Source organism: Clostridium saudiense, from assembly GCF_000577815.1.
In the GTDB taxonomy this organism is placed as follows: domain Bacteria; phylum Bacillota; class Clostridia; order Clostridiales; family Clostridiaceae; genus Clostridium; species Clostridium saudiense.
In genome coordinates this window covers 1-42,270 of record NZ_CBYM010000029.1, presented here as the reverse complement: position 1 = coordinate 42,270, position 42,270 = coordinate 1, and the positions used below count along the sequence as shown (strand labels likewise).

The following is a 42,270-nucleotide window of genomic DNA, read 5'->3' as shown; positions in this document are numbered from 1 at the left end:
CTTTATTTTCAGGCTCAGTAAATATATTTTCAGAATTAACGTCAGATAACTCACCTCTTATTTTATCTAAATAATCTTGGTTAGTTACTACATAAATATTGTCCTTCTTAATTAAAGGAGTAATTCTTTCAACAGTATTTACTAAAAAGCTTTTATTATTAATAACCTTCAAAAATTGTTTAGGTTGATTTGCTCTTGATAAAGGATATAGCCTTGTACCTTTTCCCCCAGCTAAAATTAGCGCGTATATCACAAAATTCCACTCCATGTAGTACTATGGTTTATTATATGAGTGCTTTTTCCCAATTGTGAAATTATAATATTATTTCATTATTTTCTTTACTAATTTCAATTTATTTTTATAAGGCGCAAACCTTACATTAAACTCTGCAAATGTTCCTCTATCCATTACAGCCCTATTATGTGTGAAGGCTTCAAAGCTTTCTCTTCCATGATATTTACCAACTCCGCTATTTCCAACTCCACCAAAAGGCAAATTAGAATTAGCAACATGAATGATAGTATCATTTATAGTAACTCCTCCAGAAGTTGTTGCTCTTAAAATATACTTAATTTTCTTTTTGTTTTCTGAGAAATAGTATAAAGCTAACGGTTTTTCTCTATTATTAATAAATTCAACCACTTTACTTAAATCTTCATAAACTAACACTGGAAGAATTGGCCCAAAAATCTCATCAGTCATAAGAGGAGATTTAAGATCTGGCTTAGTTATAATAGTTGGTTCCATATACAAATCATCTTTATCAATATTTCCACCAAAATAAATTTTACCATCCATTAAATAGCTCATTAATCTCTCTAAGGAGCTTTTGTTAACAACTCTAGGATAATCTTTACTTAACCTAATATTACTTCCAAACTGTTTATGTATTTCATCAACTATTAACTTTAATAGCTTTTCTGCTACTGATTTATGTACACACAAATAGTCAGGTGCTACACAAGTTTGACCTGCATTTAAGAATTTTCCCCACACAATTCTCTTAGCTGCTAAATTTAATTTTGCATCGGAATCGACTATACATGGACTTTTTCCACCAAGCTCTAGTGTTATAGGTGTTAAATATTTTGCAGCCTTTTCCATAACTATTTTTCCTACTCTCACGCTTCCTGTAAAGAATATATAATCGAATGGTAAGTCTAGAAGAGTAGATACTACTTCTTTTCCACCTAGTGGGTTTACAACCTTTAAATATGCCTCATTAAAATTTTCATTAATCATTTTTTCAAGCAATAAAGCTACATTCTTAGTATTTTCTGACGGTTTTATTATTGCAGTATTTCCAGCAGAAATAGCCCCTATTAGCGGTGATATAACTAATTGAAATGGATAATTAAACGGACCTATAATAAGCGTTACTCCATAAGGTTCCTTATAAACATAGCTTTTAGATGGATAGTAAATTATAGGTGATTTCCTTTTCTCCTCTTTTGCCCATTTTCTAACGTTCTTTATATGAAGATTAATATCATCATATACTATGCCAATTTCTGTGGCATATGCTTCAAACCCCGATTTTCCTAAATCTTTTTTTAATGCTTCTAATATTTTATCTTCATTAATTTTAATTATATTTTTTAACTTTTTCAAATTTTGAATTCTATAATTAATATCTATAGTTTTACCAGTACTAAAAAATTTCTTTTGCTTTTTAAAAATCATTTCTATATGTTCCATTACCGAACTCCTCGTTTATTTTAAATCAATATTTAAATCTTACCATAATTCACATTACTTTGTATAAGTTTATTTGGTATAACAAATTCTGATATTCCTGATGCATATGGTGCAATTTCATATAATCCAAAGTAAACTACGATATTTCCATTTTTAATATAAAAAGTTTGATTATCACTTATACCATTAAAGCCATCTTTTCCAGGAAAGTACCTATCTGGATCCTTACTTATTTGTCTATTAATTTCTTTATTTAATACATCTTTATAAGGAAAATCACTTTTAAAAATATCTTTTAACTGTAACTCATTTCCTGTTACTGAATCTATATTATATGCTACCCTATTAGTAATTCCATGAGCTCCACCTGTAAATTGATAATAATCTATGTAAAAGCTTATAATATCTGAATTATTAGTTACTTTATATCTTACATATAATTGATAAGAAATTAATGGTGAAGGATAATCTTTAAAGTATTCATCAGCAATACTTTTAACTTCATCAATCCACTTTTCTGTCCACTTTGTAATCTTATCATTAATTTCAGCTTCTTTTTTATCATTACTTAAGCCTTTTATTTGCGGAACAATCACGTTAATATCTAAATAATTATTTTTTGATTTATATATTTTATCCACAATCTCAACACTCATATTATCCTCATTTAAGCATTCACTTTTCAACATAGCCTGTGGATAATTTGTGATTACTGTTAGTAACATCAACATTACTAAAATCCACATTTTTAGGCACTTCATAAAACAATCCTCCTTTTATTTCGATAATACTCATACTCTTTTTATTATTATCTACAATATTGTTAATAATTATTAACATATCTATCAACATTTTTTTAACAAGTTATCCACACCCTGTTGTGGATTATGTGTGTAACCTCTATTTTTTGTTAATTTTATAATTTTTTTCATAAAATTATTTTATGCATGTTTTTAAATTTATTATTAATTTAATTTTTATTACCTGTTTTATCGCTCTTTTTCTGATAATATCTTAATTTTATACACATAAAATTAACTATTTAATTTTTATTAACTTATCAACACCCCATTCTAATTATTAACATTTTATAGACATTAGAAAATATAGATTCACTTTTTAAGTTTAGCTATTTTCATTAATTTATCACACATGCAATCAATTTTACCATTTTTTTTAATATACATCATTACTCATCATTTTCTTATATTATTTTTATTCATTTTAAATTCTAAAATTCATTTTTATAATTTAAAATATAAATATTTAATTTGTTATACTATTAAGTAATCATTTTATTTTTACTGTGTGTGGATATCTTTTTTAACTTTTTATCTTAATTCAGAAACTGTAGATAATTTTTTCAAAAAAATAAGCCACAGCTTTTAGCTATGACTTTTGTATTAATTTTATTAAAACTTCATTACTTATAAAGCATTTATTCTATTATTCCTCTTCATCAACCTCTTTAGTTTTTCCTGATGTTGAAATAAGAGAATTTAATTCTTTAAGCTCTTTATAAGTAAGATCTCTCCATTTTCCTATTTTTAATTCACCTAAATTTATATTCATAATTCTAACTCTTTTAAGCTTTACAACTTCATAACCTAAAGCTTCACACATTCTTCTTATTTGTCTGTTTAATCCTTGAGTTAATATTATTCTAAAAGTATTATTTCCTTCTTTCTTAACATAACATTTTTTTGTAACTTGCCCTAAAATTCTAATTCCGTTGCTCATTCTTCTAACAAATTCTTCATTAATAGGCTTATTAACAGTTACTATGTACTCTTTTTCATGATTATTTCCAGCTCTTAATATTTTATTAACTATATCTCCATCATTAGTCATTAATATTAATCCTTGTGAATCTTTATCTAATCTTCCTATTGGAAATATTCTCTTCTTATGATTTACAAAATCAACAATATTACCTTTTACCTTATGCTCTGTTGTGCAAGTAATTCCAACAGGTTTATTAAGAGCTATATATACTAATTCTTCATCCTTAGAAATCAACTTTCCATTAACCTTAACCTTTTGCCCCTTTGAAACTTTAGTTCCCATTTGAGCTTTTACCCCATCAATAGTAACTAAACCACTTTCAATTAACTTATCGGCTTCTCTTCTTGAACAAAAGCCCGATTCACTTATATACTTGTTTAATCTAACAGTATCTCCTCTATCATTATGAACAATTACATTCTTATTTTTTCTTGACTTTTGTTGCATATGTACCTTCCTTATATATTATATTTGGAAAATTCAAGACCTCCAAAGCCCAATTTCTTTTGGATTTCGAGGTCCATTTCTCCATTATTAATTAAACTTATGCTCTCTACCAGAATTATTGAATCTAACCTTCAAGTCTTTCTTATAAATATACTCTTCTGTTTCAGGTAATGAATTATATCTTAATTCTTTACCTGTTACTGTTACTGTAATTCCCGTGAATTTTACCATTTCATTTTCATTAGCATATTCTATAATTTTATATATTGCTCTGTCAAGCTTTTGATCTAACAGGTTAGTTTCCTCTACTAGCAACTGTCCCTTTTCTGTTGATGATGTAATATTTAATACTCTGTTAAATCCATTAATCTCTAATCTAATTGGTGAAGTTGTTTCAACAACAATAGTTCGAACAACATTGTTATACTTATAAAGCATTGAAATTGAAAATACCACTAAAAATATTAATACAATTGATATATATATTTTAAAATCCTTTAATGTCTTCTTTTCATTTGCCTTAACTTCTTCTCCATTTATTACATCTTGGTTTAACTTAACCTTTTTAAACTCACCAATAGATGTAAGAATAATTGCATTCTTTTTATTTTTCCCTATTACAATGCCATTAACACCTATTTTTTCTTCATACTCTATAATTTCTTTTTTATTTTTTTCCTCTTCATCTTCTATACTATTTTCAACTATTTGTACATAATCCTGAATATTTTTATATATTGGATTTCCAAATATTAATGTATATGCAACTATATACTCCCTATATTTTTGTAAGAATTTCTTATCTACTCTTGTAAATCTATGTAAAACATCAATTGGTACATCCTCATTCTTCACAAAAGCATCATACAATTCAAAATTATTTATAATGAACATGGCTATAGTTAATAGCTCATTTCTTTTAGAATAATCCACTTCTGAATTTACTAAGTCTCTTATAAGCACTTTATATTTTATTAATTCTGATACAAGTTGATTTACTTGTTCATTTCTTGCTTCTACTATATCATTACCAATTAAAATCAACGGCTGTGTTGATGAAAATCGATATTTATTCTTTTGAAACTTGTCCATTTACTCCCCCTACCCTTATGCCTCATTTTTCTCAATAAGTTTTCCTGTTACTATCACTCTTCTTTTTGACCCTATTGTACATGTTATTAATGTAATTTTTTCATAATCTGCATTTTCCAAAACCTCAACCTGTTCAGGTTCTACAATAAAGCTTTCTTCAACTTCATATGTATATTTCCCATCTTTTGTAGTAACAATTACATTATCACCAGGTTTTACTTTATATAAATTTATAAATGCATCTGTAAAATCAGAAACTCTATGTCCTGCAACTGCAAAATTCCCTACTTCTCCTGGCATTGTTGATTCTGGAAACTTTCCTAAGAAATATTTAATTACATCCTCAGTTATTCCTTCCACAACCGGCTGTTTTAATTTAATTGAAGGAATCTCCATAATTGCTATAGGAGTATATCCATTTATTGAATCTAAATTTACTTCTTCCTCAGTATTCTCATTATCCCCTTCTGCTAATTGACTTTCAAAGGCTTCTAATAATTCATTTTGCTTTTGGGATGTAACTATCTTCTTATATGCTACAGTTCCAATTATTCCGACCCCTATAAGTATTAGTAATACCCCAATAATTTTTCTAAACTTTTCCAACAATTCCACCCCTATATTAAATTTCTTTTTTTATTTTTCTAATTTTGTACATATATGATTTTTTCTACATATATTATAACATAAGCACTTAAAACATTAATACCTTTTAATGTAAAGTATATGGGGGAGTTTATGAAATATAATAAAGATAATGTGATTTATATCGATTTCATATTCAAAAGAAAAAGAATTAACTCTAAATCTCTTTTATTATTATATAGGCTTTACTCTAAGCTATTAAGAATTTTTCCATTCAGAATTAATCGTAACAAAAACAAAAAACAAGCTTCTTATAATAGTAGAAAAACTTCGAACTATTAATTTTATTATCCCATTTTTATTTTCAAAATACATCTTTATGTTAAAATATATATATCGAACTATTAGCTTCAGGTGAAGCTTCTACTTCACCTGTTTGCTAAAATTATTATCTAAAGTCACTATTATGACTAAGCTATAATACAAAAATTAATGAGGTGATTTAATGAGAATAGGAATGGGATATGACGTACATAAATTAGTAGAAAATAGAGATTTAATTTTAGGCGGAGTGAAAATACCTTATGAATTAGGTTTACTTGGTCATTCGGATGCGGATGTACTTCTACACGCAATAATGGATTCTTTACTTGGCGCTTCTGCATTAGGTGATATCGGTAAACACTTTCCTGATACCGATCCAAAATACAAAGGAATTTCTAGCATTGAGTTATTAAAGCATGTTGGAAGACTATTACATCAACATAATTATATAATTGGAAACATTGATGCTACAATAATTGCTCAAAAGCCAAAAATGGCACCTCACATACCTAATATGCGTGAAAATATAGCGACTGCTTTAAACATATCAATCGACCAAATAAATGTTAAAGCAACAACTGAGGAAGGTCTTGGTTTTACAGGAGAAGGCCTTGGAATATCATCACAATCAATTTGTTTAATAGAAAAGAACAAATAATAATTTATAATAAAAAAAACAATAGTGTAGGATTATATCTATTTCCTACACTATTGATTTTTATATTATATTTTAAAATTATGTATTTAATTATTTTAAAACTCTACGTACTTATTACCATATCATTTATTAATTTGCCTTTTTTCTATGGTACCAAGCTATTGCAATAATTGCTGAAATCCCCATTAAATATGGATAAAATAAATATTTCATTATTGCAAATGGTGAAAGTGCAGCAAGTCCAGCTGCAGATATAAGTTGTGCACCATAAGGAATTACACCTTGGAATACGCAAGAAAACATGTCCATAATTCCGGCAACTCTCTTAGGCTCTAATCCAACTTCATCTGATATATCCTTAGCTATAGGTCCAACAGTAACAATTGCTACAGTATTATTTGCTGTACAAATATCTACTAAACTAACTAAAGCCGCAATTCCAAACTCTGCTCCCATTTTACTCTTAAAGCCCCTTAATCCTTTATTTATAATAAAATCTATTCCACCATTATATTTTATAATCTCAATAGTTCCAGCAATTAAAATAGATATTATAATAAGTTCACTCATTCCACCTATCCCATCAGCAATTGCACCAAAAAATCCTAATATATCAAAACTTCCTGTTGCAAATCCAATAATACCTGCTATTACTGTTCCACCTAATAAAACTACAATAACATTTAACCCTACTAAAGCTCCTACAATAACTGCTATATAAGGAACTATTTTTATTAAACTATAATCTAATGCTTCAACACTAGTTACTCCTGAATTTCTTGTTATTAAAACAAAAATTAAAGCTGTAATTATAGCTGCAGGTAACACAATTTTAAAGTTCATTTTAAATTTATCTTTCATCTCACAACCTTGAGTTCTTGTTGCTGCTATAGTTGTATCTGAAATCATTGATAAGTTATCACCAAACATTGCCCCACAAACTACTGCTGCAACTGCAATTGCTGTAACTATTCCTGTTTTTTCTGCAACTCCAACAGCAATTGGAACTAATGCAACTATAGTACCCATTGATGTCCCAACTGATAATGAAATAAAACAAGCAATTACAAATATTCCTGCAATCATTATATTACTTGGAAGTATTGATAACCCTAAATTCACAGTAGAATCAACAGCTCCCATAGATTTAGCTACTTGTGCAAATGCACCAGCTAATATAAATATTAATACCATCAATATTATATTGGTATTCCCAGCACCCCTACAAAAAATTTCAACTTTTTCATCAAATTTAACTTTTCTATTCATTAATAATGCAACTAGTGTTGCAGCTAAAAATGGTACTATTACCGAAACTGCATAAAAGTCTTTTGCTAATAAAGCTGACGATACATAAACTATTATAAAAACTAATAATGGTAACAACGCCCATCCATTTCCCTTTTTGTTCATCTTTCTCTCCTCCTTGGTATTTTACTCAAATAAAAAAAGCCCCCGAGAAACTCAGGAGCTTAAATATCAAAACTACATATAATTTCTCATCTATCAGGATTTAGCACCATCATTAATAGTTAATAATTAATAGTTATTGATGAAATTCTACTGAATTTCTAAAATATAAAAACTATTTAAGTTTTTATATCAACTACTAACTAATAGCTCTTAACTGCTAATAGGTTGCCGGGCTTCATAGGGCCAGTCCCTCCACCACTCTTGATAAGATATTAATTTAAAATGTGATTCTAAAGTTTTATTTAAATAATATAACTTTATTACTCGCAAATTGAAACTTTATATTTTAAAAATATATTTCCTTATTCATATTAACAAGTTGATATATCACTGTCAACTGTAAACAAAATCCAATTAAGATTAATAAAAAAAGAAGTAACAAAAGTTACTTCTTTTTTGGTGCGCCATCACGGGTTCGAACCGGGGACACCCTGATTAAGAGTCAGGTGCTCTACCAACTGAGCTAATAGCGCATAAAATGGAGCGGGTAGTGGGAATCGAACCCACCTTTCCAGCTTGGAAGGCTGGAGTATTACCGATATACGATACCCGCATACTTGACAATATAATTATAACTAATACAAATTATACTGTCAATAAATTTTAAATAACTTCTGTAAGACTCTTTTGTAATATTTTCCTAAAGATTTCACCTGCTTTTTTATCCTTAGTAGCACGGCAACATAAATCCATCCATGTTGTTAAATCCTCATGAGTCTTACTTTTAAACTCCTCCTCGCTACTTGCCATATAATTAGATTCTAAAACAAATTTACCTAAGTCCTCTGGTTTATCAAATAACTTTATATATAAAAACTCTTTACTATCTCCATACCAATCTCTATTAAACTCTCTTATAATTTTTTTCATCTCTATCACTGCTTTATTAGAAGGTAAATCCCAACACTTTTTTACTCTATTTATATATTTTTTCATCTTATCTGCTTCTTCTTTAGTAATTTTTTTACTAACCTCACCATCTCTTATTACTTCTTCAACAGGCTTTAATGGTATATAAGAAACAGAATCATCTTTGCAATTTATCCATATATAGAAGGCCTCTTGTAAAAATGAATATTGTATATATCCTATAAACGCCTTAATATTTGGGAAATAACTCCATATATTATTTAACCCATTTCCCCTAGAATAAATTAAAGTATGCATATAAACACTCTTTTCTGTTGGTAATTCATTCATAAACACATGACCTCTAATAGTTCTATTCTCAACAATAATATTTTTCCAATACTCAAAAGAATTATATTTTTGTCTCATATAATCACCTTCTTTCATAAATTTAAATATAATATAGTATATATTTAATATACCACTTTATGGTAAAAACAATCAACAGTAAACGTTTTTCATTATGTAAATTTGATATTTCACATTATTTAGAATATAATATGAATATAAATATATTATATTATATCATATAATATTCGAAAAAAAATAAAGGGGGCAATCTATTGTACAATTGTGAGATATGTGGAAACAAAGCTGATGTTCATCATATAGTTCATAGAAGCGAGGGTGGTTTTGATATTGAGTTAAATTATAAGTATTTATGCGCTTATCATCACCGTGGGAAAAATGGTCCACATCAAAACCAATTTGTAGATCTTCAATACAAAATCGAAATGCAAAATAAATTGTACAATACTCTTCAAAAGGAATATTACTCTCCAAAGGAGATTTCTCAAATTTTAGGTATTCATAATAATTCCTTAAAAAGATTATTAAAGAACTTAAAGAGATATAAAGAAGGATATAAGCGTGACGATATAATCTATACACTTATGGGTTGCGTTAAATACAGCATAGAAACTTTAGAAGAGCTTGCTTTAGATCGTTTAACTGAAGTACTATAAAACTATATTGAATATAACAAAACCTATTTAAGTATATAGAATTGCCTGCAAAATTATTATATGTGATAATTTTGCAGGCAATTTTTTTATATTTTCTATTTACGAATACTCTATCTTGATCTCATTTCCCATGTGAAACTCATAAACATAGTTTAATAATTATATAACAAAAAAGACTGTGTAAACACAGTCTCACATGGAGCGGGTAGTGGGAATCGAACCCACCTTTCCAGCTTGGAAGGCTGGAGTATTACCGATATACGATACCCGCATAATTATTTTCGCTCGATTCATCCGAGCTCCTTTTAACAATTAATATTATATCCCCTCATTAAAAGCTTGTCAACTATTTTTTTAAATTTTTTTATAAATTTTTAATATATATTTAAAAATGGTGCAGATGAAGGGAGTCGAACCCATACGCCGATGGCGCTAGATCCTAAGTCTAGTGCGTCTGCCAATTTCGCCACATCTGCATACCCACAAATAAATTTTACAACTTTTGTAAAATATTTTCAATATATTTTTTATACTAAATTTCCATGTCTAATTGAATGAAAGATTCTCCTTGTGGTTTTAAAAATTCATAAGTATTTCCTCTCTCCTTATCTCCTATTATTAATAGTCTTTTATCTCCTATTATCATAAATCTATTAAAAAATATATCTTTATTATTACGCCAATATTTTAAAATCCAATGATTAGATTTATTTGAAAAGTATCGAAGCCAATCACTAGACGAAAACTCATTATTTATATATTTAGCCATAAACTTCACTCCCCTAATTAAATTGTTATATCTATAATTAATATATTTATATTCACCTTTACGTAATAAAATAACTGTTTCTAAAATTTTTATATTTTAAAATAAAATTGACTTTTCTTATCACCTAGTAAGCTTGATTGACTAAATTAAAATTTAGAATCTAACTTATAAAAAAAACAGTTTATTGACATAATTAATTCGGATAATTATAATTATTCTTAAATGAAACTCCAATTTCGACTTATAGTAAGTCTATAAAATCGGAGTGATATAATTTATATTACTTTTAAATTATATTTATAACTTTATAATTATTTAAAAATTTAAATCGATGAAGAGACGAGTAAATTAAACCTTCATTTTCAGAGAGAAAATACAGTAGCTGAAAGTATTTTTAAATGAAATTAATTGAAGACTACCTCTGAGAGACTCTAATCCAGTCCGTCGCATCACGTTACGATGTTTACTTAAGAGGCCTATTTTAGGCAATTAAGGGTGGAACCGCGGGAATATAATGCTCTCGTCCCTTTTCTATACTAGATTTGTATAAGAAAAGTGATGACGAGCTTTTTTTATACATAAATTTATTTATTATTATATTAAAATTGAGTTTAAATTTAATTTTGGGTTAACAATAAGACGCTACACATACATATTTAACTCGTACTTAAAATTAAAACTTAATTCTAAATTAATATTAAAGAGAACTCATCACCATATTAAATTTGATGAGTAAAAATCAAATATTTTGAATTTCACTTAAAATGAAGGGAGATACTAAAATGATTAAAGTTACTTTAAAAGATGGGTCTATTAAAGAAGTTGAAAATGGATCATCAGTTTTAGATGTTGCTAAAGCTATTAGTGAAGGTTTAGCAAGAGTTGCTCAATGTGGAATAGTTAATGGAAAAGTTGTTGACTTAAGAACAACTTTAAATGAAGATTGTGAATTAGAAATTTGTACTTTTGACTCTCAAGAAGGAAAAGATGCTGTAAGACATAGCGTTTCTCATGTACTTGCTGCTGCAGTTAAAAGATTATTCCCTGAAGCTAAAATTGCTATAGGACCTGCAATTGCTAATGGCTTCTACTATGATTTCGATGTAGAAAAAGCTTTTGCATCTGAAGATTTAGATAAAATTGAAGCTGAAATGAAAAAAATAATAAAGGAAAATCCTTCAATAGAAAGATTCGAACTTCCAAGAAACGAAGCTTTAGAGCTTATGAAGGATGAACCTTATAAAGTTGAATTAATAAATGACCTTCCAGAAGATGAAATAATATCATTCTATAAAATTGGTGATTTTACAGACCTTTGCGCTGGACCACACGTAATGTCATTAAAGAATATTAAAGCTATCAAACTTTTAAGAAGCGCTGGTGCTTATTGGAAAGGTGACGAAAAGAATAAAATGCTTTCTAGAATTTACGGAACTGCATTCTTAAAGAAAGCTGATTTAGATGCTCATTTAGAAGCTTTAGAAGAAGCTAAAAAGAGAGATCATAATAAATTAGGTAGAGAACTTGGGCTATTTACTACTGATGAAAAAGTAGGTCAAGGACTTCCATTATTTATGCCTAAAGGAGCTAAATTATTCCAAACTCTTCAAAGATGGATTGAAGATGAGGAAGAAAAAAGAGGCTATGTTTTAACTAAGACTCCTTTCATGTCTAAGAATGATTTATTTGTAGCTTCTGGACACTGGAGCCATTATAAAGATGGTATGTTCGTATTAGGTGATGAAGAAAAAGATGCTGAAGTTATGGCTTTAAGACCAATGACTTGCCCATTCCAATTCACTGTTTATAATGCAGAACAACATAGCTACAGAGATCTTCCAATAAGATATGCTGAAACTTCTACTCTATTCAGAAAAGAAGCTTCAGGAGAAATGCACGGTCTTACTAGAGTTAGACAATTCACTTTATCTGAAGGTCACATAATCTGTACTCCAGAACAATTAGAAGATGAATTCAAAGAAGTTGTTGATTTAATAAATTACGTTATGGAAACTTTAGGAATATCTGAAGATATTTCTTACAGGTTCTCTAAGTGGGATCCAACAAATACTGAAAAGTATATAAATAACCCAGAAGCTTGGGAAGCTACTCAAAACCAAATGAGAACTATATTAGATCACCTTGGAATTGATTATGTTGAAGCTGAAGGTGAAGCAGCATTCTACGGACCAAAACTTGATATTCAATCTAAAAATGTTCATGGAAAAGAAGATACAATAATTACTGTTCAAATTGACTTCGCTTTAGGTGAAAGACTTGGTATGACTTACATCGATAAAGATGGTGAAAAGAAAGTACCATTCGTTATCCATAGATCTTCAATTGGATGTTATGAAAGAACTATCGCTACTTTAATTGAAAAGTATGCTGGAGCTTTCCCAACATGGATGTCACCTGTTCAAGCTAAAGTTCTTCCACTTTCTGATAAGTATGCTGACTATGCTGATGATGTAGTTAGAACTTTAAGAAAAAATGGTGTTAGAGTTGAAGTTGACCACAGAACTGAAAAGATTGGTTACAAAATCAGAGAAGCTAGACTTGAAAGAGTTCCTTATATCCTAGTTGTTGGTGAAAAAGAAGCTGCTAACAACGAAGTATCTGTAAGAAGCAGAAGGAATGATGATGAAGGTGCAATGGCTTTAGATGCTTTTGTTTCTAGAATAACTAATGAAATAGCTAATAAAGAAAGATAACTTTATTTAAACATGGTAAACAAATTAGTTTACCATGTTTTTTTCATGAATTTATATTATAAACAACATAAAAATTGTAAAATATATGTATATTAATGATATACTTTTTAATATATTTTTGAAAGGGATTGAGAATTTTGAGTTTTTATGAACAGGATAATATTGAATTAACTACAGAAGAAATTGAAAACTGTAGACATAAATCTGAAAAGAAATGGTATGGGATATTACTATTTATTAATTTTGCTATAATAATCACAGTTATAGCATTTTGTATTATAAATATACATAACTATAATACATTACCTGATACATTAAAAGAATCTTTTTCAGATCCTTCTTCATATGCAAATGTAGTAATATCTCCTACTTCTGCTTTAAGTAGTTTTCCAACCGAACTTCAACTATTACTAGCAGGTATTGTAACAATAATTGCTTTTCCTTTTGGAGTAAATCTTTATTATGCTAAATACAGATCAAGAGCTATAAAAATTACCGAAAACAACTTTCCAGAAGTTTATTATAATATAGCTAAATATTCTCATAAGTTAGGACTAAAAAGGGTTCCTGAAGCATTTTTAATTCAACAAAATGGTGTTATGAATGCATTTTCTGCTTTTATAGTTCGTAAACAGTACATTGAAATTGATAGTGATTTATTTGAAATTGCTTATAGAGAATATAATGACTTAGAATCTATTAATTTTATAATAGCTCATGAATTAGCTCACATTAAATATAAGCATGCTACTTTTTATTATAATTTATTTATAATGTTTTCAACTGTACTTCCTATTATAGGAAGCACTGCTTCAAGAGCTAGAGAATATAGTTGCGATCGATTAGCTCAAAAAGTTACAGGAAACAACGGTGTTGAAGCTATGTTTTCTTTATTTGCAGGGAAACATCTTTATAAAAAAATAGATGTCCATGATTATATTAATAATAGTAATGACATAAAAGGCTTTTTTGTATGGTGTAATAATTTAGTTAGCAGTCATCCAATATTACCAAAAAGAATCAGAGCTTTAGTAAAAGGCGAAGGAAGTGGAGACCTTTATTGATAATATATAAAATGAAAAATAGTTAATGTAATCTGCACATTACATTAACTATTTTCATTTTCACACAACTTATTTAAATTCAATAGTGGCTTATAAATAACATAAGATATAATTTTTAGAGAAAATTTTATTCCTTAAAGGAAAGATGATACTAACTAGTTTTTAGAATAATACTCTACAACTAAAACTTCATTAATTTCTATTGGAACCTCTGTTCTTTCAGGATATCTTTGTAAAACTCCTGAGAAATTAGCTTCATCTTTACTTAAATATGGTAAAACATTAAGAATATTTGATTCAAAATTTTCTTTAAACATAACATTCTTTTGAGACTTTTCTCTTAATTTTATTTCATCTCCAACAGAAACATTGAATGATGGAATATCAACTTTTTTACCATTAACTAAAAAATGACCATGTACAACCATTTGTCTTGCCTGTCTTATTGAATTTGCAAATCCTAATCTATAAACTAAATTATCTAATCTGCATTCTAATAAATTAATTAAGGCATGCCCTGTTAATTCTCTTGATTTAGATGCTTTTTCAAAGTAATTAGCAAATTGCTTTTCCATAACCCCATAATAAGCTCTTAATCTTTGTTTTTCTAATAATTGAGTACCATAGTCAGAAAGCTTTTTATCATTTCTTGCTGTGCCTTTAGTAGCTCTATTCATTGCTTTTGGGTGTCCACAAACATTTAAGCCTAATCGTCTGCACTGCTTAAACCTTGGGCCCATCATCTTTGCCATATAATCATCTCCTTAAATTATTTCTAAGCCTAAATACAATATATCATACATTTTACCTTTTGTAAATGATAATAATTATCATTATCATTTTATTTTTCTGCCTATCTTTTTCAATAATAAAAAAATATATAATATTTAATTGCAATAAAAATAGCGATAAGAATTTAAGATTACAAATTTATACTAACTGAATAAATTCAATTTTAAATCTCTCAACGAAATTTTGTCATAAACTTGTTACTTACAACTTATCACTATCTATACTACTACTTATAAATTTTATCGTAATTAATTTAAGCCACTATTAACTTTTTAGCCCCTTCATAATAAGTCTCATCTTCTATCTCTTCAATAAATTTTTCAACATATGCTTCTGAAGTACATTCAATGAAAATTGCAACCTCATCATCAATAGACTTATCAATAACTTTTATATTATTAAAAGCTTCTCTACATCTATTTATTACTTCTTCTTTATCCAAAGCCTTTATTCTTAATATACAATTGCAAGTTTTACTAGCAAACTTTATTACATTTGCCTCTTCTTTATTAAAACTATCAACTTTAGTAAATCTATTATTTATAATATCATTTAAATCACTATAAACAGCACTTCCTGTAGGAAGTTTACCTGCTCCCTTACCTACAAATAATAGTTCTCCTATTTCATCCCCATTTAAAATAACAGCATTTACTTCATTATTAATTTGCGCTAATATACTTTCATTATCTACTAATATAGGTTTTACTGAAGTATAAACTCCACTTTTACACTTAAAAGCTTCTGCTACAAGCTTTATTTTACAGTTTAACTTATTAGCATATTTAAAATCATTAGTATCTATATTAGTAATACCCTCTATTGATATATCATCCCACTTAAACTTTTTATCAAATGCTAAACTTGATAATATTGCAAGCTTTCTTGCTGAGTCATATCCCATAACATCTGATTCTGGATTAGCTTCTGCAAAACCAAGCTGTTGCGCTTCACTTAAAGCCTCTTCATAGGATAAATTTTCACCATCCATCTTAGTTAATATGAAATTTGTAGTTCCATTTAATATTGCTTTTATACTACTAATTCCATTACCATAAAGACTTTCAGTTAATGGCTTTATTATTGGTATTCCCCCTGCTACAGCTGCTTCAAACTTTAATGAGACATTATTTTCCTGCGCCAATTGGAAAAGTTCATGTCCAAAAGTAGCTATTAAGTCTTTGTTAGCTGTAACAACATGCTTTCCTAAAGCTAATGCTCTTTTTACATAATCATAAGCAGGATGTAACCCACCGATTACTTCTATTACAACATCGCTTTTAATAGAAAAGAACTCCTCTACATCAGTAGTTATAACCTCATTGTGACTGGAATTAAGATGTTTTTCTTTATTTCTAACCAATATACTAGTTATTTTTATATCATCTTCCCTGTTGTATTCTCTATTCTTATCTATTAATTCAATAAGCCCACTGCCTACTACTCCATACCCCATAATAGCTACTTTAGTCATTACTATTCCTCCAATCAAATACCTATATAGCTTTTAATGCTTCACTAATATCATTAATTAAATCTTTAGCATCTTCTATTCCTACAGAAAGTCTTAATAAATCTGGTGTAACTCCACTTGCTAATAGTTCTTCTTCATTTAATTGACTATGACTTGTAGTTGCTGGATGTAAAAGACAGCTTCTTGCATCTCCTAAAGTTACTGCTAAAGCAATTACATTTAATCCTCTACTAAATTCCTTGGCATTTTCAATTCCGCCTTTAACTCCAAATGTTAAAAGCCCACTAGCCCCACCTTTAAGATATTTCTTTGCCAAATCATAATATTTACTTCCTTCAAGTAATGGATAGTTAACCCACGAAACCTTTTCTTCAGTAGTTAACCACTGAGCTATTTCTAAAGCATTTTTTGAATGTCTTTCCATTCTTAAATGTAAAGTTTCTAATCCTAAGTTAGTTAAGTAAGCATTAAATGGACTCATACAAGCGCCTAAATCCCTTAATAAAGTTACTCTAAGCTTTACTATATATGCAGCTTGTCCAAAGCTTTCAACATACTTAAGTCCATGATAGCTTGGATCTGGTGTTGTAAAGTCATTAAACTTACCATTAGTCCAATCAAAATTTCCTCCATCTACTACTATTCCACCAATTGTTTGAGCATGTCCTTCTGAATACTTTGTTGTTGAATGTACAACTATGTTTGCACCATGTTCAAATGGATTGCAATGATATGGTGTTGCTACCGTATTATCTATTATAAGTGGCACTTGAATTTTTTTAGCAACTGAAGAGAACTTATCAAAGTCTAAAATATTTAATCCTGGATTTCCTATTGTTTCACCATATATAGCCTTTGTATTTTCTTTTGCTAGTGATAATATTTCTTCTTCAGATGCATCTGGTTCAACAAAACTAACTTCTATTCCTAAATTTTTTAAATGAACATTAAATAAATTAACTGTTCCTCCATACAAAGATGTTACTGAAATAATATGATCTCCTGCTTTACAAAGGTTTAAAACTGCATAAAGTATTGCTGATTGTCCTGAAGCTGTTGCTACTGCTCCAACTCCTCCTTCTAATTTTGTGTATTTATCCTCTAGCGCCCCAACTGTTGGATTAGAAATTCTACTGTATAAGTGTCCTTCTGCTTTTAAAGCAAATAAAGCTTCTAGTGTATCTGGATCATCATATTTGTAGGTTGCACTTTGATAAATTGGTAATACTCTTGGTTCACCTGACTTTGGTGAATACCCCCCATGAATTCCTATTGTTCCTTTTCCTAAATTATTTGACATAAATAAAGCCCCCTTTTTTTATAATTAGGAGTTCGTAGTTTTTAGTTAATAATTAACTTCAACTCTAATCCTATATTCATTTAAATTTTGATACTTATTGCTCTTTTATTAATTATTAATGGAAAAATATTAGCCTTGTTCTTAATTGTTATAAATTCCAATTTAAAATTTTTATACAAAAAAAGCTATTTCTTATTATCCTTATAGATAATGAGAAATAGCATAAAACTCTATTTTACTAATATATACTCTCATTTCTCAGGTTAAACCTGCAGGATTTAGCACCAACGTACATCAGCAAAATTTATAACTATAAGTCACAGTTAATTTATATAACTTGTCACTTACAACTTATCACTTGTTACTGATAACAGGTTGCTAGGTTTCTCAGGGCCAGTCCCTCCACCGTTCTTAATAAAAGATTTTCTATTAACTTGTTATCTTTATTATACACATATGGAATATTTTTTCAATAGTTTTTTTATAAATTTTTTACATTTTTATAAACTCTTTATTTGATATTATACCATCTGCCTTTATATCATGTTCCTCACACTGTATTTTATCAATGATCTGCAAATCATATGCCAATGCAATTTTAGGACATTTAATATTTTTTCTAGAAATATATTTATCATAATATCCTCCACCATAGCCAATCCTATTTCCAAATTTATCAAAAGCTACTCCTGGCATAATTATTAAATCAAACTCTTCTCCAATTTTATCTTCTTCCACAGTTTTAGGTTCAAGTATTCCCCACTTATCCACACCCATGTTATCTAAACTGTTAATTTTCATAGCTACCATTTCCCTTTTACCTTTATCGGTTTTTGGCACATAAATTTCTTTATTATCACTTAATGCATATTTTATAAACTCCTTAGTATCAACTTCCGAACCAAAGCTTATATAAGTAAATATTTTATTGGCATTCTTATAAGTATCACTATTAATCAACCTTTTAAAGATTATACTATCATATTCTTTTTTTAAAACTACTTCTATATCATCTCTTGTCTTCAATATTTCTTTTCTTATATAATTCTTATCCATAAGTCTCACTCTCCCCAAATTACTTTCTATCTATCTGTATCTTGCTTTTATACATCTCTATATTAAGTGATATTCTTATTTATCATTATACTATAACCCTACTACATATTTTATTAGTTAATTTTTATATTTTAATATAATCAAAAAAGGTTGTAGTTTAAACTACAACCTATAATAATCTATAATTATCTTCTATTTTGTTCTTTTTTAGCTCTTCTACAAGCTACACATCTTGTTGGCTCATTTGTAAATCCTTTTTCTTTGTAGAATTCTTGTTCTCCTACTGAAAATACGAATTCACTTCCACAATCTCTACATACTAATGTCTTATCTGTCATAAATATTCCTCCTGAAATTAAAGATTCTAAATTGATATAATAATCTCTAATTTTCGAGAAACTATTTACCTAAATGAAACTTTTTTTTGTTAGCAACTTTGCTACTCATTTATAATAACATAGTATTTATTAAATTACAACCTTTTTTAATTATTTTTTATAAATAATTAAAATTCATACAATATTTTCTATATTATTATCTAAACACCTCTAAGTAATATTATATCTCTTAATATTGAAGCTGCAGCATTCATGGTTCCTGAAGCGCCACCAATTATACTTATATCCCCTAAAGTATCTGTTTTATAATATATCCCCTTATTTTTATAATCTACGCAATATAACGGATGATTTTCATCAATTTCTATTGGTGTTACATAACCTTTGACTAAATTATCTTTCTTATATACCTTACCAATTAACTTTATCTTATTTCCCCTTACTTTAGCTTTTTCTATATTATCTAATCTAACTTCTTCAATCCCATTAATTTTTAAATCTTCTAGTTTTAAATCTGAATTCATAAGTACATTTGATAAAATAATTATTTTACTTGCTGTATCATATCCTAAAACATCTAAACTAGGATCGGATTCTGCTATACCAACCTTTTGTGCTTCTAATAAGGCTTCTTTATAATCTACATTATCATTAGCCATTTTACTTAATATATAATTAGTAGTGCCATTTAGTACTCCTTCAATACTTTGAATTTTACTCCCTGCAATATCATATATTCCTCCATTAATTGAAGGTAATGCTCCACCTGTTGTACATCCAACCTTAAGCTCTACATTATTATTATCAGCTAAAACTTTTAATTTTTTATAATCTAATAAAATAGGACCTTTATTCCCTGTAACAACATTTATATTATTTTCCAATGATTTTCTAATATGAGTAAGCCCTGGTTCGCCAGTTTCTATATTAGTTGAAGTTAACTCTACCAAAGTATCTATATCATTATTATCAATAATATCATTAATATTCAAATTATCTTTCCACTCATTGTGGCATGTAATATTTATATTTTCATCAATTACTTTTAATATCTCACTTAAATTTATTCCAGAAGCATTGTATATTCCTCCATTGCTTTTTATTATATATTTTACGTTTATTTTTAAATTGTATTGTTGCAATAAATAACTTTCTTTATCTATTAACAATTTTATTAATGCTTGTCCTACTCCTCCAAATCCAATTAACCCAATATCCATAGTATTCACCCCAATTTTATATTATAAAAGCACTTATCTATTTAAAGATAAATGCTAATTATTTCATCACTCATTTTATTTAAAATCGTTATTTATTATATAATTAATAGCTTCTTTACTTCTCTCTTTTAAATTTAATGTCTTAAATAAGTAAATCATTAACACTAAGCCTAATATAGGAAGTAATACAAATAAGATGTTTGTCCATAACTGTGAAGTTGGATAATAAACAAAATTAACTAAGAAGTTATTAGCAAAATGCATTATCATACATAAATATATTGATCTTGTATAATAATATACAGTTCCTATTATTAATCCTAATAAAAACGCATTAATTCCTTGTGGAAAATTTAGATGTGCTATTCCAAATATTAATGCTGAATAAATAATAGCTTTTTTCCTACTATATCTATTAATTAATCCATTTAATATAATTCCTCTATATAATAGTTCTTCAAAAAATGGTGCCATTATGCAAGTTTCTACTAATAATATAACTATAGGAATTGAGTTTAAATATTCAATAACATATTCATATGTATTACCTGTTGGAAAGAAATATAAAATATAATCGAACCATCCATAAGTTAATAAAATATATGAAACTATTAGTAGCGGAACTAATACCCAATCTCTTTTTCTTAATTTAAATCCAGTATTTATATTATTTACTTTATTGTTTCTATTGTTTAGAAAAATAATTAATATTAATATTGCACCAAACTCATATGCTGCCGATAATGCTGTCGATATCCACATCCAAAATCCACTATATGTTACAACTCCTAAACTATTTAATATAATATAAAAAATATCTGTAGGCTTATTTAAAAATAAAGTTATTATATCAAATAAAATTGTTATTCCTATAGCCTGCCAAAAGTTTAATGGGCTTAAATTTATTTTGCTACTATTTAATTCTTTTATATAATTAATCTTCATTAAATTAATCCTTTTCTTTTCTAATTGATTCATATATCTATTCTATTTTAAAAACCAATTAATGTAAACAATGTTATACAAAAAAAGCTAGCTTATTTGATATTAATATTCTTAAACCTTAAGAATATATTATAGCTAGCCTTATATTAATTATCTATTTATCAATCTTTGATACAAAAGTTGAACATTCTGTTTGTATTTCAGATAAAGCATAATCTCCTCCAATTGTTATATTGGATGCATCACATTTATTATCTTTATTATGTTCACAATTTATAGCTTCACAAGTTACATCTAACATTGTATTAGCTGATTTCACACTACTAGTAAGTTCACCAGTTTTTCTTCTAAAATCTTCACAACTTGTAAAATTAGCTGTAATGGTATTTTTACCTGCAATTTTAATACTTTCTTTGCTACACAAGTTTTGTGAATTATATACACATGTAGTAACATTACATGATAAATTATTCATTCTTATACCTCCTCTTTAGTTCATAATTCTCTATATATTATTGTTATAAGCTTACTTTTTTATACTTTCATTAAGTAATTATCTAACTTTTTCTATAAGTTACTTTATTTTTTAGTTATATTCGATTAAAATTATTAGTAATAGTTAAAATATATGTTATAAATGTTATTTACTTAGGACATAATTATTCTTTATAGAATAATTTTAAATTCCTTTAAGAATATTTTTAACTTAAATAATTAAGCGTTAATAGGAGAGGTAAAATATGTCAAGTGAAATTAATTCTTCTAATTTTATAAGAAACATAATAATTGACGATTTAGAAAGCGGAAAACATAAGGAAATAATTACACGTTTCCCACCAGAACCAAATGGATACCTACATATAGGTCATGCAAAATCTATTCTTTTAAACTTTGGATTAGCTGAAGAATTCCATGGTAGAACACATCTTAGATTCGATGATACTAACCCTGTAAAAGAAGATACAGAATATGTTCAATCAATTAAAGAAGATGTAGAATGGCTTGGTGGAAAATGGGATGAACTTTACTTTGCATCAAATTACTTTGATGAAATGTATAACAGAGCTGTTTTATTAATAAAAAAAGGATTAGCTTATGTTTGTGATTTAACTCCAGAAGAAGCTAAAGAATATAGAGGTACTTTAACTGAACCTGGTAAAGAAAGCCCTTATAGAAACAGAACTGTTGAAGAAAACCTAGATTTATTCGAAAGAATGAAAAATGGAGAATTTGCAGATGGAGAAAAAGTTTTAAGAGCAAAAATTGATATGGCTTCTCCAAATATGAACATGAGAGATCCTATTATCTATAGAATTGCTCATGCACATCATCATAATACAGGTGATAAATGGTGCATATATCCAATGTATGACTTTGCACACCCATTAGAAGATGCTATAGAAAAAGTAACTCATTCTATTTGTACTTTAGAATTTGAAGACCATAGACCTCTATATGATTGGGTTGTAAGAGAATGTGAAATGGATTGCCAACCTAGACAAATTGAATTTGCTAGATTAAATATGACTAATACTGTTATGAGTAAAAGAAAACTTAAACAACTAGTTGATGAAGGTGTTGTTGATGGATGGGATGATCCAAGAATGCCTACTATTTCTGGTTTAAGAAGAAGAGGTTGTACCCCAGAAGCTTTAAAGAATTTCTGTGCTGCAATTGGTGTTGCTAAAGCTAACTCTACAGTAGATTCTCAAATGCTTGATTATTTCGTAAGAGAAGATTTACAAATGAAAGCTCCTAATGCTATGGCCGTTTTAAGACCTTTAAAATTAGTTATTACTAACTATCCAGAAGGTCAAACTGAAATGCTTGAAGTTAGCAACAATGCTAAAGATGAATCTTTTGGTAAAAGACTTGTTCCATTCTCAAGAGAATTATATGTTGAACAAGAAGACTTCATGGAAGTTCCAATAAAGAAATACTTTAGATTATTCCCTGGTAATGAAGTTAGATTAATGGGTGCTTACTTTGTTAAATGTAATGAAGTTATCAAAGATGAAAATGGTAATGTTACTGAAATTCACTGTACTTATGATCCTGAAACTAAGAGTGGTTCTGGATTTACAGGAAGAAAAGTTAAAGGAACTATTCACTGGGTAGATGCAAATAATTGTGTACCTGCTGAATTTAGATTATACGAACCATTAATCTTAGATGATGCTCCTGAAAATGAAGGTAAGAATTTCTTAGAACAAATAAATCCGAACTCTATGGAAGTTTTACAAGGATTTATTGAGCCAACTGCTGCTAAGGATGCTAAACCTCAAGATAAATTCCAATTAGTTAGAAATGGATTCTTTAATGTTGATACTAAGTATACAACTGCTGATAAATTAGTATTTAACAGAATTGTATCTTTAAAATCTTCATTTAAATTAAAATAAAAGAAAAAATAAGAGAAAGGCAAATGCCTTTCTCTTATTTAAATTAGGTATAGTGAGTGTTCTTGAGGTTTCATACACAGTAATACTTTATAATCGGATTCACACTGAGTCGCCACTTATATAATCATTTTTCTATAGCTTTCTTTCGATGCAAAAACTATAAACACCAGTTAAATTGTTTAGGGTTTACTTCTTTTTTAATATTCATCCCATCAGTCTTCCTCCAACACTCTTATCAATATTATTTTGCTCCGTATTATTAATTTAATACTAGAATTTATTTCTATAAACAGCTTTTAAATTATGACCATTGATTATTTGTTGCTGTTTTTTCTTGTTTTTCACATGTACAATTCTTATAATTTTCTACTTTTACACCAGCTGGTGATGCCCATTGATTATTTACTGCAGATTTTGGTGCACCACTATTACATCCACATCCACAACTTGATTCACAACTACTTTTTTCTTTTGTATGACATCCACACTTTGAATGTTTATCCATAACATTTACCTCCAGTGTCTTATTAAATTTAGCCCTGATACAGCCAAGTCTTAACTTAGTTCTACCACCGCTACAGTAATAGTTTGTACATTTTATTTTCTTTGATACCTTGTATTAATTTCATTTCAGTCCAAGTTGTGAAGTTAAATTAAAATATTGAAAAATTATATATTAAGTAGTTAATATATAAAACTTTAGTTTTTTTATAAAAAATAAAAACCCCTACTTATAAGGAGTTTTTATTTTGTAAATATTTTATTGCATTGAATTTTGGTTAGCATTTTGTTGTGCTTTTTTATAAGCTTCTATGTTTGAATCAATTTGAGCACTACTCATTGCACTTTGAGAATTTGCATTACTTTGCATATTGCTTTGTTGTTGTGCACTACTATTCATACTTTGTTGAGTATTATTGCTCATAGTCGAACTATTTTGACTTTGTTTATTCATAAAAAACACCTCCTTTTACATTTCGATATTATTTTATGAAGTTCTGTTAATATAATACACATTAAATTTTTCCAAGTTATATTATTAATAAAATAACACAGCTAAACATAAACATTTTTTATTTTATATTTAAAATATAAAATAAAAAAGCAACTATACTATTTTAAATATAGCTGCTTTTAATACTATTTTATAACTCTAAAAATCTATTAAATCTTTCTCTAACCTTATCTTCACCCATAATTTGCATTATAGTATAAAGGTCAGGAGTGTTTGTTCTGTGTGATAATGCACTTCTTACTGCTCCAGCAACATCAGAAATCATTCCCTTATATTGATCTGGATTAGCTTTATATTCTTTTCTGTTTGCACAATATCCAAGTTCTGCTCCAATTACTTTTAAATCTTCAAACCAATTTTCTTGGCTTCCAGCATTGAAGTTAAACTTCTTAGCATATTCTTCAATTATAGCTTTAGCATTTTCTAATGATAAAGTCTTTGGTAATTCCACTTGATCTGCTGTTTCATTATAGAATAACTCATCGAAGAAATAGAAAATCTTATCTTTAACTTCATCCCATTTAGCAAAATCTTTTCTTGGCTTTGGACCTTCTTTATCTATGTTGAATATTTCCTTAGACATAGCTTCATTTGCAGTTACTAAGTTATACATTTCTTCATCATATTGCTTAGCCCATGCTGTATATTGTTCATATACTTTATTTGCTGGCATTCTAGCAATAACATCTTTAGAAACGTCATTTAACTTAACTAAGTCAAATAATGCTCCACTCTTACTCATTTTTTCTAAAGCAACATGGAATTCATGGTAATCAGCAGTAGGATTTTCTGCTCTCCATTCTTCATAGCTTGAGTTTACTATGTTTAATAAGTATTCAATAACACAAACTACTGGATATCCAACTTCGTTGTAGTAAGATACAGCTGCTTCAGCATCTTTTCTCTTAGAAAGCTTTCTCTTAGATCCACCTTCTTGTTTCATTATTGTTGGAATATGAGCATAGTTTGGTCTTTCAAATCCTAATACTTCAAATAATTGAACATGTATTGGAAGAGATGATAACCATTCTTCTCCTCTTATTACATCTGTAGTTCTCATTAAATAATCATCAATTGCATGTGCAAAATGATAAGTTGGAAGTCCATCACCTTTTATTAAAACAACATCTTGATTGTTTTCTGGGAAAGATATATCTCCTTTTATTAAGTCGTGGAATTCTACTCTATTTTCAATATTTCCTGGTGATTTTAATCTTAATATATAAGCTTCACCATTGTTTATTCTTTCAATAGCTTCTTCTTCAGTAATATTTCTGTATTTAGCATATTCTCCATAGTATCCAGGAGTTATCTTATTAGCAATTTGTTCTTCTCTTAATGCTGCTAATTCTTCTGGAGTACAGAAATCTGGGTATGCTAATCCTTTTAATAATAAGTCCTTAGCAAAAGTTCTGTATATTTCAGCTCTTTCACTTTGTCTGTATGGACCATATTCACCTTTTGAAGTTTCTTGACCAGTCATTCCTTCACTGAAGTCCATTCCAAAGTTATGCATAGTTGCAATTGTATCTTCTATAGCACCTTCAACTTCTCTTTTTTGGTCTGTATCTTCTATTCTTAAATAGAAAACACCTTCACTTTGACTTGCTAATCTTTCATTTATTAATGCAGCAAAAACTCCACCTATATGTTGGAATCCTGTTGGTGATGGTGCGTATCTAGTTACCCTAGCACCTTCTTTTAAATTTCTCTTTGGGTATTTTGCTATATAATATTCTCTATCATGTTCTACATTTGGGAATATCATTTCAGCTAACTTTTCAAATGCCATCTTATTTTTCTCCTTTTAATTTTATTTATTTTTTACAAAATAAAAAGTCTTTCACCCTAAACTTTTAGGACGAAAGACTGTATTTCCGCGTTACCACCTAAATTGGTTAATATAAATTAACCCACTCAAATACTTATTTAATTTTATTGCTCCCTGGTTTCCTTCAATAGTTCTAAATTTTAGGCTTACACCACTTCCTAAATCGCTTTAAATTAGAATTCTATTTACTGCTCCTAATCAACACAATTATATTAACTATTATTTTCAAATTACAGATTAATTATACAGATTACAATTATTATTGTAAAGTATTTATACTAAAGTGAATATATAAAAAAATAATTCAACTTCTATACCGCCTCATTTATATTTTTTTACTTCTAATAAGTATATCTTAAATAAGCAACTTTATAGTTATAAATACAATATCGACCTGAAATTTAATTTATACTTTACATCAATACTACTGATATCATTGATATTACACAGAGAACTATATATAAAATCATCCCTACATTCAAATAAATAGTTTTAGCAACTGTACCTTTTTCTAGTTTTATTTCACCTTCTGATAAATGTATATTCTTTCTATTATTGATTAATAAAACTATTCCTATAATAGTAATTGCTATTAAAACTAATCCTGCTACTCCAATTAACGCTATATTACTACCATCTCCAACTATAGATGGCATAATTACACTTCCAACAATGTTAATTACTATATGTAATATTATTGAATATTTTATAGTACCAGTCTTTAATGTTACATAAGCAAATATAACTCCTAATCCGACTGCATAAAAAAACTGAGAAAAATTTGCATGAAATAATCCAAACATAATTGCTGTTGTAATTATAGCTACTTTAGCACCATACATTCTTATCTTATTAAGCATTATCCCCCTAAATAACATTTCTTCAACAATAGGAGATAATATTCCTGCAAAAATCAAACTCCAAATCCAATTGCTTGTCCCTACTACATTAGCTATTGGATTCATTATCTCGCTACCCTTTATTGCAGCAATTATCATTAGTAAAATAGTAGTTAAAAAGTTAACCACATATAATATTGCATAAGACATAAAAAATAGTAAAATCATTTTTCCTACACTTAAACTTTTACTTTCCTTTTTCTCACCATCAGGAAGCTTTCTAACCATTACATAAAATATAGGAAAGCCTATAAAGTAAAAACTAATTGCAATAGCTATATAATTTACCCAAGGTTGTTCTAACAATGATGGCCTAATTACATTAATAGCTGAATAATAAATTGTTTGTATAACATTTACTACTATCATACAAACTAAGATAGCTAATCCAATTTTAGCAAATACTTTTTTGTCATTTACCTTAGTCTTTAATTCCATTTTTTCTCCTCCAATCAATAATTAAATATACTTTGAAAACTAAGTTTATCTATTAAACTTTAACATTTATACCATTATTTTAAAAATATACTATTTCATAACTTATTACTTTTGTGAACTTATACAAAAATAAGGAATTACATCTCAATTATTAGCTGTAATTCCTTTTATTAAATCTGTTTAATTCAAAAAGTTGTGATTATTAATCTAAGTTCTTAGTATCAATCCAAGACATCATTTCTCTTAACTCTTTACCAACCTTTTCAATTGGATGTTCTGCTTCCATTCTTCTCATAGCATTAAATTGTGGTCTTCCAACTTGGTTTTCCATTAACCAATTTCTTGCAAAAGTACCATCTTGAATTTCAGTTAATACTTTTTTCATTTCTTTCTTAGTTTCATCAGTAACTATTCTGTTACCAATCATGTAATCACCATATTCAGCAGTATCAGATATAGAATATCTCATTGCAGCCATACCACCTTGGTATATTAAATCAACAATAAGCTTCATTTCATGTAAACATTCAAAATAAGCATTTTCTGGGGCATATCCACCTTCTACTAAAGTTTCAAATCCAGCTTTGATAAGTGCTGTAACACCTCCACAAAGGACTGCTTGTTCACCAAATAAATCTGTTTCAGTTTCATCTTTGAATGTAGTTTCTAATACACCAGCTCTAGCTCCACCAATTCCATTGGCATAAGCTAATGCAAATTCTTTAGCTTTTCCTGTGTAATCTTGTTGAACTGCTATTAAGCAAGGAACTCCTGAACCTTCAGTATAAGTTCTTCTTACCATATGTCCTGGTCCTTTTGGAGCAACCATGAATACATCAACATCTGCAGGAGGAACTATTTGTCCATAATGAATGTTAAATCCATGAGCAAATACTAAAGCATTTCCTTCTTCTAAATATGGAGCGATTTCTTCTCTATATAATTTAGCTTGTTTCTCATCTGGTACTAAAACCATAACAACATCAGCAGCCTTAACAGCATTTGCAACTGTAGCAACTTCTAATCCGGCTTCCTTAACTCTATTCCATGATTTACTTCCTTCATATAATCCAACAACTACATCAATTCCACTTTCATGAAGGTTTAATGCGTGAGCATGTCCTTGGCTACCATAACCGATAACTGCAACCTTCTTTCCCTTTAATAAACCTAGATTTGTGTCCTTTTCATAAAACATCTTTGCCATTTTTTATACCCCCGACTTATTTATTTTTATTTATAAAAATTCACTACCAAATTCTTATGATAGAAATTTAAATTAACTTTTTATTATTAACTAATAGATGTAAAGTAAAAACTTTTCGCTTTTGCTTTTTATCTATTCATTTTTATCTATTACTTATTGCCTATTCCTCTACAACATCTTCTTCATTAATTATTTGATGAATTGGTGCTCCCGGAGCAACCATAGGGAATACTTTTTTATCACTATCAATTCTATAATCAATTATTACTGGTCTATCTACAGCTAAAGCCTCTTCTAATACAGAATCAAGTTCTTCTCTTTTTTCTACCCTAAATCCAACGCCTCCAAAAGCTTCAGCAAGCTTAACAAAATCAGTAGCTCTATCTAAAGTAGTTTGAGAATATCTAGCCTCATAAAATAAACTTTGCCATTGTCTAACCATTCCTAATGCATTGTTATTCATTACAATAATTTTAATTGGAATATTATATTTAACAGCTGTTGCAAATTCATTGCAGTTCATTCCAAAGCTTCCATCACCAGCAATGTTAAATACAGTTTTATCAGGATTAGCAACTTTAACTCCAATTGCCGCACCTAAACCAAATCCCATAGTTCCAAGTCCTCCAGATGAAATTAAAGTTCTTGGTGTTTTAAAATTAAAATACTGTGCTGTCCACATTTGATGCTGTCCAACTTCAGTCGTCATAATAAAATCACCTTTATCTAATTCACTAAGCTTTTCAAATAAAAATCTTGGTGTTAATTGCTCACCATCATCCTTATTATTTTTTGTAATAGCTAAAAGCTTTAATTCATCTACTTTTTTTAACCACTTATCATTTTTCTTATAATCTATTAAAGGCATTAATCTTTGTAATGCTACCTTAATATCACCTATAATAAATGAATCTACTTTAACATTCTTATTTACTTCTGCCGGATCCACATCTATTTGAATTACCTTAGCATTATTAATAAATTCTCTATCGCTAATTACCCTGTCACTAAACCTTGCACCTAATGCAATTATTAAATCGCACTTAGTTGCTAAAATATTTGATGCATTACTTCCATGCATCCCTATCATTCCAGTATTTAACCTATGTTCTGAAGGAATTGCACCTCTACACATTAATGTTGTTGCAACTGGTGCATTAATTTTTTCTGCAAAATTAACTAGTTCTTCAGTAGCACCTGAATTAATAACTCCTCCACCTGCATAAATAAGTGGTTGTTCTGAATCATTAATATATTTAGCTACTTCATTTAATGAATCAACAGTAATATGCTTACTTTTTGGTTCCACTGGTAATGGCTTTAAATTTTTATATTCTGTTTTATCAGATGTAATATCCTTTGGAATATCAATTAATACCGGCCCTGGTCTTCCTTCTCTAGCAATATAAAATGCCTTTCTAACAGTTTCCTCTAACTCATTAACATCTTTAACAATAAAATTATGTTTTGTTATTGGCATTGTTATTCCAGTAATATCAACCTCTTGAAAGCTATCTCTTCCAAGCAGACTTTTTTGAACATTACCTGTTATTGCAACTAATGGAACAGAATCCATATATGCAGTTGCAATTCCCGTTACAAGATTTGTTGCTCCTGGACCTGATGTAGCAATACATACCCCAACTTTTCCTGATGACCTTGCATAACCATCAGCTGCATGAGCTGCACCTTGTTCATGGCAAGTCAAATAATGTTTAAGCTGATCTCTGTATTTATACAAATAGTCATAAATATTTAATACAGCTCCTCCAGGATATCCAAAAACAGTGTCAACACCTTCATTTAATAAAGTCTTAACAAGAATCTCAGCACCTGTTAATAACATTGAAAATAACCCCCTTTATATTAGTTAACTTATAACTATTTAAATACTGCCCCTGAGCTTGCTGAGCTAACTAATTTAGCATATCTTGCTAAATATCCCTCTTTAACTTTTGGCTCAACTGGCTTTAAATTTGATCTACGCTTTGCTAGTTCTTCATCGCTAACAAGCAAATCTAAATTACCATTTGTAATATCAATAGAAATAATATCTCCATCTTCTACTAACGCAATATTTCCACCTTCAGCTGCTTCAGGAGAAACATGTCCTATTGCTGCACCTTTAGTTGCCCCACTAAATCTTCCATCTGTAATAAGTGCAACAGATGTATCAAGTCCCATTCCACATATTGCAGATGTAGGTGATAACATTTCTCTCATTCCTGGTCCACCTTTTGGACCTTCATATCTAATAACTACAACATCGCCTTCAACAATTTTCTTACCCATAATTGCTTCAATAGCCTCTTCTTCAGAGTTAAAAACTTTAGCTGGCCCTTTATGAACTAACATTTCTTTTAAAACTGCTGATCTCTTAACAACAGCTCCATCTGGTGCTAAATTTCCTTTTAAAACTGCAATTCCACCAGTTTGACTATATGGTTCTTCTATATGTTTTATTACTGAATAATCTAAAACTTTTGCATTTTCAATATTTTCTCCAACAGTTTTACCAGTTGCAGTAATACAATTTAAATTTAATAAATTCTTCTTATTTAATTCACTCATTACAGCTCTAATTCCACCAGCTGCATATAAATCTTCTATATGAGTATCAGATGCTGGAGCTAGTTTACATAAGTTAGGCACCTTTGCTGACATCCCATTTATAATATCAAGATTTATAGGTAGTTTAGCTTCATTTGCAATTGCTGTTAAATGAAGAACACTATTTGTTGAGCATCCAAGTGCCATATCTACTGTTAATGCATTTTTAATGGCATCTTCTGTTACTATATCTCTTGGCTTAATATCTTTTTCTAAAAGCTTCATTACAGCCATCCCTGCATACTTAGCAAGTCTTATTCTTTCGGAATAAACAGCTGGTATTGTTCCATTGCCTGGTAATGCTAATCCTAAAACTTCACATAGACAATTCATAGAATTTGCAGTAAACATACCTGAACATGATCCACAAGTCGGACATACTTTTTCTTCTAATTCTGCTAAATCTGATTCAAGCATTAATCCACTTTCAACTGATCCAACAGCTTCAAACATTGTAGATAAAGATACTTCCTTACCTTTAAATTTACCAGCTAGCATTGGTCCACCACTAACTATTACTGATGGAACATTTACTCTTAATGCAGCCATGACCATTCCTGGAACTATCTTGTCACAGTTTGGTATAAATACTAAAGCATCAAATGCATGAGCATTTGCCATACATTCAACAGAATCAGCAATAAGTTCTCTAGTTACTAAAGAATATTTCATTCCTTGATGTCCCATTGCAATTCCATCACATACACCTATTGTTGGAAATACTAATGGTGTTCCTCCAGACATTAATACTCCTTTTTTAACACCTTCAACAATTTTATCTAAGTTAACATGACCAGGAATTATATCATTTTGAGATGTTACAATTCCTATTAATGGTTTATTTATTTCCTCATCAGTTAATCCTGATGCTTTAAACAACGATCTATGAGGAGCCTTTGCTACTCCCTTTTTAACTACATCACTTCTCATTTATATCACCCCATTAAATTAGTTAGTAGTTCTTAGTTTTTAGTTAGTAGTTACTAAGAATATATAATTCAATAAACTCCCTAAGGAGTTTCAAGCTTAACTCCTAACTTATAACTTCTAACTATCTAAATTCTTTCTAAAACAAGTTGTCCCATTTCTTTGGTTCCAACAAGTGTAGTTCCTTCACTTGTTATATCACCAGTTCTATATCCTTCTTCTAATACTTTAACTACTGAATCTTCAATATCTTTTGCTTCATTTTCTAAGTTAAAGCTATATCTTAACATCATTGCAGTTGAAAGAATTGTTGCTAATGGGTTTGCTATTCCCTTTCCAGCAATATCAGGTGCAGAACCATGAATTGGCTCGTACATCCCTAAAGTTCCTTCTCCTAATGATGCAGATGGAAGCATACCAATTGATCCTGTTATCATTGAAGCCTCATCTGATAAAATATCACCAAACATATTTGAAGTAACAATTACGTCAAATTGTCTTGGATCTCTTACTAATTGCATCGAAGCATTATCAATATATAAATGATTTACTTCAACCTCTGGATAATCTTTAGACATTTCTTCAACAACGCTTCTCCAAAGTCTTGAACTTTCTAATATATTAGCTTTATCAACACTAGTAAGCTTCTTACTTCTCTTCATTGCAGTATCAAAGCCTATTCTTACTATCCTTTCAATTTCTTCCATATTATATCTTTCTGTATCGTAAGCTGAAATAACTCCATCAATTACTTCTCTTCCTCTTTCACCAAAGTAAATTCCCCCAGTAAGCTCTCTTACAACACAAATATCAATTCCATCACCAATTATGCTATCCTTTAATGGAGATGCTTCTTTTAGTGGTTTATATAAAAGTGCAGGTCTTAAATTACAATATAAATTTAAACCTCCCCTTAATCCTAATAAGGCCTGTTCAGGTCTTACTTTTGCATTAGGATCATCCCATTTAGGTCCTCCAACAGCACCTAAAAGAACTGCATCACTTTTCTTGCAAGCTTCTAAAGTTTTTTCAGGAAGTGACGTTCCCATTGAATCTATTGCACATCCTCCAGCTTGTAAAAACTCAAATTCAAATGTATGATTGTATTTTTCCCCAATTTTATTTAAGACTTTTATTGATTCATCGATAACTTCTGGTCCTATTCCATCTCCTGGTATAACTGCTATATTAAAATTCATGATTCTTCCCCCTTAAAATTTGCCCATTGCCTTTTATTTTATTTATTCTTATTTTTTATATAACCTATAAGTCCATTATTATTTATAATATTTTGCATAAACTCTGGGAACGCTTCTCCTTGATATTCTTCATCCTTAGTTAAATTTTTAATAACCCCTGTATCAAAATTAACCTCTAACTCATCCCCTGCTTCAATAGATTTAACTGCTTCATCACATTCTAATATTGGTAATCCAATATTAATTGCATTTCTATAAAATATTCTTGCAAAAGTTGATGCTATAACACAGCTAATTCCACTTTCTTTTATTGCTATTGGTGCATGTTCTCTAGATGAACCACATCCAAAATTCTTATTTGCAACAATTATATCTCCTGGTTTAACATTATTAGCAAAATTTAAATCAATATCCTCCATACAATGACTTGCTAGTTCCTTTGGATCTGATGTATTTAAGTATCTTGCTGGTATAATTACATCTGTATCTACGTTATCTCCATATTTAAAAACTTTTCCCGTTGATTTCATATTTATTTACCCCCTTAAAGTGTTTCCGGATTAGTTATTTTTCCTGTTATTGCTGAAGCTGCTGCAACTGCTGGACTAGCTAAATAAACTTCTGATTCAACATGCCCCATTCTTCCAACGAAGTTTCTATTTGTAGTTGAAATAGCTCTTTCACCTTTAGCTAATATACCCATATGTCCACCTAAGCATGGTCCACAAGTTGGAGTTGAAACAACTGCCCCTGCTTCTACTAAATCCTTAATTATTCCTTCTTCTAACGCCTGTAAATAAATTTTTTGAGTTCCTGGGAATACTATACATCTAACTCTCTTATTTACTTTTTTACCCTTAAGAATATCTCTTGCTACTCTCAAATCTGATATTCTTCCATTTGTACATGAACCTATAACCGCTTGATCAATTTCAATTTCTCCAACCTCATCTATAGTTCTTGTATTATCAGGTAAATGTGGGAATGATACTGTTGGTCTTAAAGTAGATAAATCTATTTCATAGACCTCATCATACTCTGCATCTTCATCTGCTTCGTATACTTTCCATTCTTTCTTTCCATGCTCTTTTAAGTATTCAATAGTTTTTTCATCCACTGGGAAAATACCATTCTTTCCACCAGCTTCAATAGCCATATTTGCCATTGTGAATCTATCATCCATTGATAAGTACTTTAATCCTTCACCAACAAATTCCATTGATTTATATAAAGCTCCATCAACCCCTATCATTCCAATGATATGAAGTATAACGTCTTTACCACTTACCCATTTTGAAGGTTTTCCCTTTAATACGAATTTTAATGCTGATGGAACCTTAAACCAACATTTCCCTGTAGCCATTCCTGCTGCCATATCTGTTGAACCAATTCCTGTTGAAAAAGCTCCTAATGCTCCATATGTGCAAGTATGCGAGTCTGCCCCTATAACAACATCACCTGCAACTACTAATCCTTTTTCAGGTAATAGACAATGTTCAATTCCCATTTCTCCTATTTCAAAAAAATTAACTATTCCTTTTTCTCTTGAGAATTCTCTTATAAATTTACATTGTTCTGCTGCTTTTATATCTTTATTTGGAGTAAAGTGATCAGGTACTATTGCTATTTTTTCCTTATCAAAAACTTTTTTAACTCCAAACTTTTCAAATTCCTTTACTGCAACTGGTGAAGTAATATCGTTACCTAGCACCAAATCTAAATTTGCTTCAATTAATTGGCCTGCCTTTACACTTTCTAATCCTGCATGAGCAGCTAATATTTTTTGAGTCATTGTCATTGCCATTGTTTTTTCCCCCTTTAAAAATATGCTTTTGCTTTTCTTTCAATATCTTTAATAAGTTTATATTCAATCGAATCAACTAATGCAATCCAGCTTGCTTGAATTACGTCCCTAGAGACCCCAACTGTACTCCAGCTTTCATTACCATCAGTACTTTCAATTAAAACTCTAACTTTTGCACCTGTTGTGCTTTCTGAATCTAAAACTCTAACCTTATAATCAACTAACTTTACATTTTTTATCTCAGGATAAAAAACTTCTACTGCTTTTCTTAATGCTTTATCTAATGCATTTACTGGTCCATCACCTTCTGCTGCTGTCATTTCTGTCATTCCATCAACTGTTATATTAATTAAAGCTGTTGAGCTAAATTCACCATTGTTCCAAGGAGTTTCTCCCATAGTTTTAAAATGATTTAATTTGAAGAAAGGTTTATACTTTCCAATTGTCTTTCTTATTAATAGTTCTACAGTTCCTTCTGCTCCTTCAAATTGATAACCTTCATATTCCAATTCTTTTAATCTTTTAGTTACCTTTTTAACTTCATCTCCATCTTTTTTGACATTAGGAAAAATCTTGTGTATCTCTTGCAAAACTGTACTTTTACCACTTACCTCTGATAATAAAAATCTTCTCTTATTCCCAACTATTTCTGGATTTATATGCTCATAAGATTGTGGTGTTTTACAAATTGCATCTATATGCATTCCTCCTTTATGAGCAAATGCTGATTTACCCACATAAGGAGTTGAATCCTCTAATTGAATATTAGATATTTCTGAAATATATCTAGCCTTTGCAGTCAATTCTTGCAAGTAATTTTCTGCTTTTAAATTGCAATCCATTTTTAAGGCTATAGTTGGAATTATTGTACTTAAGTTAGTATTCCCACATCTTTCTCCAACTCCTATAAATGTGCCTTGAATATGTATCGCCCCTGACTCTATTGCCATAATAGAGTTTGCTACTGCCATACCTATATCGTTATGACAATGAATTCCTATTTTACAATCAAAATTCTTAACTACTTCACTAGTTATTTCTTTAATTTCGCTTGGTAATGTTCCACCATTTGTATCGCATAAAACTAGTGTTTTTGCTCCAGCCTCTCTAGCAGCTTTTAAAGTTAACATAGAATATTCTTTATTTTCTTTATAACCATCAAAAAAATGTTCTGCATCAAAAATTACTTGTTTATTTTTTTTAGTTAAATATTCTATAGTTTCTTTTATCATAAGTAGATTTTCATCTAAGGTTGTCTTTAATATATCTGTTACTTGAAATGTCCATGACTTACCAAATATAGATACAACACTTGTTTCTGCATCCAATAAGCTTTTTATATTAACATCATCAACAATCTTTGAATTTGGCTTTCTTGTTGATCCAAAAGCAACTAACTTCGAATTTTTAAGTTCTATTTCTTTTACTACCTTAAAGAACTCCATATCCTTAGGATTAGATCCTGGATTACCAGCTTCAATATAGTCAATCCCTATGTCATCCAATACCTTAACTATTTTTGTCTTATCCTCTAAAGAAAATGATATTCCCTGACCCTGAGCACCATCTCTTAAAGTAGAATCAAAAATTTCAATGGTTCTATTCAAACTTCCACCCCCAATTTTGCAAGTGACAAGTTTCAAGTGGTAAGTGACAAATCATTGCCTGTTATTTGATTTATTGAAGAACCCTTAACTCCAATAATCTTAAAGTTATAAATTAACTTTCTTACTTATACTAGCCACTATAGCTTGTCATAATTTAAATGCTTATTACCGCTTTGTTAGTTACAAGCTTTATTAGTTACGAGTTTTAAGTTAATAGTTAAGGAAAAATTTCAGCTGATCTGAATTTTAAAAATATATTTTTAGAAACTCATAAAAGTTCCCTCATTAAACTCTTAACTATTAACTTTTAACTTTTAACTAATTAATCGCTATTACCTAATTAAAGATTTCGCAGTAATCTGTAATATCATTAGAGCCCCTTTCTAATGCACAGACCCCTGTTCTAACTAGTTCTTTAATTTCATACTCTTCCATTAGTTTTATATGAGCATTAATTTTACTTTCATCTCCAGTAAGTTCAATCGTTAGTGTTTCAGGCGAAATATCCACTATCTTACTTCTAAAAATTCTAACAACTTCATTAATTGCTGCTCTTTGCTCTGAATCTGCCTTAACTTTAATTAGTACTAATTCTCTATAAACAGAGTTTTCTGGTTTTAATCTTAATACCCTTAGAACATCTTCTAATTTATTTAATTGCTTCATAAATTGCTCTAATACTTCTTCGCTTCCATTTAACGCAATAGTCATTCTTGATATTTCTGGATTTTCTGTTCTTCCAACTGTTAAACTATCAATGTTAAATCCCCTTCTTGCAAATAAACCCGAAACTCTTGTTAATACTCCTGAAGAATTTCTAACTAAAACCGACAAAACATGTCTTTCCATTTATATAACCCCCAAAATCAAATAATTTCAAATTATTGAATAAAACGGAATGAATTTAGGTTAAAAAAATCCCACCCTTAATGATAAAATCATAACGGTGGGATAACATTCCTCATCATTAAATATCACTAGGCTCCAACAAACCCTTGCATATAACGGTGCTTACCGGTAATTCCCTACTTATAAATTGAATTCTTAGTTTAAGGTTTAGTTTTAACTACACCTTAAGGTTATAATTCATTATCTAGAGGCATGTCCGTTGTTATCCACCACAAAAGAGTTGGAGTGTTCCAAAAACTAGCCATCAGATAAATTTACTAATGTTCAGGATACAGCTCAAGAGTGATTATTATTTAGTAAAAGTATCCATTCACACCTAACATGGACTCTCTGAAACTTTTTTATTCTAAATAAATGTCTCTATCACAGCTTTTATTCCTTAAAAAGGACCTTCCAAAATATTCTATTGTTAATATATTACTCTTTACTTTAATACACTGTCAATAGAATCTCTTGAAATTTACCAAATTAATTATAATTAGGATTTTACTTCATTTACTTTTAACATATAGTTAATATTTTTATTATTTTCTTAGTAATTTAATAGATTTATTTCAAACTTATTAATTTATTAATAACTTATCTATTTTTTATGTTTACAATTTAAATCCCTTGTTTTTAACACTTCTCTTTATTTTTAATCTTGTTTTTATTAATTTATTACAAAAAAATTTGGCGTATTAAAATTAATTTTACTCTTAATTTTAATACGCCATTATAATTTAATACTTATACTTTACTTAATATTAAATTTGCAATTCTATTTGCCATTTCATTTATTTCTTCTTGATTTTCACCTTCAAGCATAACTCTAACTAATGGTTCAGTTCCAGATGGTCTTATAAGCACCCTTCCAACTCCATTTAGCTTAGCTTCAACTTCTTGTATGGCAGCAATTATTTCTGCATCCTCTAAATATATATTCTTCTTTTCATTTGGTACTTTAGCATTAACTAATACCTGTGGTAATTCTTTCATAACTCCAGCTAGTTCACTGAAAGTTTTTCCACTTTCTTTAAGAATAGCAGCTACTTGAAGTGCTGTTACTAATCCATCTCCTGTAGTATTATGATCTAAAAATATTATATGTCCTGATTGCTCTCCACCTAATACATAATTATCCTTAAGCATTTCTTCAAGAACATATCTATCTCCAACTTTAGTTTTAACTAAGTTAATTCCTTCTCTTTTAGCAGCAATATCTAATCCTAAGTTACTCATTACAGTTACTACTAAAGTATCATCTTTTAATTGTCCTGATTCTTTTAATGCCTTAGCACATATTGTTAATAAGAAGTCTCCATTAATCATGTTTCCTTTTTCATCTACAGCTAAACATCTATCAGCATCACCATCAAATGCAAAACCAATATCACAATTTTTTCTTACAACATAATCCATTAACTCTTCCATATGAGTTGAGCCACAATTTTCATTTATGTTATTTCCATCTGGATTATCATTTATTACATATACTCTTGCACCTAAAGATCTGAAAGCTTTTACTGCAGCTTTATATGCAGCACCATTTGCACAGTCTAAAGCAACTCTTAATCCCTTTAAATCTGTATTTATAGTACTTAATGCATAATCAATATATTCTCTTAATGCTGTTTCTTCAGTGTACGATCTACCAACATTCCCACCTATTGGACTAGGTACGCCTTCGAATCCTCCCTCTATTACAGCTTGTATTTGATCTTCTAAACTATCTGATAATTTGTATCCTTTTCCATCAAAAAATTTAATTCCGTTATATTCTACTGGATTATGAGATGCTGAAATCATTACTCCTGCATCTGCTTTATATTCTCTAGTTAAATGAGCTACTGCTGGTGTTGGTACTACTCCTAAAATTACTGCTTCTGCCCCTACTGAAAGTATACCTGCAACTAAAGCAGCTTCAAGCATATCTCCTGATATTCTAGTATCTTTTGCTACTAAAATCTTTGGCTTATGAGTACCCTCAGTTAATACAAAAGCTCCTGCTCTTCCTAAGCTATAAGCTAATTCTGCAGTTAATTCAGTATTTGCTATCCCTCTAACACCATCTGTTCCAAACATTCTACTCATATATAATACCTCGCTTATATAAATAATTAATTATAGACATTATCTTTTATAGTATATTACTTATTCCGATTTTTTACAATATATCGTACTTTATAGCTATATATTCATTAATCTTGTTTATCTTTAGGATACATTCTTTCTAATACTAAATTATATCCTCCCTGTCCATAATTAAGACATTTATTTACTCTACTAATAGTTGCTGTACTTGCCCCTGTTGCATCAGCTATTTCTGTATATACCTTTTTATCTGTAAGCATTTTTGCAACATATATTCTTTGAGAAATTGCCCTTAATTCATTTATTGTTGCAATATCTTCAAAAAACTTATAGCACTCATCTATATTATTTAACTCTAAAACAGCTTTAAATAGCATATCTAAATCTTTTTTAAATTCTAAATTCTGTAGGCTCATATTATCACTCCTATTATCTCTCTACATAATAATTTTAACACTTTAGTGTGCTAAATTTAAGATATACTTTAAATTTTTCTTTATCTAATTAATTTTCTTCATCATTTTCAAAACAATTAGTTTCTATATATTTATCATAAATGCTTTTTGTTGGTAAAATCCATACTTCACCTATACCAATATAAACATTATTTACTTCTTCTACAAGTTCTTCGTCAATTATTCTTTCATACTTCTCTTGAGATAATTTTATATTAGCACTTCTTAGTACTATAAAATCACCATTAACTACTAATCTATCCTTATATAATTTACACCTTATAATCTCTTCTTCGGGTACAGGTAACTTCAATGCAACAACTCCAGATCCACTTAATTTTATTTTATTATTATCATTTGGAATTAAAGAAATATCAATCTCATTGTCACAAGCATAAAACATATCTTCGTTTATTATTATTTCTTCATCAACTAATTCAATTAATGTAAAATCATTAAAGCTAGGCTCTAATAATATTTCACCACTTCCACTAAAAACAGTTTTCAATCCAAAATGCCTCATATGAGTAGCACCAAAAATAACCTTTTTAATTCCTTTGTAGTCGTTTACTACATCACTTCTTTCGATAAAGCCTTTCATATAGCTTAGAGCATTTTGTTGAATCTTAACAGCGCTGTCATTAAGTAATATTCTGACCTGCTTTAATCTTTTACCATTACCTTCAATCGTCCTAATAGCGCTAGCTACATTTAACTCACTTGCGCCATTAAGAGATGCATATTTCAAAATTTGAAAACAAGATTCATTACCCATTTGCGAAACTAAAGTAAGCTTATTTTTAACTTCTATATTGCTTCTCATCTTAACTACCCACACCTTTATATTCCATAAATATTATACCTTAATTCTATCCAAATTTAATATTCATTAAACATTTCATGTTTGATGATGAGTAAATAAAAAGAAAGAATTAATAGTTAAGTTGTTTTCCTAACTCTTACTTCTTACTTTTTACTCTTATATCAAATTTTTTTCTTATTTCAAGCTATTTACTAATTCTTCTGACTCTAAAACACTTGTAATTTTAATTCCAAAATTTTGTTGAGAAATAACAACTTGTCCATATGCTATTTTTTTACCATTAACAAGTATTTCTACCTCTTGATTTTCTAAAGTATCAAGCTCAACTAAGGAACCTTTACCAAGCTCTAAAATTTCATTCAAAGGCATTCTAGTTTTACCTAAAACAGCAGTTATCTCTATTGGTATATCTAAAATTCTAGATATCTTCTCATTCATTAATCTCTCCCCTTACCTAATTAC

General features: G+C 29.0%; 38 protein-coding genes, 4 tRNA genes, 2 riboswitches and 1 other annotated feature. Of the genes, 5 read left to right on the top strand and 37 right to left on the bottom strand.

Annotated features, from left to right (window positions below):
- The 6 genes from TY07_RS12870 to TY07_RS12845 form a co-directional block, all read right to left on the bottom strand.
- A partial coding sequence (locus TY07_RS12870; protein WP_042400615.1) for a sugar phosphate nucleotidyltransferase occupies positions 1–253 on the bottom strand: 253 nt, incomplete at its 3' end.
- A 69-nt stretch (positions 254–322) separates the two neighbouring features.
- Complete coding sequence (locus TY07_RS12865; RefSeq protein WP_042400612.1) at positions 323–1,699, bottom strand: aldehyde dehydrogenase; 1,377 nt, start codon at positions 1,697–1,699, stop codon at positions 323–325.
- A gap of 32 nt (positions 1,700–1,731) precedes the next feature.
- The gene (locus TY07_RS12860; RefSeq protein ID WP_052330724.1) at positions 1,732–2,460 is read right to left on the bottom strand and encodes a DUF3298 and DUF4163 domain-containing protein; all 729 of its coding nucleotides are present in this window, start codon (positions 2,458–2,460) and stop codon (positions 1,732–1,734) included.
- Positions 2,461–3,145: 685 nt separating this feature from the next.
- Complete coding sequence (gene rluF, locus TY07_RS12855) at positions 3,146–3,931, bottom strand: 23S rRNA pseudouridine(2604) synthase RluF (RefSeq protein WP_042400611.1); 786 nt, start codon at positions 3,929–3,931, stop codon at positions 3,146–3,148.
- 87 nt (positions 3,932–4,018) lie between these two features.
- Positions 4,019–5,023, bottom strand: a complete 1,005-nt coding sequence (locus TY07_RS12850) for an anti-sigma factor domain-containing protein (RefSeq protein WP_042400610.1) — start codon at positions 5,021–5,023, stop codon at positions 4,019–4,021.
- A 15-nt stretch (positions 5,024–5,038) separates the two neighbouring features.
- Positions 5,039–5,638, bottom strand: a complete 600-nt coding sequence (locus TY07_RS12845) for a class D sortase (protein ID WP_242833263.1) — start codon at positions 5,636–5,638, stop codon at positions 5,039–5,041.
- Positions 5,639–6,113: 475 nt separating this feature from the next.
- Between TY07_RS12845 and ispF the strand changes: the two genes are divergently transcribed.
- A complete protein-coding gene (gene ispF, locus TY07_RS12840) occupies positions 6,114–6,590 on the top strand; it encodes a 2-C-methyl-D-erythritol 2,4-cyclodiphosphate synthase (protein ID WP_042400607.1) in 477 nt (158 codons plus the stop codon).
- Positions 6,591–6,719: 129 nt separating this feature from the next.
- Here ispF and TY07_RS12835 read toward each other — a convergent pair whose 3' ends face one another.
- The 4 genes from TY07_RS12835 to TY07_RS12820 all read right to left on the bottom strand — a co-directional run bounded on the left by TY07_RS12835 (position 6,720) and on the right by TY07_RS12820 (position 9,341).
- A complete protein-coding gene (locus TY07_RS12835) occupies positions 6,720–8,003 on the bottom strand; it encodes a Na+/H+ antiporter NhaC family protein (RefSeq protein ID WP_042400605.1) in 1,284 nt (427 codons plus the stop codon).
- A gap of 83 nt (positions 8,004–8,086) precedes the next feature.
- Positions 8,087–8,274: riboswitch (SAM riboswitch) on the bottom strand.
- Between the two features lie 186 nt (positions 8,275–8,460).
- Positions 8,461–8,536: transfer RNA gene (locus tag TY07_RS12830), tRNA-Lys, on the bottom strand.
- Positions 8,537–8,542: 6 nt separating this feature from the next.
- Positions 8,543–8,616: transfer RNA gene (locus TY07_RS12825), tRNA-Gly, on the bottom strand.
- A 50-nt stretch (positions 8,617–8,666) separates the two neighbouring features.
- Positions 8,667–9,341 carry a hypothetical protein gene (locus TY07_RS12820; RefSeq protein ID WP_042400603.1) on the bottom strand — a complete coding sequence of 225 codons (675 nt, stop codon included), beginning with the start codon at positions 9,339–9,341 and terminating at the stop codon, positions 8,667–8,669.
- 194 nt (positions 9,342–9,535) lie between these two features.
- On the opposite strand from TY07_RS12820, the gene TY07_RS12815 reads away from it, so the two are divergent.
- A complete protein-coding gene (locus TY07_RS12815; protein ID WP_042400602.1) occupies positions 9,536–9,937 on the top strand; it encodes an HNH endonuclease signature motif containing protein in 402 nt (133 codons plus the stop codon).
- Positions 9,938–10,134: 197 nt separating this feature from the next.
- On the opposite strand, the gene TY07_RS12810 is transcribed toward TY07_RS12815, so the two are convergent.
- The 3 genes from TY07_RS12810 to TY07_RS12800 form a co-directional block, all read right to left on the bottom strand.
- Positions 10,135–10,208, bottom strand: a tRNA-Gly gene (locus TY07_RS12810).
- A gap of 121 nt (positions 10,209–10,329) precedes the next feature.
- A tRNA-Leu gene (locus tag TY07_RS12805) sits at positions 10,330–10,413 on the bottom strand.
- Between the two features lie 56 nt (positions 10,414–10,469).
- A complete protein-coding gene (locus tag TY07_RS12800) occupies positions 10,470–10,706 on the bottom strand; it encodes a hypothetical protein (RefSeq protein ID WP_042400600.1) in 237 nt (78 codons plus the stop codon).
- 322 nt (positions 10,707–11,028) lie between these two features.
- Positions 11,029–11,237 (top strand) — a binding site (T-box leader).
- 251 nt (positions 11,238–11,488) lie between these two features.
- Here TY07_RS12800 and thrS point away from each other — a divergent pair.
- On the top strand, positions 11,489–13,420 hold the full coding sequence (thrS, locus tag TY07_RS12795) for a threonine--tRNA ligase (RefSeq protein ID WP_042400598.1): 1,932 nt from the start codon (positions 11,489–11,491) through the stop codon (positions 13,418–13,420).
- Between the two features lie 137 nt (positions 13,421–13,557).
- Positions 13,558–14,484, top strand: coding sequence for a M48 family metallopeptidase (locus TY07_RS12790; RefSeq protein WP_042400596.1), 927 nt, complete (start codon positions 13,558–13,560; stop codon positions 14,482–14,484).
- Between the two features lie 155 nt (positions 14,485–14,639).
- Here TY07_RS12790 and rpsD read toward each other — a convergent pair whose 3' ends face one another.
- From rpsD to TY07_RS12750, 8 genes are all read right to left on the bottom strand, one after another.
- A complete protein-coding gene (rpsD, locus tag TY07_RS12785) occupies positions 14,640–15,236 on the bottom strand; it encodes a 30S ribosomal protein S4 (RefSeq protein ID WP_042400595.1) in 597 nt (198 codons plus the stop codon).
- Between the two features lie 293 nt (positions 15,237–15,529).
- A complete protein-coding gene (locus tag TY07_RS12780) occupies positions 15,530–16,750 on the bottom strand; it encodes a homoserine dehydrogenase (protein ID WP_042400592.1) in 1,221 nt (406 codons plus the stop codon).
- Between the two features lie 22 nt (positions 16,751–16,772).
- On the bottom strand, positions 16,773–18,050 hold the full coding sequence (locus tag TY07_RS12775) for an O-acetylhomoserine aminocarboxypropyltransferase/cysteine synthase family protein (protein WP_042400590.1): 1,278 nt from the start codon (positions 18,048–18,050) through the stop codon (positions 16,773–16,775).
- Between the two features lie 248 nt (positions 18,051–18,298).
- Positions 18,299–18,471: riboswitch (SAM riboswitch) on the bottom strand.
- Between the two features lie 71 nt (positions 18,472–18,542).
- Positions 18,543–19,106, bottom strand: a complete 564-nt coding sequence (locus TY07_RS12770) for a 5-formyltetrahydrofolate cyclo-ligase (RefSeq protein ID WP_042400589.1) — start codon at positions 19,104–19,106, stop codon at positions 18,543–18,545.
- A 185-nt stretch (positions 19,107–19,291) separates the two neighbouring features.
- Entirely contained in the window at positions 19,292–19,444 is a 153-nt protein-coding gene (locus tag TY07_RS12765) for a zinc-ribbon domain-containing protein (protein ID WP_042400586.1), read from the bottom strand.
- A gap of 200 nt (positions 19,445–19,644) precedes the next feature.
- The gene (locus TY07_RS12760; RefSeq protein WP_042400584.1) at positions 19,645–20,664 is read right to left on the bottom strand and encodes a homoserine dehydrogenase; all 1,020 of its coding nucleotides are present in this window, start codon (positions 20,662–20,664) and stop codon (positions 19,645–19,647) included.
- A 75-nt stretch (positions 20,665–20,739) separates the two neighbouring features.
- Positions 20,740–21,609 (bottom strand): CPBP family intramembrane glutamic endopeptidase, encoded by an 870-nt coding sequence (locus TY07_RS12755; protein WP_042400583.1) that lies wholly within the window; start codon positions 21,607–21,609, stop codon positions 20,740–20,742.
- Positions 21,610–21,763: 154 nt separating this feature from the next.
- Positions 21,764–22,084, bottom strand: coding sequence for a DUF1540 domain-containing protein (locus TY07_RS12750; RefSeq protein WP_042400581.1), 321 nt, complete (start codon positions 22,082–22,084; stop codon positions 21,764–21,766).
- Positions 22,085–22,349: 265 nt separating this feature from the next.
- Between TY07_RS12750 and TY07_RS12745 the strand changes: the two genes are divergently transcribed.
- A complete protein-coding gene (locus TY07_RS12745) occupies positions 22,350–24,011 on the top strand; it encodes a glutamine--tRNA ligase/YqeY domain fusion protein (protein WP_042400578.1) in 1,662 nt (553 codons plus the stop codon).
- A gap of 301 nt (positions 24,012–24,312) precedes the next feature.
- On the opposite strand, the gene TY07_RS12740 is transcribed toward TY07_RS12745, so the two are convergent.
- The 16 genes from TY07_RS12740 to fliN all read right to left on the bottom strand — a co-directional run bounded on the left by TY07_RS12740 (position 24,313) and on the right by fliN (position 42,246).
- Positions 24,313–24,516: a hypothetical protein gene (locus tag TY07_RS12740; protein ID WP_042400576.1), complete on the bottom strand. Its 204-nt coding sequence runs from the start codon at positions 24,514–24,516 to the stop codon at positions 24,313–24,315.
- A gap of 255 nt (positions 24,517–24,771) precedes the next feature.
- On the bottom strand, positions 24,772–24,966 hold the full coding sequence (locus tag TY07_RS12735) for a hypothetical protein (protein WP_042400574.1): 195 nt from the start codon (positions 24,964–24,966) through the stop codon (positions 24,772–24,774).
- A 190-nt stretch (positions 24,967–25,156) separates the two neighbouring features.
- Positions 25,157–26,818: a glutamate--tRNA ligase gene (gltX, locus tag TY07_RS12730; protein ID WP_042400572.1), complete on the bottom strand. Its 1,662-nt coding sequence runs from the start codon at positions 26,816–26,818 to the stop codon at positions 25,157–25,159.
- A gap of 452 nt (positions 26,819–27,270) precedes the next feature.
- Positions 27,271–28,194 (bottom strand): CPBP family intramembrane glutamic endopeptidase, encoded by a 924-nt coding sequence (locus TY07_RS12725; RefSeq protein WP_042400570.1) that lies wholly within the window; start codon positions 28,192–28,194, stop codon positions 27,271–27,273.
- 202 nt (positions 28,195–28,396) lie between these two features.
- Positions 28,397–29,401: a ketol-acid reductoisomerase gene (ilvC, locus tag TY07_RS12720; RefSeq protein ID WP_042400566.1), complete on the bottom strand. Its 1,005-nt coding sequence runs from the start codon at positions 29,399–29,401 to the stop codon at positions 28,397–28,399.
- 160 nt (positions 29,402–29,561) lie between these two features.
- Positions 29,562–31,247, bottom strand: a complete 1,686-nt coding sequence (ilvB, locus tag TY07_RS12715; RefSeq protein WP_042400562.1) for a biosynthetic-type acetolactate synthase large subunit — start codon at positions 31,245–31,247, stop codon at positions 29,562–29,564.
- A gap of 35 nt (positions 31,248–31,282) precedes the next feature.
- Entirely contained in the window at positions 31,283–32,941 is a 1,659-nt protein-coding gene (gene ilvD / locus TY07_RS12710) for a dihydroxy-acid dehydratase (protein ID WP_042400559.1), read from the bottom strand.
- A 125-nt stretch (positions 32,942–33,066) separates the two neighbouring features.
- A complete protein-coding gene (gene leuB / locus TY07_RS12705; protein ID WP_042400556.1) occupies positions 33,067–34,137 on the bottom strand; it encodes a 3-isopropylmalate dehydrogenase in 1,071 nt (356 codons plus the stop codon).
- A 38-nt stretch (positions 34,138–34,175) separates the two neighbouring features.
- Positions 34,176–34,667 (bottom strand): 3-isopropylmalate dehydratase small subunit, encoded by a 492-nt coding sequence (leuD, locus tag TY07_RS12700; protein ID WP_042400553.1) that lies wholly within the window; start codon positions 34,665–34,667, stop codon positions 34,176–34,178.
- 14 nt (positions 34,668–34,681) lie between these two features.
- The gene (gene leuC / locus TY07_RS12695) at positions 34,682–35,941 is read right to left on the bottom strand and encodes a 3-isopropylmalate dehydratase large subunit (protein ID WP_042400549.1); all 1,260 of its coding nucleotides are present in this window, start codon (positions 35,939–35,941) and stop codon (positions 34,682–34,684) included.
- Between the two features lie 14 nt (positions 35,942–35,955).
- Complete coding sequence (gene cimA, locus TY07_RS12690) at positions 35,956–37,548, bottom strand: citramalate synthase (RefSeq protein ID WP_042400546.1); 1,593 nt, start codon at positions 37,546–37,548, stop codon at positions 35,956–35,958.
- Positions 37,549–37,884: 336 nt separating this feature from the next.
- Complete coding sequence (gene ilvN, locus TY07_RS12685; RefSeq protein ID WP_042400543.1) at positions 37,885–38,397, bottom strand: acetolactate synthase small subunit; 513 nt, start codon at positions 38,395–38,397, stop codon at positions 37,885–37,887.
- A 789-nt stretch (positions 38,398–39,186) separates the two neighbouring features.
- Positions 39,187–40,530, bottom strand: coding sequence for a phosphoglucosamine mutase (glmM, locus tag TY07_RS12680; protein ID WP_042400540.1), 1,344 nt, complete (start codon positions 40,528–40,530; stop codon positions 39,187–39,189).
- Between the two features lie 107 nt (positions 40,531–40,637).
- Complete coding sequence (locus tag TY07_RS12675; protein WP_042400537.1) at positions 40,638–40,946, bottom strand: YerC/YecD family TrpR-related protein; 309 nt, start codon at positions 40,944–40,946, stop codon at positions 40,638–40,640.
- A gap of 88 nt (positions 40,947–41,034) precedes the next feature.
- On the bottom strand, positions 41,035–41,808 hold the full coding sequence (locus TY07_RS12670; RefSeq protein ID WP_042400534.1) for an AIM24 family protein: 774 nt from the start codon (positions 41,806–41,808) through the stop codon (positions 41,035–41,037).
- A gap of 174 nt (positions 41,809–41,982) precedes the next feature.
- Positions 41,983–42,246, bottom strand: coding sequence for a flagellar motor switch protein FliN (gene fliN / locus TY07_RS12665; RefSeq protein ID WP_042400531.1), 264 nt, complete (start codon positions 42,244–42,246; stop codon positions 41,983–41,985).
- Between the last annotated feature and the right edge of the window lie 24 nt (positions 42,247–42,270).

Coding starts and splice junctions, on each gene's coding strand:
- TY07_RS12865 (WP_042400612.1), bottom strand. CDS start 1,699: ATGGAACATATAGAAATGATTTTTAAAAAGCAAAAGAAATTTTTTAGT.
- TY07_RS12860 (WP_052330724.1), bottom strand. CDS start 2,460: ATGAAGTGCCTAAAAATGTGGATTTTAGTAATGTTGATGTTACTAACA.
- rluF (WP_042400611.1), bottom strand. CDS start 3,931: ATGCAACAAAAGTCAAGAAAAAATAAGAATGTAATTGTTCATAATGAT.
- TY07_RS12850 (WP_042400610.1), bottom strand. CDS start 5,023: ATGGACAAGTTTCAAAAGAATAAATATCGATTTTCATCAACACAGCCG.
- ispF (WP_042400607.1), top strand. CDS start 6,114: ATGAGAATAGGAATGGGATATGACGTACATAAATTAGTAGAAAATAGA.
- TY07_RS12835 (WP_042400605.1), bottom strand. CDS start 8,003: ATGAACAAAAAGGGAAATGGATGGGCGTTGTTACCATTATTAGTTTTT.
- TY07_RS12820 (WP_042400603.1), bottom strand. CDS start 9,341: ATGAGACAAAAATATAATTCTTTTGAGTATTGGAAAAATATTATTGTT.
- TY07_RS12800 (WP_042400600.1), bottom strand. CDS start 10,706: ATGGCTAAATATATAAATAATGAGTTTTCGTCTAGTGATTGGCTTCGA.
- thrS (WP_042400598.1), top strand. CDS start 11,489: ATGATTAAAGTTACTTTAAAAGATGGGTCTATTAAAGAAGTTGAAAAT.
- rpsD (WP_042400595.1), bottom strand. CDS start 15,236: ATGGCAAAGATGATGGGCCCAAGGTTTAAGCAGTGCAGACGATTAGGC.
- TY07_RS12780 (WP_042400592.1), bottom strand. CDS start 16,750: ATGACTAAAGTAGCTATTATGGGGTATGGAGTAGTAGGCAGTGGGCTT.
- TY07_RS12775 (WP_042400590.1), bottom strand. CDS start 18,050: ATGTCAAATAATTTAGGAAAAGGAACAATAGGAATTCATGGGGGGTAT.
- TY07_RS12770 (WP_042400589.1), bottom strand. CDS start 19,106: ATGGATAAGAATTATATAAGAAAAGAAATATTGAAGACAAGAGATGAT.
- TY07_RS12765 (WP_042400586.1), bottom strand. CDS start 19,444: ATGACAGATAAGACATTAGTATGTAGAGATTGTGGAAGTGAATTCGTA.
- TY07_RS12760 (WP_042400584.1), bottom strand. CDS start 20,664: ATGGATATTGGGTTAATTGGATTTGGAGGAGTAGGACAAGCATTAATA.
- TY07_RS12755 (WP_042400583.1), bottom strand. CDS start 21,609: ATGAAGATTAATTATATAAAAGAATTAAATAGTAGCAAAATAAATTTA.
- TY07_RS12750 (WP_042400581.1), bottom strand. CDS start 22,084: ATGAATAATTTATCATGTAATGTTACTACATGTGTATATAATTCACAA.
- TY07_RS12745 (WP_042400578.1), top strand. CDS start 22,350: ATGTCAAGTGAAATTAATTCTTCTAATTTTATAAGAAACATAATAATT.
- TY07_RS12740 (WP_042400576.1), bottom strand. CDS start 24,516: ATGGATAAACATTCAAAGTGTGGATGTCATACAAAAGAAAAAAGTAGT.
- TY07_RS12735 (WP_042400574.1), bottom strand. CDS start 24,966: ATGAATAAACAAAGTCAAAATAGTTCGACTATGAGCAATAATACTCAA.
- gltX (WP_042400572.1), bottom strand. CDS start 26,818: ATGGCATTTGAAAAGTTAGCTGAAATGATATTCCCAAATGTAGAACAT.
- TY07_RS12725 (WP_042400570.1), bottom strand. CDS start 28,194: ATGGAATTAAAGACTAAGGTAAATGACAAAAAAGTATTTGCTAAAATT.
- ilvC (WP_042400566.1), bottom strand. CDS start 29,401: ATGGCAAAGATGTTTTATGAAAAGGACACAAATCTAGGTTTATTAAAG.
- ilvB (WP_042400562.1), bottom strand. CDS start 31,247: ATGTTATTAACAGGTGCTGAGATTCTTGTTAAGACTTTATTAAATGAA.
- ilvD (WP_042400559.1), bottom strand. CDS start 32,941: ATGAGAAGTGATGTAGTTAAAAAGGGAGTAGCAAAGGCTCCTCATAGA.
- leuB (WP_042400556.1), bottom strand. CDS start 34,137: ATGAATTTTAATATAGCAGTTATACCAGGAGATGGAATAGGACCAGAA.
- leuD (WP_042400553.1), bottom strand. CDS start 34,667: ATGAAATCAACGGGAAAAGTTTTTAAATATGGAGATAACGTAGATACA.
- leuC (WP_042400549.1), bottom strand. CDS start 35,941: ATGGCAATGACAATGACTCAAAAAATATTAGCTGCTCATGCAGGATTA.
- ilvN (WP_042400543.1), bottom strand. CDS start 38,397: ATGGAAAGACATGTTTTGTCGGTTTTAGTTAGAAATTCTTCAGGAGTA.
- glmM (WP_042400540.1), bottom strand. CDS start 40,530: ATGAGTAGAATGTTTGGAACAGATGGTGTTAGAGGGATAGCAAATACT.
- TY07_RS12675 (WP_042400537.1), bottom strand. CDS start 40,946: ATGAGCCTACAGAATTTAGAATTTAAAAAAGATTTAGATATGCTATTT.
- TY07_RS12670 (WP_042400534.1), bottom strand. CDS start 41,808: ATGAGAAGCAATATAGAAGTTAAAAATAAGCTTACTTTAGTTTCGCAA.
- fliN (WP_042400531.1), bottom strand. CDS start 42,246: ATGAATGAGAAGATATCTAGAATTTTAGATATACCAATAGAGATAACT.